The sequence below is a fragment of the Massilia sp. 05N420 genome, assembly GCF_056397205.1.
The window spans coordinates 1-55842 of record NZ_JBFTMX010000023.1 but is presented as its reverse complement, the minus strand read 5'-3'; the positions used below and the strand labels follow the sequence as shown (position 1 = coordinate 55842).

At 66.8% G+C, this 55842-nt stretch carries 58 protein-coding genes (1 of these 58 only partly in view); 25 read left to right on the top strand and 33 right to left on the bottom strand.

Translation table 11 applies throughout. The features are described from left to right. Positions 1–120, bottom strand: partial view of an acyltransferase family protein gene (locus tag AC1DIX_RS16385; RefSeq protein ID WP_477325751.1) — the beginning only. It extends 852 nt beyond the left edge of the window; only the first 120 of its 972 coding nucleotides appear in the window; it begins with the start codon at positions 118–120; the stop codon falls past the left edge of the window. 366 nt (positions 121–486) lie between these two features. Here AC1DIX_RS16385 and AC1DIX_RS16380 point away from each other — a divergent pair, with 366 nt between their 5' ends. Further along, positions 487–744: a hypothetical protein gene (locus AC1DIX_RS16380; protein ID WP_442124529.1), complete on the top strand. Its 258-nt coding sequence runs from the start codon at positions 487–489 to the stop codon at positions 742–744. A 26-nt stretch (positions 745–770) separates the two neighbouring features. Here the strand turns inward: AC1DIX_RS16380 and AC1DIX_RS16375 are convergent, their stop codons facing one another. From AC1DIX_RS16375 to AC1DIX_RS16350, 6 genes are all read right to left on the bottom strand, one after another. Beyond that, entirely contained in the window at positions 771–3899 is a 3129-nt protein-coding gene (locus AC1DIX_RS16375) for an efflux RND transporter permease subunit (protein ID WP_477325749.1), read from the bottom strand. Between the two features lie 10 nt (positions 3900–3909). Beyond that, positions 3910–5130, bottom strand: coding sequence for an efflux RND transporter periplasmic adaptor subunit (locus tag AC1DIX_RS16370; protein ID WP_477325747.1), 1221 nt, complete (start codon positions 5128–5130; stop codon positions 3910–3912). Positions 5131–5142: 12 nt separating this feature from the next. Further along, positions 5143–6393, bottom strand: coding sequence for a TolC family protein (locus AC1DIX_RS16365; protein ID WP_477325745.1), 1251 nt, complete (start codon positions 6391–6393; stop codon positions 5143–5145). Between the two features lie 83 nt (positions 6394–6476). Continuing rightward, entirely contained in the window at positions 6477–6842 is a 366-nt protein-coding gene (locus tag AC1DIX_RS16360; RefSeq protein WP_477325743.1) for a hypothetical protein, read from the bottom strand. 46 nt (positions 6843–6888) lie between these two features. After that, positions 6889–7179, bottom strand: a complete 291-nt coding sequence (locus tag AC1DIX_RS16355) for a hypothetical protein (RefSeq protein ID WP_442124534.1) — start codon at positions 7177–7179, stop codon at positions 6889–6891. Positions 7180–7182: 3 nt separating this feature from the next. Further along, positions 7183–7893, bottom strand: coding sequence for a S24 family peptidase (locus tag AC1DIX_RS16350; RefSeq protein WP_477325741.1), 711 nt, complete (start codon positions 7891–7893; stop codon positions 7183–7185). Between the two features lie 117 nt (positions 7894–8010). On the opposite strand from AC1DIX_RS16350, the gene AC1DIX_RS16345 reads away from it, so the two are divergent. Together AC1DIX_RS16345 and ftsH are read left to right on the top strand one after the other, a co-directional pair. After that, positions 8011–8421 carry a hypothetical protein gene (locus AC1DIX_RS16345; RefSeq protein WP_477325739.1) on the top strand — a complete coding sequence of 137 codons (411 nt, stop codon included), beginning with the start codon at positions 8011–8013 and terminating at the stop codon, positions 8419–8421. A 149-nt stretch (positions 8422–8570) separates the two neighbouring features. After that, positions 8571–10445 carry an ATP-dependent zinc metalloprotease FtsH gene (gene ftsH / locus AC1DIX_RS16340; RefSeq protein ID WP_477325772.1) on the top strand — a complete coding sequence of 625 codons (1875 nt, stop codon included), beginning with the start codon at positions 8571–8573 and terminating at the stop codon, positions 10443–10445. Positions 10446–10459: 14 nt separating this feature from the next. Here the strand turns inward: ftsH and waaF are convergent, their stop codons facing one another. The 4 genes from waaF to AC1DIX_RS16320 all read right to left on the bottom strand — a co-directional run bounded on the left by waaF (position 10460) and on the right by AC1DIX_RS16320 (position 14473). Beyond that, positions 10460–11593, bottom strand: a complete 1134-nt coding sequence (gene waaF, locus AC1DIX_RS16335; RefSeq protein WP_477325737.1) for a lipopolysaccharide heptosyltransferase II — start codon at positions 11591–11593, stop codon at positions 10460–10462. After that, entirely contained in the window at positions 11590–12153 is a 564-nt protein-coding gene (locus tag AC1DIX_RS16330; RefSeq protein WP_477325735.1) for a D-glycero-alpha-D-manno-heptose-1,7-bisphosphate 7-phosphatase, read from the bottom strand. Before AC1DIX_RS16330 ends, waaF begins: the two co-directional genes overlap by 4 nt. Before the next feature lie 172 nt (positions 12154–12325). Continuing rightward, positions 12326–13279 (bottom strand): IS1595 family transposase, encoded by a 954-nt coding sequence (locus AC1DIX_RS16325; protein WP_477325733.1) that lies wholly within the window; start codon positions 13277–13279, stop codon positions 12326–12328. A 129-nt stretch (positions 13280–13408) separates the two neighbouring features. Further along, a complete protein-coding gene (locus AC1DIX_RS16320; RefSeq protein WP_477325731.1) occupies positions 13409–14473 on the bottom strand; it encodes a hypothetical protein in 1065 nt (354 codons plus the stop codon). Between the two features lie 325 nt (positions 14474–14798). On the opposite strand from AC1DIX_RS16320, the gene AC1DIX_RS16315 reads away from it, so the two are divergent. The 6 genes from AC1DIX_RS16315 to AC1DIX_RS16290 all read left to right on the top strand — a co-directional run bounded on the left by AC1DIX_RS16315 (position 14799) and on the right by AC1DIX_RS16290 (position 20166). Beyond that, entirely contained in the window at positions 14799–15038 is a 240-nt protein-coding gene (locus tag AC1DIX_RS16315; RefSeq protein WP_047823953.1) for a KGG domain-containing protein, read from the top strand. Positions 15039–15193: 155 nt separating this feature from the next. Next, complete coding sequence (locus AC1DIX_RS16310) at positions 15194–15598, top strand: hypothetical protein (protein WP_477325729.1); 405 nt, start codon at positions 15194–15196, stop codon at positions 15596–15598. An 11-nt stretch (positions 15599–15609) separates the two neighbouring features. Continuing rightward, positions 15610–16734: a M14 family metallopeptidase gene (locus tag AC1DIX_RS16305; RefSeq protein ID WP_477325727.1), complete on the top strand. Its 1125-nt coding sequence runs from the start codon at positions 15610–15612 to the stop codon at positions 16732–16734. Positions 16735–16751: 17 nt separating this feature from the next. After that, positions 16752–17228 (top strand): CYTH domain-containing protein, encoded by a 477-nt coding sequence (locus AC1DIX_RS16300; RefSeq protein ID WP_477325726.1) that lies wholly within the window; start codon positions 16752–16754, stop codon positions 17226–17228. After that, positions 17210–18379, top strand: a complete 1170-nt coding sequence (locus AC1DIX_RS16295) for a serine hydrolase domain-containing protein (protein ID WP_477325724.1) — start codon at positions 17210–17212, stop codon at positions 18377–18379. The genes AC1DIX_RS16300 and AC1DIX_RS16295 overlap by 19 nt, the downstream gene beginning before the upstream one ends. A 41-nt stretch (positions 18380–18420) precedes the next feature. Next, on the top strand, positions 18421–20166 hold the full coding sequence (locus tag AC1DIX_RS16290) for an FAD-dependent oxidoreductase (RefSeq protein WP_477325722.1): 1746 nt from the start codon (positions 18421–18423) through the stop codon (positions 20164–20166). A gap of 90 nt (positions 20167–20256) precedes the next feature. Here AC1DIX_RS16290 and AC1DIX_RS16285 read toward each other — a convergent pair whose 3' ends face one another. The 3 genes from AC1DIX_RS16285 to AC1DIX_RS16275 form a co-directional block, all read right to left on the bottom strand. Further along, positions 20257–20685 carry a MarR family winged helix-turn-helix transcriptional regulator gene (locus AC1DIX_RS16285; protein ID WP_442121961.1) on the bottom strand — a complete coding sequence of 143 codons (429 nt, stop codon included), beginning with the start codon at positions 20683–20685 and terminating at the stop codon, positions 20257–20259. After that, a complete protein-coding gene (locus tag AC1DIX_RS16280) occupies positions 20682–21578 on the bottom strand; it encodes an alpha/beta hydrolase family protein (protein WP_477325720.1) in 897 nt (298 codons plus the stop codon). The genes AC1DIX_RS16285 and AC1DIX_RS16280 overlap by 4 nt, the downstream gene beginning before the upstream one ends. Positions 21579–21684: 106 nt before the next feature. Further along, positions 21685–22932 carry a DUF2863 family protein gene (locus tag AC1DIX_RS16275; protein WP_442121959.1) on the bottom strand — a complete coding sequence of 416 codons (1248 nt, stop codon included), beginning with the start codon at positions 22930–22932 and terminating at the stop codon, positions 21685–21687. 225 nt (positions 22933–23157) lie between these two features. Here AC1DIX_RS16275 and AC1DIX_RS16270 point away from each other — a divergent pair, with 225 nt between their 5' ends. After that, positions 23158–25476 (top strand): TonB-dependent receptor, encoded by a 2319-nt coding sequence (locus tag AC1DIX_RS16270; RefSeq protein ID WP_477325717.1) that lies wholly within the window; start codon positions 23158–23160, stop codon positions 25474–25476. A 13-nt stretch (positions 25477–25489) separates the two neighbouring features. Beyond that, positions 25490–26167: a Fe2+-dependent dioxygenase gene (locus AC1DIX_RS16265; RefSeq protein WP_477251125.1), complete on the top strand. Its 678-nt coding sequence runs from the start codon at positions 25490–25492 to the stop codon at positions 26165–26167. A gap of 6 nt (positions 26168–26173) precedes the next feature. Here the strand turns inward: AC1DIX_RS16265 and AC1DIX_RS16260 are convergent, their stop codons facing one another. The 6 genes from AC1DIX_RS16260 to AC1DIX_RS16235 all read right to left on the bottom strand — a co-directional run bounded on the left by AC1DIX_RS16260 (position 26174) and on the right by AC1DIX_RS16235 (position 32584). Next, positions 26174–26716 (bottom strand): DUF2059 domain-containing protein, encoded by a 543-nt coding sequence (locus AC1DIX_RS16260; RefSeq protein WP_477325715.1) that lies wholly within the window; start codon positions 26714–26716, stop codon positions 26174–26176. Positions 26717–26787: 71 nt separating this feature from the next. Next, positions 26788–27015: a hypothetical protein gene (locus AC1DIX_RS16255; protein WP_442121955.1), complete on the bottom strand. Its 228-nt coding sequence runs from the start codon at positions 27013–27015 to the stop codon at positions 26788–26790. A gap of 133 nt (positions 27016–27148) precedes the next feature. Continuing rightward, a complete protein-coding gene (gene acnA / locus AC1DIX_RS16250; RefSeq protein ID WP_477325713.1) occupies positions 27149–29857 on the bottom strand; it encodes an aconitate hydratase AcnA in 2709 nt (902 codons plus the stop codon). A 73-nt stretch (positions 29858–29930) separates the two neighbouring features. After that, entirely contained in the window at positions 29931–30443 is a 513-nt protein-coding gene (locus AC1DIX_RS16245) for a hypothetical protein (protein WP_477325711.1), read from the bottom strand. Next, positions 30443–31444, bottom strand: coding sequence for an HpcH/HpaI aldolase/citrate lyase family protein (locus AC1DIX_RS16240; protein ID WP_477325709.1), 1002 nt, complete (start codon positions 31442–31444; stop codon positions 30443–30445). Before AC1DIX_RS16240 ends, AC1DIX_RS16245 begins: the two co-directional genes overlap by 1 nt. 147 nt (positions 31445–31591) lie before the next feature. Next, a complete protein-coding gene (locus AC1DIX_RS16235; protein ID WP_442121951.1) occupies positions 31592–32584 on the bottom strand; it encodes a malate dehydrogenase in 993 nt (330 codons plus the stop codon). A gap of 273 nt (positions 32585–32857) precedes the next feature. On the opposite strand from AC1DIX_RS16235, the gene AC1DIX_RS16230 reads away from it, so the two are divergent. The 10 genes from AC1DIX_RS16230 (at position 32858) to rnk (ending at position 40867) form a co-directional block, all read left to right on the top strand. After that, a complete protein-coding gene (locus AC1DIX_RS16230; RefSeq protein ID WP_477325707.1) occupies positions 32858–33679 on the top strand; it encodes a GntR family transcriptional regulator in 822 nt (273 codons plus the stop codon). Between the two features lie 183 nt (positions 33680–33862). Continuing rightward, a complete protein-coding gene (gene sdhC, locus AC1DIX_RS16225; RefSeq protein WP_442121949.1) occupies positions 33863–34294 on the top strand; it encodes a succinate dehydrogenase, cytochrome b556 subunit in 432 nt (143 codons plus the stop codon). Between the two features lie 2 nt (positions 34295–34296). Next, a complete protein-coding gene (sdhD, locus tag AC1DIX_RS16220; protein WP_442121948.1) occupies positions 34297–34671 on the top strand; it encodes a succinate dehydrogenase, hydrophobic membrane anchor protein in 375 nt (124 codons plus the stop codon). Positions 34672–34673: 2 nt separating this feature from the next. Continuing rightward, positions 34674–36452, top strand: a complete 1779-nt coding sequence (gene sdhA / locus AC1DIX_RS16215; protein ID WP_477251120.1) for a succinate dehydrogenase flavoprotein subunit — start codon at positions 34674–34676, stop codon at positions 36450–36452. 15 nt (positions 36453–36467) lie between these two features. Then, positions 36468–37178: a succinate dehydrogenase iron-sulfur subunit gene (locus AC1DIX_RS16210; RefSeq protein ID WP_442121946.1), complete on the top strand. Its 711-nt coding sequence runs from the start codon at positions 36468–36470 to the stop codon at positions 37176–37178. Between the two features lie 130 nt (positions 37179–37308). Further along, on the top strand, positions 37309–37575 hold the full coding sequence (locus AC1DIX_RS16205) for an FAD assembly factor SdhE (RefSeq protein WP_442121945.1): 267 nt from the start codon (positions 37309–37311) through the stop codon (positions 37573–37575). Between the two features lie 85 nt (positions 37576–37660). Further along, the gene (gene gltA, locus AC1DIX_RS16200; protein WP_477325705.1) at positions 37661–38962 is read left to right on the top strand and encodes a citrate synthase; all 1302 of its coding nucleotides are present in this window, start codon (positions 37661–37663) and stop codon (positions 38960–38962) included. Between the two features lie 94 nt (positions 38963–39056). Further along, positions 39057–39593, top strand: a complete 537-nt coding sequence (locus tag AC1DIX_RS16195; RefSeq protein ID WP_477325703.1) for a dihydrofolate reductase family protein — start codon at positions 39057–39059, stop codon at positions 39591–39593. Continuing rightward, positions 39590–40168, top strand: coding sequence for a TetR/AcrR family transcriptional regulator (locus AC1DIX_RS16190; protein ID WP_477325701.1), 579 nt, complete (start codon positions 39590–39592; stop codon positions 40166–40168). The genes AC1DIX_RS16195 and AC1DIX_RS16190 overlap by 4 nt, the downstream gene beginning before the upstream one ends. 291 nt (positions 40169–40459) lie before the next feature. Beyond that, positions 40460–40867: a nucleoside diphosphate kinase regulator gene (gene rnk / locus AC1DIX_RS16185; RefSeq protein WP_477325699.1), complete on the top strand. Its 408-nt coding sequence runs from the start codon at positions 40460–40462 to the stop codon at positions 40865–40867. A gap of 74 nt (positions 40868–40941) precedes the next feature. On the opposite strand, the gene AC1DIX_RS16180 is transcribed toward rnk, so the two are convergent. Both AC1DIX_RS16180 and AC1DIX_RS16175 read right to left on the bottom strand, forming a co-directional pair. Further along, complete coding sequence (locus AC1DIX_RS16180) at positions 40942–41193, bottom strand: DUF3297 family protein (protein ID WP_477325697.1); 252 nt, start codon at positions 41191–41193, stop codon at positions 40942–40944. 33 nt (positions 41194–41226) lie between these two features. After that, positions 41227–41625, bottom strand: coding sequence for a hypothetical protein (locus tag AC1DIX_RS16175; RefSeq protein WP_477325695.1), 399 nt, complete (start codon positions 41623–41625; stop codon positions 41227–41229). A gap of 123 nt (positions 41626–41748) precedes the next feature. Between AC1DIX_RS16175 and AC1DIX_RS16170 the strand changes: the two genes are divergently transcribed. The 3 genes from AC1DIX_RS16170 (at position 41749) to AC1DIX_RS16160 (ending at position 45712) form a co-directional block, all read left to right on the top strand. Next, entirely contained in the window at positions 41749–42777 is a 1029-nt protein-coding gene (locus AC1DIX_RS16170; protein ID WP_477325693.1) for a proline iminopeptidase-family hydrolase, read from the top strand. Positions 42778–42788: 11 nt separating this feature from the next. Next, positions 42789–43280, top strand: coding sequence for a nuclear transport factor 2 family protein (locus tag AC1DIX_RS16165; RefSeq protein ID WP_477325691.1), 492 nt, complete (start codon positions 42789–42791; stop codon positions 43278–43280). A 131-nt stretch (positions 43281–43411) separates the two neighbouring features. Continuing rightward, positions 43412–45712, top strand: a complete 2301-nt coding sequence (locus AC1DIX_RS16160; RefSeq protein ID WP_477325689.1) for a putative bifunctional diguanylate cyclase/phosphodiesterase — start codon at positions 43412–43414, stop codon at positions 45710–45712. Here AC1DIX_RS16160 and AC1DIX_RS16155 read toward each other — a convergent pair whose 3' ends face one another. From AC1DIX_RS16155 to pyp, 3 genes are read right to left on the bottom strand one after another with little or no spacing between them, the layout of a single operon-like run. After that, positions 45713–46633 carry a MerR family transcriptional regulator gene (locus AC1DIX_RS16155; RefSeq protein ID WP_477325687.1) on the bottom strand — a complete coding sequence of 307 codons (921 nt, stop codon included), beginning with the start codon at positions 46631–46633 and terminating at the stop codon, positions 45713–45715. Positions 46634–46646: 13 nt separating this feature from the next. Beyond that, the gene (locus AC1DIX_RS16150; RefSeq protein ID WP_477325685.1) at positions 46647–47894 is read right to left on the bottom strand and encodes an AMP-binding protein; all 1248 of its coding nucleotides are present in this window, start codon (positions 47892–47894) and stop codon (positions 46647–46649) included. Positions 47895–47897: 3 nt separating this feature from the next. After that, positions 47898–48287, bottom strand: coding sequence for a photoactive yellow protein (gene pyp, locus AC1DIX_RS16145; RefSeq protein WP_477325683.1), 390 nt, complete (start codon positions 48285–48287; stop codon positions 47898–47900). 177 nt (positions 48288–48464) lie between these two features. Between pyp and gluQRS the strand changes: the two genes are divergently transcribed. Next, positions 48465–49388, top strand: a complete 924-nt coding sequence (gene gluQRS, locus AC1DIX_RS16140) for a tRNA glutamyl-Q(34) synthetase GluQRS (RefSeq protein WP_477325681.1) — start codon at positions 48465–48467, stop codon at positions 49386–49388. 12 nt (positions 49389–49400) lie between these two features. On the opposite strand, the gene AC1DIX_RS16135 is transcribed toward gluQRS, so the two are convergent. From AC1DIX_RS16135 to AC1DIX_RS16100, 8 genes are all read right to left on the bottom strand, one after another. Continuing rightward, positions 49401–49994: a CHRD domain-containing protein gene (locus AC1DIX_RS16135; RefSeq protein ID WP_477325679.1), complete on the bottom strand. Its 594-nt coding sequence runs from the start codon at positions 49992–49994 to the stop codon at positions 49401–49403. A 401-nt stretch (positions 49995–50395) separates the two neighbouring features. Next, a complete protein-coding gene (locus AC1DIX_RS16130; protein WP_442121929.1) occupies positions 50396–51076 on the bottom strand; it encodes a GNAT family N-acetyltransferase in 681 nt (226 codons plus the stop codon). Positions 51077–51086: 10 nt separating this feature from the next. Continuing rightward, entirely contained in the window at positions 51087–52841 is a 1755-nt protein-coding gene (locus AC1DIX_RS16125) for a ClcB-like voltage-gated chloride channel protein (RefSeq protein ID WP_477325677.1), read from the bottom strand. After that, positions 52828–53019, bottom strand: coding sequence for an oxidoreductase-like domain-containing protein (locus AC1DIX_RS16120; protein ID WP_442121927.1), 192 nt, complete (start codon positions 53017–53019; stop codon positions 52828–52830). The genes AC1DIX_RS16125 and AC1DIX_RS16120 overlap by 14 nt, the downstream gene beginning before the upstream one ends. Beyond that, positions 53016–53411: a BlaI/MecI/CopY family transcriptional regulator gene (locus AC1DIX_RS16115; RefSeq protein ID WP_442121926.1), complete on the bottom strand. Its 396-nt coding sequence runs from the start codon at positions 53409–53411 to the stop codon at positions 53016–53018. The genes AC1DIX_RS16120 and AC1DIX_RS16115 overlap by 4 nt, the downstream gene beginning before the upstream one ends. A 20-nt stretch (positions 53412–53431) precedes the next feature. Beyond that, positions 53432–53875, bottom strand: coding sequence for a hypothetical protein (locus AC1DIX_RS16110; RefSeq protein WP_477325675.1), 444 nt, complete (start codon positions 53873–53875; stop codon positions 53432–53434). Between the two features lie 86 nt (positions 53876–53961). After that, positions 53962–54636 (bottom strand): response regulator, encoded by a 675-nt coding sequence (locus tag AC1DIX_RS16105; RefSeq protein ID WP_442121924.1) that lies wholly within the window; start codon positions 54634–54636, stop codon positions 53962–53964. Beyond that, the coding region (locus AC1DIX_RS16100; RefSeq protein WP_477325673.1) for an ATP-binding protein at positions 54633–55842 on the bottom strand (1210 nt) is incomplete at its 5' end. The genes AC1DIX_RS16100 and AC1DIX_RS16105, both read right to left, overlap by 4 nt.

Sequence of the window (55842 nt, the reverse complement as noted above, 5' to 3'; positions counted from 1 at the left end):
TAGATAAGCGGCAATGGGACTTATGTCGGTAAGGAAGCCTGCGTGCATGCCGACCACCATAAATGCCATAGCAATCTTTAAAACGTCCAACGCGCCATTTCTAACCAAAATTATCTCCATAAGTTGATTTCTGCTACGCCGCCACGTTGTTATGGCGACTTGAGAGTATGTTGCTTCGCGGCCATTTTATCAACCGAATAGGGTGGAGATGCGACGGTCGTATCGCCCCCGCGACGATTTCGTCTCGGTGATCACTTTGCGTACTACGACGCCGGCCAAATCGACATCGTTTCGCCGCTACTCGGCGGGGTCGGGGCACTGGCCTGCGGGACCGATTGCTACTGGACGAGCAAAGATGTGTGGTTCTGGCCGCTGAAGTAGGGACGGAGAATCGATGAGACAGGCCAGCCTTCGGCCTGGCCTTTTTCGTTTCCGGAATACCGGCGTAGAGCGTGCTAGGATTGCCTTTCACGCAAAGGAACCGCCATGGAAACCCAAGACGCCAACACCGCCGTGTACCGCGACCACACCATCCTCATCCATTCCTCCGGCAAACCTGGCGACGCCCTGACGGACGCCTTCATGATCCTGGAGCCGACCACGAACCCGATGTTCACGCGAACCCTGCACGAACATCCGCGTGACCAGATCAAGACCTACGCCACGGAAGCCGAAGCAAGGGAAGCGGCAATGAAGCTGGCGCGCGCCTGGATCGATGCCCGGCTGGACAAGCATCCCCAATAGGATGGCAAAGCGCGCGCCGCCGCCTGCTACGATTTTCCGTTGGTACTCCGATACGCCCAGGTATAGAGCGCCGGCAGGATCAGCAGAGTCAGCGCCGTCGACGACAGAATCCCGCCAATCACCACCGTCGCCAGCGGCCGCTGCACCTCGGCCCCGGTGCTGGTCGCCAGCGCCATCGGCACGAAGCCAAGCGAGGCCACCAGCGCCGTCATCAGTACCGCCCTCAGCCTCACCTCCGCGCCTTCGCGCATCGCCTGCTCGGGCCCGTACCCCTGCTCGCGCAGAGAGCGCACGAAGGAGATCATCACCAGCCCGTTCAGCACCGCGACCCCGGACAGCGCGATGAACCCGACCGCCGCCGAAATCGACAGCGGCAGCCCGCGCAGCCACAGCGCCAGCACGCCGCCGCTCATCGCGAAGGGGATCCCGCTGAACACCAGCAGTCCATCCTTGACGCTGTTGAACATCAGGTAGAGCAGGGCGAACACCAGCGCCAGCGCGGCCGGGATCACGATGGCCAGGCGTGTTGATGCCGCCTGCAGATTCTCGAACTGCCCGCCTAAACCGAGCCACACGCCCGGCGGCAGCTTCACGGTGCCCAGACGAGACTGAAGCTCGCCGACGAACGATCCCAGGTCGCGCCCGCGCACGTTGGCGGTGACGACGATGCGGCGCTTGCCGTTTTCGCGGCTGATCTGGTTCGCTTCCGGCACGAAGCGCAAGGTGGCGATTTCGGACAGCGGAATGCTGCCCGCGCGGCCATCCCGGGCCGGCAGCGCGATCGGCAGCTGGCGCAGGCTGTCGATGTCGTTGCGTGTACCTTCCGGCAGGCGCACGGTGATGGCGAAGCGGCGGTCGCCTTCGAACACCATGCCAATCTCGCGTCCGCCCACCAGGGTGCCGAAGGCTTCCTGGACGTCGGCCACGTTCAGGCCGTAGCGCGCGGCCTTGATGCGGTCCACCGTCAGGGTCAGCGCCGGCAGCCCCTCGAGCTGTTCCATCCTGACCTCGGCCGCGCCGCCCACCTTGCCGAGCACCTGGGCGACCTGCTGGGCGGTGGCCGTCATCGCCGCGGTGTCGTCGCCGAAGACCTTCACCGCGACGTCGCTGCGCACGCCGGAGATGAGTTCGTTGAAGCGCAGCTGGATCGGCTGCGAGAACTCGTAGTTACTCCCCGGGATCGCGTTAGCGGCTTCCGTGACCGCCGCCACCAGTTCCGCATGCGACTTGCGCGGCTTCGGCCAGTCCTTTTCCGGCCGCAGGATGATGTAGCTATCGGCGGCGTTCGGTGGCATCGGGTCGGTCGCCACTTCCGAGGTGCCGATGCGCGCGAACATGCGCTCGATTTCCGGGAACTGCTTCAGCAGGCTGGCTTCGAGATGCTGCTGCATCCGCACCGACTGCTGCAGGCTGGTGCCCGGAATGCGCATGGTCAGCACCGCCAGGTCGCCTTCGTCCAGGTTGGGCGCGAACTCGGTGCCCAGCCGGGTCGCAAGCAATCCCGACAGCAGGACGCTCAAGGCAGCGAAGGTCAGCGCCACCGGCCGGTTGCGCAGGGTCCAGTCGAGCAGCGGCCGATACCAGTCCCGGGCCTGGTCCATCAGCCTGTTCTCGTGCCTGCCTGAGTGCTTGCCGACGAAGAGGGCGACCGCGGCCGGCACGAAGCTCACCGACAGCAGCATCGCCGCCGCCAGCGCCATCACCACCGTGATCGCCATCGGATGGAACATCTTCCCTTCGACGCCGGACAGGGCGAAGATCGGCAGGTAGACCGTCATGATGATCAGCTGGCCGAACAGCAGCGGACGGCGCGCTTCGGCCGCGGCTTCCGCAACGACGGCAAAGCGCTCCTCGCGTGTCAGGTCGCGGCCGGCGGCATCCCGCGCCAGGCCCAGGCGGCGGATGCAGTTCTCGACGATGACCACGGCGCCGTCGACGATGATGCCGAAGTCGAGGGCGCCCAGGCTCATCAGGTTGGCGCTGACGCCGGCCTTGACCATGCCAGTGAAGACCATCAGCATCGACAGCGGAATCACCAGCGCCGTCACCAGGGCGGCGCGCAGGTTGCCGAGGAAGAGGAAGAGGATGGCGACCACCAGCAGGGCGCCCTCGACCAGGTTCTTGCGCACCGTGGCGATGGCCTTGTTGACCAGCACCGAGCGGTCGTAGACGGGCAGGGCTTGCACGCCAGGCGGCAGCGAGCGGCTGACGTCGGCCAGCTTGCGGCGCGCGTTTTCGGCCACCGCCCGGCTGTTCTCGCCGATCAGCATGAAGACGGCGCCGAGCACGACTTCGCGGCCGTTCTCGGTCGCGGCGCCGGTGCGCAGTTCGCGTCCGGGGATGACGTCGGCGACGTCGCGCACGCGGATCGGCGCGCCCTGCACGACGTCGAGCACGATGTTGCGGATCTCTTCGAGGGACTTCACCTGACCCGGCGTGCGTACCACGAACTGTTCGCCACCGCGTTCGATGTAGCCGGCGCCCGCATTCACGTTGTTGCGATCGATGGCGTTGACCAGCGTGGCCAGCGACAGGCCGTGGGCCGACAGCCTGGCCATGTCGGGCGCCACCTGGTATTCCTTCAGATAGCCGCCGATGGTGTTGACCTCGGTGACGCCGGCCACGCCGCGCAGCTGCGGCGCCACGATCCAGTCCTGGATTTCGCGCAGGTCGGCTGGTGTATAGGGGCTGCCGTCCGGCTTGCGGGCCTCGTCCGTGGCTTCGACGGTCCAGTAGAAGATCTCGCCCAGGCCGGTGGCGGTCGGCCCCATCGCCGGTTCCACGCCGGCCGGCAGCGCGGCTTTCGCCTGCTGCAGTCTTTCGCCCACGAGCTGGCGCGCGAAATAGATGTCGGTGCCTTCCTTGAACACCACGGTCACCTGCGACAGTCCGTACTTCGACAGCGACCGGGTCTGCTCGAGCCTGGGCAGGCCGTTCATCGCGGTCTCGATGGGGAAGGTGATGCGCTGCTCGACTTCGAGCGGCGAGTAGCCGGCGGCGCCGGTGTTGATCTGGACCTGGACGTTGGTGATGTCCGGGACCGCGTCGATTGGCAGGCGCTGGTAGTTGTAGACGCCCAGGCCGGCCAGGCCGAGCACGGCGAACAGGATCAGCCAGCGCCGTGCGATGGCGAATTCGATGAGTTTCTGGAACATGTGGCCTCGCTCAGTCGTCGTGTTCGGCCTCGGCCTTGCCGAGGTCCGCCTTGAGCAGGAAGCTGCCGCCCGCCGCGTAGGCGGCGCCGGACAGCAATCCCTTCACGATCTCGGTGCGCTTGCCATCCGAGCGTCCGAGCGTGACGTCCTGGGCGCGAAAACCCCCGGCGGTGCGCACGAAGACGACGTCGTGTTCGTGGATGGTCTGGATGGCGTCGCTGGCGACCGTCACCGCGGCATGCGCCGGGGTGCCGAGCAGGTCGACCGTGGCCAGCATGCCCGGCCGCAGCTTCAGTCCGCGGTTGGGCAGCGTGATCCTGGCGGTGGCCATGCGTGTGGCTTCGCCCAGCACCGGGCCGACGAAGGAGACGGCGCCGTCGAGCGCCTCGCCCAGGCCGTTGACGCTGACCTTGGCCGGCATGCCAGTCCCGATCTGCGCCAGGCTGTCGGCGGGGACGGCTGCTTCGATCCATACCTGCGAGAGGTCGGCGATGGTCATGAGCGGCTTGCCGCCATCGACAGCTTGTCCGGCGACGGCCGGCTTCTCGATCACCACGCCGTCCAGCGGCGCACGCACGGTGACGATGCTCGACACGCCGGCATCAAGCGCGATGCCGAGCGCCTGCAGCCGCTGGCGCGCGGCCTGGGCGGCAATTCCGGCTTCGTTCAGCGCCGACTGCGCGGCGTCGAGGTCCTGGCGGGCGGAGACGCCTTCTTCCCACAGGGTTTTCTCGCGCTGCCAGGTGGTCCTCGCCAGTTTCTCGCGCTCCAGCGCGCTGCCCAATTCGGCGCGCCACTGGGCCACCGCCGGGCTCCGGATGGTGGCGAGTGCCTGACCGCGCTTGACCGCGGCGCCGGGCGATACCAGCACCGACTGCACGATGCCTTCGGCCGGCGCGGCCAGGGCCACGCTACGTTCGGCGTCGACGCGGATCTGGGCCGGCAGGTGCAGCCGCTCCCGGATCGTGGATGGCCCTGCGGGCTCGATGGCGATGCCGTTGGCCCTGATCTGCGCCTCCGTCATCGCCATGCTGCGCTCGTCGGCCGCATCTTCCGCTTGCGTGTTCTCGTCCGGGTGGCGGTCGTCATGGCCGTGTGAGTCCTGGTGGCCGGCATGTTCTCCGACGGCCTGCGCGGCGGGCGAGGAAGGCTGCCGCCACAGCAGCAGGGCGGCAAGGATGGCGGCGATCGCGCACATTGTCCCGATCGTCAGTTTCTGTTTCTTTGTCATGGCTAGGACTCTCTATTCGTTGGATTCGGCGGGGCCGGCGATGCGCTCGATCTCGGCCAGGGCGCGCCAGGCTTCGAGGGTGCTGTTCCAGCGGCGGGACTGCGCCTGGAACCAGGTGCGCTGCGCATCCAGCACGTCGAGGAAGGAAGACTTGCCGTGCTCGAAGCCCTTCAGGGTCAGCTCGTAGGCGGACAGCGCCTGCGGGACCACGTCCTGCCGCAGCAGCACGGCCTCGTTCCGGGCGGTCTCGTAGCGCGCGTGCGCGGCCGCCAGCGCCGCCGCGGTGGCGGTTTCGGCGGCGGCCAGTTCGTCCCTGGCCCGGTCGCTGCGCCGCAGGGCCGCGCGCAGCGCATCCTCGTTGCGGTTGAACAGCGGCAGCGGCAGTGACAGGCCGAGCACCGCCTGGCGCCGGCCGGCCTGCTCGTCGCGCTGGGTGCCGACCGACACCGTGAGGTCGGGGATGCGGGCCGCGCGTTCCACCTGCGCCTGGGCTTCCTGCACCGCCAGCTGGCCGCGCGCGCGGCGGATGCTGCCGGCCTCGCCGGCGCGCGCCCGCAGCGCCGCCAGCGCTTCGGGCGCGGGAAGTTCATCGGGCGCTTGCGCGAGCACGAGGGCATCTGCCGGCTGGCCGGTGAGTGCGGACAGTCTGGCTCTGGCGACGGCCAGCGCGGCCGTCGCCTGTTGCAGGTCGGCGGTGGCGTCGAGCGCGGCCAGGCGCGCCTTGGTCTCGTCGATCGGCGAGACCTTGCCGGCGGCGACCCGCTTGCCGGCGACCTCGGCGCTGCGCCGCGCCAGCGCGGCCAGGGCCTCCGCCAGTTCCTTCTTGCGTTCCGCCACCATGGCTTCGTGGAAGCCGGCGATGACGTCGGCGCGGACGTCCAGGCGCCGGGCTCTCAGCTCGCTGTCGGCCAGCTGGAGGGCGCCCCGAGCCAAGGCGACGCGGGCCTGGCGCTTGCCGCCCAGTTCCAGTGGCTGGTTGAGCTGGACGGTGGTGGTGCGGTTGCCGGCCTCCTGGCCTTCGCGCAGGATCTGCAGCTCGGGATTCGGCAGGCGGCCGGCCTGGGCGCTGGCGGCTTCGGCCGCCGCCAGTTCATGGCCGGCCGCGCGCACGCCGGGCAGGGCGAGCGCCAGCCGGATGGCGGCCGGTAGGTCGATGGGGGCGATGCCGGACGACGCCGCCCGCACCGGTTCGGCAGCGCCGCAGCGCCACGCCAGTGCGGATGCGACGACCAGCACCGCCAATCGTTTCGATGGGGTGTTCATTCGTGCTCCTGAAGGTGGATGGTTTCAGGCGCGCGTGAGCGTGCGAGCCCTGTGGCTCGACGTATGGGGAATCCGCGCGCTGTTCAAGCGGCGGACAGCCACTTCGGCCGTTCGAAACGGTCCGCCGGTGGCGAAGTCGGGAAGAGGGGGATGAAGGCGACGGCCTGGCTTGCATGTGGCCCGGCGGGCGTCACGAGCAGGTCGGTCGGAATGCAGGAACTGTGGCCGAAGCTGCAGGCCGGGCAGTGAGGGTCGGATACGCCGGAGGCGTCGTCGCCGGCCACGAAGGCCGATGCGGCCCGGGCTTCGCCGGCGCCTCGATCCTCGCTGTGGTGGGTCACGCCGGTGGAAGTCGTCACGCAGCACTTGTCCGCCACTGCCAGCGCAAGCTGGAATGGATAGACGAGCAACAGGATGATGAGGACCCAGCGGCGCATGGACGTCATCATACCGGCTGCCGTGCGATCCGGCCAGACGCGCCCTCATGCATCGGCGCTAGAAAGGCGGCGCTTCGTCGGGCGCCGCCGGCGGCTGGTCGAGGTCGATCTCGAAGCGCACCAGCCCATCGAGCTCGGCCCCTTCGACCAGGGCCTGGGCCTGGAAGGCCGCATGCGCGCGGAGCCCATGCGGCTGGCGCGATACGAGCATCACCGGCAGCGCCGGAAAGTGCGGCTGCAGCCGCGCCAGCAACGCATCGCCGATGCCAGGCACGACCCATGCGGGAGGCGGGAAGGCCAGCGCCACCCGCACTCCTTTCAGCACCGCCAGCGCGACCTCGATCTTCATGACTCAGATCCGGTCGCTTTCCTTGCGCACCACGCGCCCGATCACCAGGCATTCCGCACCCTTGCACAGCTTGCGGTGGTAGCGCCGCTGGTCCGGATTGTCCGAGGTCAGCCACCACTGGCCGGCGTCGCGCGCCAGGCGCTTGACCACCGCTTCGCCCTCGTAGTTGAAGGCATACACGGCGCCGTCGACCGGCTTGGTGTCCAGGGTGTTGACGATCACGATGTCGTCCTCGTACAGCGAGGGCTCCATGCTCTCTCCCTTGACCAGGATGGCGATCAGGTGCTCGGGACGCAGCTGGTGGCGCTCGATCCAGGAACGGCGCAGGCCGAGGGTGCCGCCGTCGCGGCGCTCCGGCTCGGTCTGGAAACCGGTGATGCCGGCCGACAGGCGCAGCTTGACCATCTCGATCTGGACGAAGTCGGCGTCGTCGTTGGAAGCGGCGTGGACCGGCAGCACGTTCCCGATGCCATGCAGCGGCGCGTGGCGGGGATCGCCTTCGCCGGTCATCAGCCAGATGTGGGAAAACCCGAGTTCGCGTTCGAGGTTCAGCGCATAGCGGATATCCATCGACTTGATCCTTCCGGTCAGCCACTGGTTGACGACACTCTTGGACGCGCCGGAAGCCTTGACCAGGCCGGTCTGGCCGCGCTCGCCCTCCAGCTGAGGCAGGTGGCGATGGATGGTAAGAAGGCGATCTGCGAGAGAGTTCATGTTTAGCATCCTAAACTCGATAGGTTTAGTATTCTTGACTTGGATCAGTTTAGAGTTCTATACTTGTATCAAATACTAAACCTTTGCAAGGCAAACATCAACCACTGGAGACCCGCCATGCACGCGATCACCTTTCTCGAGCTCGCCGCTGTTCCGTTTGCCGCCGGCCTGGCGGCTACCGGCCTCGGCTTCCTGTTGCTGTCGCCAAAGTCGGGCCGTGAGGCGGTCGCGCGCTTTGCCTGCACGCTGCTGGCCTGTACGGTCGCCGGGCCCTTCCTGGCGATCGCCGCCTATTGCTGGTGGCCGGCCCTGTTCGCCTCGGCGGGGCAGGCCGCGGTGCTGGCCGGCGCACCGGCCGAGCTCGGCGTGCTGCTGGCGGCGGCGCCCTTCCTGGTGCTGGCCGGCCTGCCGGCCTGGTGGCTCCTCGGCGCACTGCTGCTGTGGTTCGAGCGGCGCCGCAGCAAGGACATCGCCGAGATCGCGCACGATGCCGCCGAGGCCGTACGCCAGGTGCGCGACACGCTGTGAAGCAAGTAGGCTCGGATTTGAGTAATATCAAAGTCGTGAACGCCCCACAGGACACGGTGTCATTGCGCGGTACAGCCGCCGGGGGAAGACGCGTGGACAGCAAAGCCGGGARGGACAGCGACAGCAAGCCTGACGACAAGAGCGGAGCGATCCGCCCCTTGCTCTGGTATTGGCTGTTCGGGCTGCTGCTGTTCACGCTGTCGCAGTCGCTGTTCGAGATGATGACGACATCGCCGCTGGCCTATAGCGAATTCAAGCAGCTCCTGCACAGCGGCAAGGTCAAGGAAGCCACGCTGTCCGACACCACGGTTGCCGGCACACTCGAGCAGAGCGGGCTGGACGCCGTGCTGCCGAAGCAGCGCCTCGACGCCATCAAGTGCGGCGCGGATGGCGGCTGCCCCTTCACGACCGTCCGCGTGAGCGACCCCGATCTGGTCAAGGACCTGGATGCGGCCAAGGTGCGCTATACCGGCAAGCAGAACAGCGAGTGGCTGTCGACCCTGCTGTCCTGGATGCTGCCCATCCTGCTGCTGTTCTGGCTGTGGAGCGCCATGCTGAAGCGCGGCGGCATGACGGCCGGGCTGTTCGACATCGCCAAGAGCCGCGCCCGGGTCCATATGCAGAGCAAGACCGGGATCAGCTTCAGCGACGTCGCCGGCGCCGACGAGGCCAGGGAAGAGCTGATGGAGATCGTCGAATTCCTGAAGAACCCGCAGCGCTACCGCCGCCTCGGCGGACGCATCCCGAAAGGCGTGCTGATCGTCGGCGCGCCCGGCACCGGCAAGACCCTGCTGGCCAAGGCCGTGGCCGGCGAGGCCGGGGTGCCCTTCTTTTCGATCAGCGGCTCGGAATTCGTCGAGATGTTCGTCGGCGTCGGCGCGGCGCGCGTGCGCGACCTGTTCGTGCAGGCGCAGAAGGTGGCGCCCTGCATCATCTTCATCGACGAGCTCGATGCGCTGGGCCGGGCGCGCGGCATCGCCGGCACCGTCGGCGGCTACAACGAGCAGGAGCAGACCCTGAACCAGCTATTGGTCGAGATGGACGGTTTCGACACAGCGAAGGGCGTGATCATCCTGGCCGCCACCAACCGTCCGGAGATCCTGGACCCGGCCCTGCTGCGCCCGGGGCGCTTCGACCGCCACGTCGCCCTCGATCGTCCCGACCTGCGCGGACGCCAGCAGATCCTGCAAGTCCATGCGAGGACGGTAGCGCTGGCCGACGACGTCGACCTCGGCCGCATCGCCGCGCGCACGCCCGGCCTGTCCGGCGCCGACCTCGCCAACCTGGTCAACGAGGCGGCCCTGCTGGCGGCGCGGCGCGACAAGGAGCGGGTCGACCGCAGCGACTTCGACGAGGCCATCGACCGCGTCATCGCCGGCCTCGAAAAGCGCTCGCGCCTGATCAATCCGCTCGAGAAGGAAACGGTGGCCTTCCACGAGGCCGGGCATGCGCTGGTGGCCGAGTTCCGCCGCCACGCCGACCGCGTGGCCAAGGTCTCGATCATTCCGCGTGGCATCGCCGCGCTCGGCTACACCCAGCAGCTGCCGACGGAGGACCGCTACCTGCTGCGCAAGAGCGAACTGCTGGACCGGATCGACGTCTACCTGGGCGGCCGGGTGGCGGAGGAACTGGTGTTCGGCGACGTCTCCACCGGCGCCCAGAACGACTTGCAGATGGCGACCGACCTGGCGCGCCACATGGTCACGCAGTACGGCATGAGCGAACAGCTGGGGCTGGCCACCTTCGAGCAGGCGGCGGGCAGCACCCTCTACGCCATGGCGCCGGGCCAGCGCAGGGAATATAGCGAGCGCACCGCGCGCCTGATCGACGCCGACATCGGCCGCCTGCTGTCCGAGGCGCACGAGCGCGTGCGCGCGACCCTGGGCGAGCGGCGCAAGTTGCTCGATGCGCTCGCCCATGCGTTGCTGGAAAAGGAAACCGTCGACCGCGAAGCCCTCGATGCGCTGCTGCGCCAGGAACAGCAGGCGGCGACGCCCAGGGAGCTGGTGCAGCGCCAGGGCTGAGCTCGCGCCGAATCCTAGCCACTATCGAGCCGGACCTCGGCTGCCTGCATGACGGGAGCGGGCCGGCGCGGCGCCAGCAATTCCAGCGCGGCCTCCACCACGCGCTCCGGTTCCACGCCCGCCAGGCAGGCATGATGGCCGGCCGGGCAGGTGCTCCTGAAGCAGAAGCGGCAGGACACGTCCTGGAACAGCACCCGGCTGCGCACCTTCCAGGGCGTGTGCTGGGGATTGGTCAGCGCATACAGGGCGACCACCGGGGTGCCGATCGCGGCCGCCACATGGGCCGGTCCGCTGTTGTTGGTCAGCGCCACGGCGGCCAGGCTCAGCGCCGCACCCAGCTCGCCCAGGCTCAGCTGGCCGGCCAGCGAATGCGTCGGCACGCCGCAGCCGGCACGGATATCCTCCACCAGTGCGGCATCGAGGGCGCCGCCGGTCAGCACCACCGGTAGTCCGGTGCGGCGCACCAGCAGGCCGAGGGCACGCGCCCAGTGGCCGGCCGGATAGCGGCGCGAAGCCGCGCTGGCGCCGGGGTGCAGCAACAGCCAGGGCCGGTCGGCATCGATACCCAGGCGCAACAGGCGTACGCGCACGGCGGCCAGGTCGGCGGCGCGCAGCGCGAAGGAGAGCGGCGGCGCTGCCGCTTGGCGCGGCACGCCGGCGCGGACCACCAGCTCGAGCTGGCGCTGCACCTCGTGGCGCACCATGCGCCGCGGTTCCGGATCCTCGACCCAGTCGCTCAGCAGGTGGTAGGGATTCTCGCGGCAGTGCGCCAGCCGCAGCGGGATGCCGGCCAGCCAGCACAGCATTGCCGCCGGCAGGGCGCTTTGCGTATAGGTCGTAAACACCACCGCGGCGTCGAAGCGGCGGRCGGCCAGTTTCGATGCCAGCGCCGTCAGGCCGGCGGGCCCGGCAGGAAGCTCGCTCTGCATCCAGGGCGCCGCGTGCACGATCGCCTCGTCGACCTCTGGAATGAAGGGCAGGGCCGCCGCGCCCGACGGCGAGGTCAGCAGGGTCAGGCTGCGTCCGGGGGCGGCGTCGCGCAGGGCCCGCATCGCCGGCGTGCACATCAGCACGTCGCCGAGGGCGTCCAGGCGCACGCAGAGGATGCGGCGAGCCTGCTGCCAGCACTGCAGCGGGTCCGGCTTCATGCGAGGTCTCCATGGCTGGCGATCAGCACCGCCGCCGCATACAGGTCGGGTGCCATGCGGGTCGGGATGCGGCGCGGGCCCAGCCGCCATTCGGTCTCGTTGCCGTTATCGAGGAGCAGCGTGCGGCAGCCGGCGCGGTTGCCGGCTTCGACGTCGTGCAGGATGTCGCCGATCATCCAGGAGGCGCGCAGGTCGACGCCGTGCTCGTGCGCCGCCTGCAGCAGCAGGCCGGGCAGGGGCTTGCGGCAGTGGCAGTCGCGGGCGTAGGCGGCGACGCTGCCTTCCGGATGGTGGGGGCAGTAATAAAAGCCGTCCAGGATGAGCCGTTCGCGGAACAGCAGGTCCTGCAGGCGGTCGTGGACGGTGCTCATTGCCGCTTCGCCGAAGCGTCCGAAGGCGATGCCGGTCTGGTTGGTGAGGACGAACAGCCGGTAGTCGAGCCGCGACAGCAGGCGCAGGGCCGTGCCGGCGCCACTGCACAGCGTGATGCGCCCGGGCTCGACCTTGTCGGGCAGGTCGTCGACCAGGGCGCCGTCCTTGTCCAGGAAGACTGCCTTCATGGCCAGGAGGCCTCACGCAGCAGGATGTTCAGGCGGCGCATGGCCTCCCCCCGTATGGATGATTTGAGCCGTTCGACTGTGCGCGGAACGGCAGGGTTCCCTTGGGGGCGGAGGGGCTGAATCTGAATCAAAAGAAAAGGCTGTGTTCCCGTTAATTCGGTGAGTGCGCCATTTAGCTGAGCTGGACGGCAGCTTGCAGCAAATGCCGGGGCGTCGTCAGCCGCCGCGCATCCAGCATGCGTTGCCAGCCCGAATAATTGATCAGGTAACGGCTTGCCACGCCGCGAAACCGCACCAGCCAGCTCTTGAACCGGCTATGCCAGCCGTTCACGTTTTGCACGTGGATCGCGCCGCGTGTGCGCTCTCCCGCCTGCACGTTCACCCACGCATGCGCGATACCTGAGCGCGCGGCAAAGCGGCGATAAGCGAGCGCGCCATCGCTGACCAGCAACACGTCGGCAGCGAGCACTGGCCGAAGACATCGATCCAGTTGAGCGGCGGTAACCTGGCCACGACCGGTGTGAAAATCGAGGGTCTGGCCGCCGCGGTCGCGGGCGACGAGCAGGCAGTCGTGCTGCTGGTTGATACCACGTCGCGCCGCCACGCCGCCGCGCTTTCTCGGCCGGCGCGTCAGCGTGCGCGACCCCTTCTGCGACTCGAGGCGATAGGTTTCATCGGCTTCGACGATGGCGGTAAGCGAGCTCGGCCGATCCCGCATGGCGCCAGGCACGAATCGGTGGCGCCAGCGGAAGCTGGTCGTGCGATCCACGCCGACGACACGCGCGGCGTCGCGGACCGTGCGCGACTCGAGCACGCATTGCAGGTAAGACAGCCAGCATGCCTTCTTGCGCAGGCGCGCGAGCGGTGTGCCCGTCAACGCGTTATGGCTGCGCCGGCAGCCGAGACATCGAAAACGCTGCAGGCCGCTCGCCTGGCCGCAGCGGTGTTTGCGGAGACAGCCACAATGCGGACATGGCCGTCCGGCGGCGGCTTGTTCGATCAGAGCGATGCACGCACCAGGGTGCGCGATGCTCGCGATCCATTCCCGCAGCCGAGCCACGTCCGGGGTAGCCAGGCTTGCCGCCGTTAACAAGCCGAACAGTTGATCGAAGGTCGGGCCCGGCATCGTCACTCCACATGAGTTAACTCGACAATGCGTATGACCCGCGCAACCCGTTTCAGTTCACATAATTAACGCGCACACAGCCAAAGAAAACGCGCCCCGGAGGGCGCGCTCTGGACCGGCTCTTTTACTTCAGGGCTTGCGTTTGAAGCCGGTGTCGTCGTCCATGTCCTGGTCGCCGGACAGGCGGTTGGCGTAGCCCGGGCTGCGCGGATAGCCGCCTGCGGCATCGTTGGACTGGTGCGCCGGTGGTCCGCCGTCGGCCGCGCCGGCGCCGGTCTGCGAGCCGCTGCGGTCGGTGCTGGTCACAGCGTTTTGGGCGCCGGTATTGCCCGGCGAGCGCGGCAGGCCGCCGGCCACGTCGTTCGATTCGTGCACGCCGCCGATGCTGGGGGCCTGGTTGGACATCGAGTGCGAGCCGGCCACGCCCAGCTGGGTATTGCCGCGCTGGGCTTCCTGGCCCGGCTCGTTCTCGTCCAGCCTGCCCTGGGCATTGCCCTGCGATCCGCTCAGCGGGCCGCGCATGCCGCCGCCGCTGCGGGTCGAGTTGTCGGACACGTACAGGCTGCTACCCTGCTGGCGGTTGCCGGTCGCGGAACCGGCGTTCAGGCTGGCCGGCGGGCTTTGCGGACCACGCATGCCGCCGCCGCTGGTACTGGTGTCCGAGGTTCCCTCGATCACCGAGCCCGACTGCATGCTGCCGTGGTAAGGTCCAAGCGAGCCGCCCTGCAGGTCCGGCTGGTTCGGGTTCTGCGAGGCCATCGTGCCACGGACCACGTCGCGGTGCATATCGCGCTGCTGCTTCAGATCGACACCCGTATCGTGTGGGCGATGTCCGACAGGCTCTTCCAGGATGCCGTAGGCGCCGGACTTCTGTTCCATCTGGCGCTGGTGGCTGTCGGTGATGCCTTGCACCGTGCCCGAGCCGCCGCTCATCTGGCTCTGCATCGAGCCCTCCGATGCCATCGACTGCCTGCAGCTGTCCGCCCGTTCAGCCTTGCCGCCGGCTTGTGGCGCCGGGCCGGCGCCCATGGTGTCGATGCCCTGGTTGCCCTGGTGCTGCACGCCCAGACCCTGCGGGTAGGTGTGGTCGAGCGGTCCGTCATCCGCGGTCTTGCCCTTCGAACCGGGCGTCCATTTTTCGTTGGCGAGGTTGTTTGTCTGGTTGTTGACTTCGCTGCGTTGGTTCGCGTCCATAGCCGACTCCTTTCAACTGGAACATGCATTCTCAGGACGATGATGCGCCCTTGATAAGACATTCAGTATAGGAAGAGACTGCGGGTGATTGTAGGACTAATACTGACGACCCCACCTCTTGAACATTTACTACTGGAAGTAGATTGCGGATGTGCATTTTCTGTCTCACATTGTCCTACAAAGTCATCTGAAAATGTCCTATACCCTCATCCATCATGCATGCCTAAGATGATTCCGACCGAGCACTCATCGGTGTCTGCCGAGAGCATCGGATTCGGCCTGCCGCAGGACGCGGCGGTTTCTAGAGCATTGAGGAGAAAGCATCATGGCTTCGAACAACCAGGGCAACAAACAGAGTGGCGGTACCAAAAACCGCGGTTTCGCATCGATGGATCCTGAACGTCAGCGCGAGATCGCCAGCCAGGGCGGCAAGGCCGCTCACCAGAAGGGCACGGCGCACGAGTTCACCTCGGAAGAGGCTCGTCGCGCAGGCAGCATGAGCCATGGCAATCGCCAATCGGCCTCGGGCTCGTCGCGCAGCTCGTCGCGCGGCAACAAACAGTAAGCAGCCGGTTCGGAGGACGGTGGCGGCGCCATCCCTTCCTGCCAGCAATCGACCGGGGAGCGCGAGCTCCCCGTTTTGTTTTTCTTTCACACAATTCGCGTATGGGATGCGGTAGAATCGCTGCGCCTTTTTGTCCAATCTCATAGGAGTTGTTCGTGAAATCTGCGGTCATCCGTCAAGTCAAGAGCATGAGCATGTCGTGCGACCGGGTCGGTAATCTCTTGCTGGCCAAGTTTTCGGCACAGGGTGCGAATGACACCTGCTTCGTCCTTCCCGCCTCGATCGTGTTCTTCCTGATCAAGAACCTGCCGGCGAACCAGGATCCCACCCTGCAGCCGCCGCCGGCCGGGCCGCAGATCACGCAGGCGGACTGGGATAGTCCGAATATTCCGCGTGCCTTCACGGTCAACTGCAAGGTCCTGCCGGGCAAGATCAGCATGACCTTCAACCTCGACGTCAAGCCGGACCAGACCCTGGTCCTGGATCGCAGCAACGTCGAACTGATGCGCCAGATCCTGCTTGCCTACAGCCAGGACCTGATCGACCTCGACGCCATCTGAAAGGAGTGACCATGCCCATCAAGATCAGCCAGCACTTCGACTCCGGCGCCATCGACGTCGTCAGCGCGGAAAGCCCGCAAAAGATCGACCTGAACCTGCGCCAGGATTCGCACGCCGACATCCACCAGTGGTTCCACTTCCGCCTGCAGGGCGCGCGCGGCCAGGCCTGCACCATCCGCTTCCTGAACGCCGGCCAGGCAACCTATCCGAAGGGCTTCGAAGGCTACCAGGCGGTCGCCAGTTACGACACCGAGAACTGGTTCCGCGTGCCGACCAGCTTCGACGGCCAGGTGATGACCATCAATCACACGCCGGAACTGGACAGCATCTATTACGCCTATTTCGAGCCCTACACCTGGGAGCGCCACCTGCGCCTGCTGGGTGAGGTGGCCGAGAACCCGATCGCCCGCGTGCACGACATCGGCACCACGGTCGACGGTCGCGACATGAACCTGGTGGTGATCGGCAACCCGAACGCCGAGAAGAAGATCTGGGTGATCGCCCGCCAGCACCCGGGCGAAACCATGGCCGAATGGTTCGTCGAGGGCATGATGGATGCGCTGCTCGACGATTCGAACCCGGTCTCGCGCAAGCTGCTGCAGCGCGCCGTGTTCTACATCGTGCCGAACATGAACCCCGACGGTTCGGTGCGCGGCAACCTGCGCACCAACGCGGCCGGCGCCAACCTGAACCGAGAGTGGATGACCCCGTCCCTCGAACGCAGCCCGGAAGTCCTGTGCGTGAAGCGCAAGATCGAGGAAACCGGCGTCGACATGTTCTTCGACATCCACGGCGACGAAGCCCTGCCGTACAACTTCGTGGCCGGCAGCGAGATGCTGACCGACTTCACGCCGGAACGCCTGGCCGCCCAGAACGCCTTCATCCAGCGCTACATGGCGTCGAGCCCGGACTTCCAGAACGTCTACGGCTACGCGGCCTCGAAGTACAACGAGGACCTGCTGACCCTGGCGTCCAAGTACATCGGCCACACCTACAAGTGCCTGTCGTTGACCCTCGAAATGCCGTTCAAGGACAACGCCAACCTGCCCGACCCGCACGTGGGCTGGAACGGCGCCAGGAGCAGCGCGCTGGGCGCGGACATGCTGCAGCCGATCCTGCTGTCGCTGGACGACTGAAGGGGAAGGGAGGAATCATGGGCATCGAAATCGAGCGCAAGTTCCTCCTCAACGGTGAAGGCTGGCGCGGGCTCGGCCAGCCGACCCTGCTGCGCCAGGGCTACCTGAGCTCCGACCCGGTGCGCACCGTGCGCGTGCGCATCGAGGGCGAGCGGGCCGTCATCACAATCAAGAGCAAGAACACCGGCGCCACGCGCGGCGAATGGGAATACGAGATCCCGGTGCCGGACGCCGCCGAGCTGCTGGACCGCCTGTGCGAGCAGCCCCTGGTCGAGAAGACCAGGCACCGCATCGAGCATGCCGGCCACACCTGGGAAATCGATGAGTTCCGGGGCGAGAACGCCGGCCTGGTGGTGGCCGAGATCGAGCTCGGCAGCGAAGACGAAGCCTTCGAGAAGCCCGACTGGATCGGCCAGGAAGTGACGGGCGATCCGCGCTACTACAACTCCAGCCTGATCCGGCTGCCATATTCCAAGTGGAAAGACCAGGCCTGATTCGCACAGGCCGCCGTACGATCCTGTCCCTGGCAGTCGTACTGGCGGCCGCGCCTGCCGCCTTCGCCGCCGCCGCCGGCACACCGTATTTCCCGCCCGCCGGATCTTGGGAGCACAAGTCTCCCGCGGCGCTGGGCCTGGATCCCGTGAAATTGGCTGAAGCCATCGCCTACGCCGGCGCCCACGAAACCGAAAGGGCCGCGGATTTCTCGGACCAGCAAAAGACCTTCGGCCAGCCGCTCGGCTCGCTGCCGACGAAGCGCGCCGCCACCAATGGCGTGGTGATCTACAAGGGTTATGTGGTGGCCGAGTTCGGCGATACCCGTTTCGTCGACCCGACCTATTCGGTGGCGAAAAGCATGCTCTCGACCGTGGCCGGCATCGCCCTGCGCGACGGCAGGATCGCCGACCTGAACCAGCCTGTGGGGCAAAGCGTGCAGGACGGCGGCTATGCCTCGCCGCACAATGCCGCCATCACCTGGAAGCAGCACCTGCAGCAGGAATCCGAGTGGGAAGGCAGCATGTGGGGCAAGAACGCCGACTTCATCGGCGTTGACGCCTTCGGCGCAGGCGAACGCAAGCCGCGCCGGTTCGGCGCGCCGGGCAGCTATTACGAGTACAACGACGTGCGCATCAACCGCCTGGCGCTGTCGCTGCTGCGCGTGTTCGACCGCCCGCTGCCGGACGTGTTCCAGCAGGAAGTGATGGATCCGATCGGCGCCTCGAATTCCTGGAAGTGGGTGCCTTACCACAACAGTTACGTCGAGCTGCACGGCAAGCCGGCGCCTTCCGTCAGCGGCGGCACGCGCTGGGGCGGCGGCATGTGGATCGATTCCTGGGACATGGCGCGCTTCGGTTACCTGTGGCTGCGCGGCGGTGCCTGGGCTGGCCGCCAGATCGTGCCGCAGGACTATGTGAAAGCCGCAACGACGCCGAGCGAGCACGGTCCCGACTACGGCTACCTGTGGTGGCTCAACACCAAGGGCAAGAACCTGCCGGGCTTGCCGGCCACCGCCTATGCGGCGCTGGGCGCGGGTAGCAACGACATCGTGATTTCGCCCGAGCACGACCTGGTCATCGTGTGGCGCTGGCATGCCGGCAATCCGGCCGAGTTCGCGAAGCGGGTGATTGCCGCGATCCGGCAAAACTAGCGTACATTGGCGGCCATGATCCTCAGCGAGGAATACCCGCCATGCCAGACCAGTTTCCCGCATTCGGTTCCTATGCCCTCGGGGCCGACGCCGAGCCGCGAGCCGCCGTCGACCTCGCCACCCGCGGCCACCAGATCTTTCCCACCCTGAACGCCGACGACCTGCGGCGGGTGCGGCGCTTCGGCGTCCCGCGCCGCTGGCAGGACGGCGACAGCGTGTTCCGTGCCTGCGTCGACTCGCCCGGCATGATCGTCGTCCTGAACGGACACCTGGTGTGCAGCCGCACCGATGCGCTCGGCAAGCGGGTCGAGGTGGTCGATTACGGACCCGGCCAGTTCAGCGGCGAGGTCGCGCAATTGTCCGGCCGGCCGCCGCTGGTGGACGGCATGGCCGTGGGCCAACTGGACGCCCTGGTGCTGGACGCCGCCTCGATCCGCGCCCTTCTCATGGCCGAGGCCGACCTCGGCGAGCGCCTGATGCGCGCCTTCATCCTGCGCCGCGTGCTGCTGATCGGCGACCATCCCGGCGGACCCATCCTGATCGGCCCGCCCGCCCACGCCGGCCTGTTCGAGCTCGAGAATTTCCTGTCCCGTAACGCCTATCCCTACACGCGGCGCGATCCGGCCAAGGATCCGGAGGCGGCCCAGCTGGTGCGCGAGCATTGGCATCAGGACGCCGACTGGCCGCTGGTGGCGCTGCCCGACGGCTTCGTGATGCGCAATCCCAGCCTGGTGGAACTCGGACGCTGCATCGGCACCTTGCCGCGCATCGACCGCGGCAAGGTCTACGACGTGCTGGTGGTGGGCGCCGGCCCGTCCGGCCTGGCCACCGCGGTGTATGCGGCCTCGGAGGGCCTGTCGGTGATGGTGCTGGACCAGCGCGCCTACGGCGGCCAGGCCGGCGCCAGCGCGCGCATCGAGAACTTCCTTGGCTTCCCGACCGGCATTACCGGCCGCGCCCTGGCCGGCCGTTCCTACGTGCAGGCGATCAAGTTCGGCGCCGAGATCGCGATCCCGGCCCGCGCCACGCGCCTGCTGTGCCACGAGCGGCCGCTGAGGGTGGAGCTGGAAGACGGGACCTGCCTGCGCGCGAAGTCGGTGGTGCTGGCCTCAGGCGCGCGCTACCGCCGGCCGGAATTGCCGGACCTCGAGCGCTACGAGGGGCGCGGCGTCTACTACTGGGCTTCGCCGGTGGAGGCTGGGCTGTGCCGCGGCCAGCCGGTGGTGCTGGTCGGCGGCGGCAACTCGGCGGGCCAGGCGGCCGTGTTCCTGTCGGCGCATGCCTCGACCGTGCACCTGATGGTGCGCCGCGCCGGACTCGAGGACACCATGTCGAGCTACCTGATCGAGCGCATCGCGGCCACGCCCAACATCACGCTGCACACGCGCATCGGCCTGGACGCGCTGGAGGGCGACGAGAACGGCCTGAGCCGGGTGCGCTGCCACGGCATCGCGGACGGCAGGGAGCAGGCCTTCGAGACCCGTCACATGTTCCTCTTCGTCGGCGCCGACCCGAACAGCGACTGGCTGCGCGAGTGTGCGGTGGCGCTGGATGACAAGGGGTTCGTGCTGACCGGCCCGGATGCCGGCCGCGATCATCAAGCGTGTGCGCTGGAGACCAGCGTGGACGGGGTGTTTGCGGTGGGGGATGTGCGGGCCGGGTCGACCAAGCGGGTGGCGGCCGCGGCGGGGGAGGGGGCTGCGGTGGTGGCGCAGATTCATGGGTATCTGGCAAACCACACCGTCATCCCCGCGAAAGCGGGGATCCATATTGAGGCACCGAAGTAGCGTATTGCGCGTCAAGGCGGCGTTGCCGATCTCGGAAGTTCAGCATGGGTCCCGCTTTCGCGGGGACGACGGTGGAATGCGTTGGGGCGATTACTCCTCCAGCTCCGCCACCCGCTCCAGCCAGCGGGCCACGGTCGCCAGCTCCTCCTTCGAGAACCCTGCGGTCAACCGCGCATTCAGCCCGGCCAGCACGGCGCGCGCCGTGTCGCCGGCCTGTGCGCCCGCCGGCGTCAGGCGCAGGCGCGTGATGCGCGCATCAATCTCGTCGGCGACGCGTTCGATCAGCCCGGCCGCCTGCATCCGCTTCGACAGGTTGGTGACGGCAGCCGGCGCCACCTTCAGTTCGGCGGCGATCTCGCCGACCGCCGCGCTGCCGCGCGCGCCGAGGATGAAGAGCACCGCGGCCTGGGCCGAGCTGATGCCTTCCCAGCCTTCCGGGCGCGTCTCGACCCAGCGCTGCAGGACGCGCTGGGCGCGGTTCAGCAGGAAGACGAAGCGCGGCTGGCGCGGGCCGCTCATCGCTGAGGCTCCGACCTGGCAGGCGCCGAACGACGGACGGCCTGCTCCAGCAGCCAGTCGCCGACCTGCGGCCACAGCAGGGTCGCGCAGCGCTTGCGGAAGAAGCCCATGTGGCCGATCGCCGGTACGCCCGCGTCGCGTGGCGCGATCTGCCTGCGCTCGACGCCGGCCTTGGCCAGCGGCGCGACCAGCATCGAGATCGCTTCCGGATTGGCCCAGGGATCGTCGTCGAAGCCCAGCACCAGCAGCGGCAGGCGCTGGGCGCGCATGCGGCGCCCGGCGTACATCGCAGGGTCGTCGAAGAAGTAGCGCGGCAGGCTGGTCCAGCGGCTCCACTGGCGCATCACGGAGGCGGGCAGGTCTTCGCCCAGGCCGATGCGGCGGCCCGGCATGTAGCCGTACAGGGCGCACAGCAGCGGGCCCAGTACGCGCATCACGAGGCGTATGCGCAGCCGTTCGCCAAGGCCGCGGACCAGCCGGGTCGCGCCGGCGTGCGAGGCCACCAGCACCGCCGCGCGCAGGCGCACGGTCTCGTCGGACAGCGCGATCGCATGGCCGCCCACGCTGTGGCCGACGGCCAGCAGCGGCAGCGCCGGATAGCGCTCCGCGGCCCAGCGCGTGACGGCGCCGACATCCTCTTCCATCCAGTCCGCCATCGTCACCGTGCAGGTGCGCAGGTCGTGCGGACGCGAGGCGCCGGTGCCGCGGTAATCGTAGGTCAGCACGCTCAGGCCCAGGCCGGCCAGCCAGCGCGCGAAGGCTTCGTAATAGCCCTGGGTGACGGCGGTGGCCGGGTGCAGGAGCACCAGCGCGCGCGGGGCCGGGGCCGGATACAGGCGGGCGGCGATGCGCTCGCCGCCGGCCGTGCTGATGTCGATCGACTGGCTGTCCACGATGCTTGAATTAGTTAACGTGTTAACCAATTTAGCAGCAGGGACGCCGGGCCGCAAGCGAAAAAAAAGCCCGGTTCGAACCGGGCTTCCTGGGGGCGGTGGGCGCTCAGTGGAAGTGCTCGTTGCCGGCCGGGGTATCTTCCGGCATCTCGGCATGCACCAGCTCTCCGCTCGGGTCGGCGAACAGCGGGGCGCCGCAGTCGTCGCAGTATTCCGCGACATAGCGCTCGGCGATGCGCTTGACGTGGGCGATGCCCATCTCGTTCAGGTGCTTGACGATCTCGTCCATCGGCGCCGCCGGAGGGCCGCCGTGCACCGGGCCTTCCATCGGCGTGCCTTCTTCGTCTTCCTGGCCGTATAGCGGCCAGACGATGCCGTACACCACGTCCGACGATTGGCGCAGGGTGAAGCCGATGCGGTATTCGTCAACCTGGCTGTCGTTGATTTCGTCGCCGAAGCCTGCGATCACGGCGCGCAGGTCGCCCGGCTCGACGCCCAACGTGTAGGTGAGGTAGTGGACGGCGGCGCGCACCGACACCGGACGGATCATCTTGTCCGCCTCGCGGCAGGCCACGTAATAGGCTTCCGGCAGCAGCAGTTCGGTGCCGCAGCCCGGCAGCAGGCGCGCGATGTTGGGGCCGGCCTGGGCGCGCCATTGCTCCAGCGCGGAGTCGCGCACCACTTCGAAGTTGACGTGGTGCTGCGGCTCCTGCCAGCGGAACAGCGGGCCGCCGACCGGGGCGATGACGGCCACCAGCAGGTAGCGGGTGTCGGCCAGGAACTGGGATGCGTCCGGGCCCGGCGCGGCCGGCTTGACGCTCGTGCCCTTGTGGGCGGCCTGGGCCAGCTTGTGGGTCAGGCCATAGGTTTCGGCGTGGGTGCGCGGCAGCTGGTCGAGCGAGTACAGGGTCGGCGCCATCGCCATGCGGGCGCCGTCGGCCAGCAGATGGGCCGAGAAGTGGGCCGACAGGGTGGTGACGATGTCGTTCGGGATGGTCCCGGAAGCGATCGAGAAGCGGGTCCAGGCGAGCACCGGCGCGGCCACCAGCAGGGCCTGCCAGGTGACGTCTTCGCCGTCGACCTGTTCGGTCATGGTCGCGGATTCGCTGACCGCTTCGACGCCGTCCATCAGCACGTCGTAGACCGCGAGGTCGCCCTTGAACAGGACGTTCAGCGCGGCGTCGATGCTGTCCTGGTGGTTGGTCTTGAGCAGCTTCTGCAGCTGCGAATCCAGGTTGCGCTCCCAGGTCCGTTCTTCAACGCGGCTGGCGGCCTGCACGATGGCTTGGCTGATGCTGACTAGACGCTGGCTGTCTGCCGATAGTTTGGGTGAGTCTTTGGAGGAGCGACGCATAGTAAATGATTGAATGTGGATCGATGGTCCAGAGGGCCATGATAAACCCTAATCCCCGGTATTGTAGTTGATTCGGCCACATGCCTGTAACACACTGACAAGTTCGGCCGCAGGAGGGAAAAGCAGGGGTGTTGTCCAGCCGCGCTTGTCAAAACGCGCAACAAGAATCATAATGCGAATCGTTCTCATTCATTTTTCGCGGTTTGCCCTGCCGTCACCGACCCCATGACCAATAACAAGAAGCAAGCATCCTTCATCAAGAGCCGCAAGCACGCCCGCGTTCTCCCATTGCCGGCGCCGGCCCTGGCGCTCACCATGCTGGCCACGCTCGGCATGTCCGCCGCCCAGGCCGCACCGGACGGCGTGATCGACCAGAGCATCCCGGCGGTGCAGGTGAAGGGTGCGGCCCAGTCGCAGACGGCCAGCAGCGACAAGTTCACGGCGCCGCTGCTGGACACGCCGAAGTCGGTGACGGTCGTCTCCGCCGACGTGATCGCGCAGACCGGCGCGGTATCGCTGACGGATGCGCTGCGCACCGTGCCGGGCATTACCATCGGCGCGGGCGAGGGCGGCAACCCGGTCGGCGACAACCTCTTCATCCGCGGCTACAACGCCCAGACCGATACCTATATCGACGGCATCCGCGACGCCGGTTCGCAGTCGCGCGAAGTCTTCAACCTCGAGCAGGTGGAGGTCGTGAAGGGCCCGAACTCGGCCTACGGCGGCCGGTCCTCGGCCGGCGGCGGCGTCAACCTGGTCAGCAAGACCGCCCAGGCCTACGACTTCAACAGCGCCTCGGTCGGCCTCGGCAGCGACAAGTACAGGCGCATCACCGGCGACGTGAATCGCGTAATGGGAGGTAACGTCAGCGGCAGCAACAGCGCCTTCCGCTTGAATTTCATGGCGCACGAGAACGACGTCCCCGGCCGCGACGTGGTCGGCGGCAAGCGCTGGGGCGTGGCGCCCACCGTCACCTTCGGCCTGACCGGTCCGGACCGCGCCATCATCAGCCTCTACCACCTGACCTCGCACGAGATCCCGGATACCGGCATCCCCTTCAACAACCCGTTCAGCAGCGGCGCCAACGTCAGCAAGAACGGCAACGGCACCCCGTTCGACGTCGACCGCAAGACCTTCTACGGCCTGGCCAACCGCGACTTCCGCGACACGAAAAGCGACGTCGGCACGATCGACCTGCGCCACGAGTTCGGCGCAGGGCTGGCGCTGCGCAACGTGACCCGCTACGGCAAATCGAACAACGACTACGTCTGGACCCAGCCCGACGATTCGAAGGGCAACACCGTCCTCTACGGCACTGTGTGGCGCCGTGCGAACACCCGCGCCACCGAGACCCGCACCTTCGCCAACGTCACCAGCCTGACCGGCGAAGCCGTCGCGGCCGGCCTGAAGCACAGCTTCAATGCCGGCGTCGAATTCGACCGCGAGACGACCGACCGCGCCGCCTACGTCTTCACCCCGGGCACCAACAACCCGCTGACCGGCAGCTTCACCTGCCCGACCTCGGGCGCGTCCACGCTGTACAACTGCACCACACTGGTCAACCCGAATCCGTATGACCCGTGGCTCTACACCCGCAGCCTGTCGGGCGCGCTGACCCACGTCAGCACCAAGACCAAGGCCGTCTACGCCTTCGACACCATCGAGATCAATCCGCAGTGGCTGCTGAACCTGGGCCTGCGCTGGGACGATTTCCAGAGCACCCTGGACACCCTGCCGACCGCCACCACGGCTGCCGCCCATGCCGTGGTCGACACCAACTTCGTCAGCACCCAGGCCGGCATCGTCTATAAGCCGGCCAAGAACGGCAGCGTCTACCTGTCCTTCGCCAGCTCGGCGACCCCGCCGGGCAACGACGGCGGCGACGGCCTGGACGGCCTGACGGCGGCGATCCAGAACCTGCAGCCCCAGCGCAGCCGCAACCTCGAGCTGGGCACCAAGTGGGACCTGCTGCCGGGCGGCCGCCTGTCCGTGACCGGCGCGCTGTTCAAGAGCACCATGAACAATGCCCGCGTGACGGCGCCGGACGGCACCACCCAGAACGTCGGCCGCAAGCAAGTGCGGGGCGTGGAACTCGGCTTCTCGGGCAAGCTCAGCCCGGCCTGGACCGTGTTCGGCGGCTACACCTGGCTGGACGCAGAGATCGCCGACAACGGCTACACCAACACCGGCACCACCGCCGCGCCGATCTGGACCGCGTCGCCCTTCAACGGCAACCGCTTCCCGACCACGCCGAAACACAGCGCCTCGCTGTGGACCAGCCATGCCTTCACCAGGGACTTCACGGCCGGCTTCGGTGTGAGCGCGATGTCGAAGGTCTACGCCAACGTCAACAACAACAAGTGGGTGCCGGGCTATGCACGCTTCGACGCGATGGCCAGCTATGCCCTGAACAAGGACATCTCGCTGCAGCTGAACCTGCAGAACCTGACCGACAAGCTGTACTTCGACAAGGTCTCGTCGCCGCACTACGCCGGCGTGGCGCCGGGTCGTTCCGCCACCCTGACCGCCAACTTCAAGTTCTGAGTCCGAGGCCATCATGATGCTGCATATCCCTGGCGTGCTGTCGCCGGAGCAGGTAAGGTCGATGCGTGAACGTCTGGCGTCGACCGACTGGGTCGACGGCCGCGCCAGCGTCGGCAGCCAGGGAGCGCAGGTCAAGCGCAACCGCCAGCTGGCGGAAGGATCGCCGCCGGCGCTGGAACTCGGCCAGATCGTCAGCGCGGCGCTGATGGCCAACCCGCTGTTCTTTTCCTGCGCGCTGCCGCTGCGCATCCTGCCGCCCTTCTTCAACAGCTACGCCGGCGGCGAGCATTACGGCCCGCACGTGGACGGCGCCATCCGTGCCCAGCGCGGCGGCGCTCCCGTGCGTACCGACGTCTCCTGCACCGTGTTCCTGAGCGATCCGGAAGACTACGAGGGCGGCGAGCTCACCGTGATCGATTCCTACGGCACCCACGAAGTCAAGCTGCCGGCCGGCGATGCGATCGTGTATCCCTCGACCAGCATCCACGAAGTGCAGCCGGTCACGCGCGGCGAGCGGGTGGCGTCCTTTCTCTGGGTGCAGAGCATGGTGAGGGACGACTGGAAGAGGGCGATGCTGTACGAGCTGGATACGAATATCCAGGCCTTGCGGGCAAGGCATGGCGACGGGCCCGAACTGGTCGGGCTGACCGGGCATTATCACAACCTGCTGCGGCAGTGGGCCGAAACCTGAGAAGCCTCAGCGCTTTTCCTTGTTGATCGCCTGCAGGAGCACGAAGGCTTCGTGATCGATCGCCGGTTCCGCGGCCGCCAGTTCCTTGCTGGCCTGGACATAGGCGGCGCGCTTGCGCTCCTTCTTTTCTTCCGGCGGTACACCCGCCGCCGCGCCCGGGAAGATGATCCCGCCGCTGTTGTTGTACTTCCGGTGGATGAGCTGCTTGCCGTAGGGGGTGTTGTAGAAGCGGGTCATCTCGGCTGCGGTGTCGGCGGAGATGCGGTCCGCCAGCGGCGGCGCCATTCGTTGATACACCTCCGCGGGCGGCATCTTGTCGAGCCTGGCGAACATTGCCTGCCGCTGCGCTTCGCTCGGGAAGCGGGTGCGGGCGGCGACGCCACGCAGTAGCTTTTCGATTTGCATGGCGCCAAGCAGATCCTGCACCGCCTTGACGTGGGCGGGATTGCGCGCTGGCGCAAGCTGTCCCGCGGGCGCCGTGCTGGCGCCGGATGCGGACCCTGCGAACACGAAAGACAGCGCCAGTGCGGAGTTGACGACGGACTTCATGGGTTTCCTTTCTGACAGGTCATGATGACGCCGACCTTATCAGAGTCCGATGCGCGGAAATGCGCGGATTGTCACCGCCTGTCCGGCGGCGCCGCTCCGATGGCGCGCTCCACGAGTTCCTCATCCGAGAGCGGATCGAGGCATTCGAACAGCAGCCACTGCGCGTGCGACGGATCCGGGCAGCCGGCGCAAAAGGCGGCGACCACCCCATCGAATTCCGCGTCCGACAGCAGGTCCGCCTTCGGCGGCGTGATGCTGTCCAGTAGCTCGAGCAGCTGCTGCCTGTTGAGTTTTCCCATTCCTACCGGTAAGCATTGAGCATATAAAGCTATTGTACAAATATTCTTTGCTTGATTGGTGGAAAAAAAGGCCGGAGCCCTTGCGGGGTCCGGCCTTTTTGCGCTGCCCGCGCGAAGCGGGCAGGGATGCCAATTACGCAGCCAGCAGCTGGCGCAGCACGAACGGCAGGATGCCGCCATGCTTGTAGTAGTCGACTTCGATCGGGGTGTCGATACGCAGCAGGACCTGGGTTTCCTTGGTCGAGCCGTCGGCGCGGTGGATCACCAGGGTTGCCTGCATCTGCGGACGGATCTCGCCTTCCAGGCCCTTCAGGTCATAGGTCTCGGTGCCGGTGATGCCCAGCGACTCGACGCTGTCGTCGCCGATGAACTGCAGCGGCAGCACGCCCATGCCCACCAGGTTGGAACGGTGGATACGCTCGAAGGAACGGGCGATCACGGCCTTGACGCCCAGCAGCTGGGTGCCCTTGGCTGCCCAGTCGCGCGAGGAGCCGGTGCCGTACTCTTCGCCGGCGAAGATCATGGTCGGGGTGCCTTCGGCGATGTACTTCATGCCGGCATCATAGATCGACAGCTGTTCGCCGCTCGGCTGGTGGATGGTGATGCCGCCTTCGACTGCGGAACCGTCGGCCTTCGGCGGAATCATCTTGTTCTTGATGCGGACGTTCGCGAAGGTACCGCGCATCATGATCTCGTGGTTGCCGCGGCGCGAGCCGTAGGAGTTGAAGTCCGCCTTGAGCACGCCGTGCTCTTTCAGGTACTTGCCTGCCGGGCCGTCTTCCTTGATCGAACCGGCCGGGGAGATGTGGTCGGTGGTGATCGAGTCGCCGAACACGCCCAGTGCGCGTGCACCGGCGATGCCTGCGGAAGCGGCTTTCGGGGTCATCTCGAAGTCGCTGAAGAACGGCGGTTCGGCGATGTAGGTCGATTCCGGCCAGTTGTAGACCTGACCTGCGACCGACGACACGGCTTCCCACAGCTGGCCCGGGTTGCCCTTGACGTCGGCGTAGTTGGCCTTGAAGACTTCCGAGTTCATCGCGAACTTCATCAGGTCCTGGACTTCCTGCGAAGTCGGCCAGATGTCGCCCAGGTAGACGTCGACGCCGTCCTTGCCCTTGCCGACCGGCTCGCTCATCAGGTCCTTGTTGACGTTGCCGGCGATCGCGTAGGCGACGACCAGCGGCGGCGAGGCCAGGAAGTTCGAACGGATGTTCGGGTGGATACGCGCTTCGAAGTTACGGTTGCCCGACAGGACGGCGGCGGCGATGATGTCGTTCGACGTGATCGTGGCGTTCAGTTCCGGGGTCAGGTCGCCGGCGTTACCGATGCAGGTGGTGCAGCCGTAGGCGGTCACGCCGAAGCCCAGTTGCGTCAGGTAAGGCAGCAGGCCGGCGGCTTCGAGGTAGTTGGTGACCACGCGCGATCCCGGCGCCAGCGAGCTCTTGATGTGCGGAGCGACGGTCAGGCCCTTCTCGACGGCCTTCTTGGCCAGCAGGCCGGCGGCCAGCAGCACGCTCGGGTTCGAGGTGTTGGTGCAGGAGGTGATGGCGGCGATCAGGATGTCGCCGTTCTTCACGCGCACGCCGTTGGTGGTCTCGTAGACCTTGTTCAGGTCGTCCGGCGACTTGTTGAAGCCGTTGGCGGTGGTCGGCTTCGAGAACAGGTCGGTGAAGGTCGACTTCATCGCGCCCAGTTCGATACGGTCCTGCGGACGCTTCGGGCCGGCCAGCGACGGGGTCACGGTCGACAGGTCGAGCGACACCACGCGGGTGTAGTCGATCTCGCCTTCGCGCGGGATGCCGAACAGCTGCTGGGCCTTGAAGTAGTTTTCGAAGGCGACCAGTTCTTCTTCGGTGCGGCCGGTGCCGCGGAAGTAGTCGACGGTCTTTTCGTCGACCGGGAAGAAGCCCATGGTCGCGCCGTATTCCGGTGCCATGTTGCCGATGGTGGCGCGGTCGGTGGTCGACAGCGAGGCGGTGCCTTCGCCGAAGAATTCGACGAACTTGCCGACGACCTTCTCTTTACGCAGCATTTCGGTGATGGTCAGCACCAGGTCGGTCGCGGTGCAGCCTTCGCGCAGCGAACCGGTCAGGTTCACGCCGATGACGTCCGGGGTCAGGAAGTAGACCGGCTGGCCCAGCATGCCGGCTTCCGCTTCGATACCGCCCACGCCCCAGCCGACGACGCCAACGCCGTTGATCATGGTGGTGTGCGAGTCGGTGCCGACCAGGGTGTCCGGGTAGTACATGGAGCCGCTCTTCATCACGCCGCGCGCCAGGTACTCGAGGTTGACCTGGTGGACGATGCCGAAGCCCGGCGGCACGACGCCGAAGGTGTCGAAGGCCTGCATGCCCCACTTCATGAACTGGTAGCGCTCGTTATTGCGCTGGAACTCGAGCTTCATGTTCAGGTCGAGCGAGTCCGGGGTGCGGAAGTGGTCGATGGTGACCGAGTGGTCGACCACCAGGTCGACCGGCACCAGCGGCTCGATCTTCTTGGCGTTGGCGCCCATCTTGTAGGCGACGTTGCGCATGGCGGCCAGGTCGGCCAGCAGCGGCACGCCGGTGAAGTCCTGCAGCACGACGCGCGCGACGACGAAGGGGATCTCTTCGGTGCGGGCGGCGGTCGGGCCCCAGTTCGCCAGCTGGCGGACGTGCTCTTCGGTGACCTTCTTGCCGTCGCAGTTGCGCAGCACGGACTCGAGGACGATACGGATCGACACCGGCAGGCGCGACAGGTTCACGCCCAGGGATTCGCCCAGTGCCGGCAGCGAGTAAAACTGGCCGGCCTGGCCCGCTTGCAGCGGGAATTCCTTCAGCGTGTTCAAGGTATTGTGAGACATGAACTCTCCTTCGTTAGGGACTACTTGTTATCCAGCCGTCTTGGATCCCCGCCTGCGCGGGGACGACGGGAAATCAGCTCTTCACCGTGACAGGTGTGGCCGCCACCAGCGGCTTGGCCTGTTCGGCGTTCTTGCATTCGTTGGCCAGCTGGCGGTTCTGCTTCGAGTCGAGCAGGATGCCCTTGCTCGGGATGCCGATCCAGACCAGGCCGAACTTCGTGTTCTCGAAACGCAGTGCGCCGGTGGTGGTGCCCACGCGCTCGAGGCGGTGCAGGCGGTTCTTCCAGCGCAGTGCGATGTGGCCACTATCCTTGTCGTTGGTATAGATGGTGATCTTGTTGTTCAGCTCGCAGGCATAGTCGGTGACGACGGTATCGGTGATGTCCGGCTCCGGGTCGTCGGCGACCTCCTGCTTTTCTTCCTTCTTGGCTTTCCTGGCCTTGGCCTTGGCCTTTTCCTTCAGGACCTGGGTCGCCTTCGGGTGGGTTTCGTGGACGTTGGATGCGGCAAATGCCGGCGCGCAAAGGCCGGCGGCCGCCAGCGAGAGAGCGCAGGCGGCGAGCGTTTGATTCAGAGTGATGGCCATCAGATGGATTCCGGTTGATTGACGATTGCCGCCGCGGCATCTGGCAGCGCAAGGCCGGCCAGCTTCGCGCGCTGCAACACCGTCCAATAATATCGGTAGCTGGCGCGGTCGTGCAAGCGGCCATGCTGGGCGATCGGCCCCCAATCTGCTGCCATTGCTTCGAGCAGGATGTTTGTTGCCTCGTTTACTTCCGACAAGCGCGGGGTGAAGGCCTTGACGATCGGCTTGATCTGGTCAGGGTGGATGCTCCACATGCGCGTGAACCCGAACTCGCCGGCGGCACGGGTGGCGTCGTTGGCGACAACCGCACTGTCCTTGATATCGGTCGTCACATTATGGGAGGGGACCTTGTCATACGCATGACATGCCGCAACCATCTCCAGCTTCGCCCGTACTACGAGTGGGTGGGTAAATTGCCCCGGAGTGCGCATGGCGGCGGCCGGAATCGCGCCGTAATGCGAGGAAACGAAATCCATGATGCCGAACGAGAGGCATTCGACCTGGGGCAGGGCGGCGATCTGCCAGGCCTCGTGCAGGGCGCCGTGGGTCTCGATCAGCACGTGCAGCGGCACGGGTTTGGCGGATGCGGGACGTCCGGCCTTCTCCGCCGCCGCGTTGACGATCTGTTGCGCGCGCAGAACGTCGGCCACGCCGTTCGGCTTGGGCAGGACCACATAGGCCAGTTTCTGCGCCGCCGCGCCGACGATGGTCTCGACGTCCTGGGCGAAGTGCGGCGAGGCGGCGTCGTGCAGGCGCGCACCGATCCGCCCGAAGCGGTTGCCCTCGTCGTTCAGCAGGCTCGCCACCAGTTCCGCGTGTTCGCGTTCGCGGCCGGCGCTGGCGCCGTCCTCGCAATCGAAGGTGATGTCGAATACCGGGCCAAGCTCTTGTTGCAGGGCCATCGATTTGCGCATCAGCTTTTCGCTGCCGGCGTAGTGGTCGCAGGCAGGTAGCAGCAGCGGCTGGCGTTGGCCCTGGAATAAAACCTTGGAAGGATGCATTTTTAGGTAAGGTACGTTTAACCGCCGTCATCCCCGGCATTGCCGGGAATGACTTCCCGCGAAGGCGGGAACCCAGGTTTGCGTGAGCTGACGAAACGCCACCAAACCTGGGTCCCCGCCTGCGCGGGGACGACGTGGTGGTGGTGCTTACTGGCCCAGCAGGTGCGCCACGCCGGCTTTCTCTTCGTTCAGTTCGTTCAGCGTGTTGTTGATGCGCTCTTGCGAGAACTGGTCGATTGCCAGGCCTTGCACGATCTTGTACTCGCCGTTTTCGGTGGTCACCGGGAAGCCGAACATGGTGCCTTCCGGGATGCCGTAGGAACCGTCCGACGGGATGCCCATGGTGGTCCACTTGCCGTTGGTGCCCAGGACCCAGTCACGCACGTGGTCGATCGCTGCGTTGGCGGCCGAAGCAGCCGACGAGGCGCCGCGGGCGTCGATGATCGCTGCGCCGCGCTTGCCGACGGTCGGCAGGAAGGTGTCGCGGTTCCAGACGTCGTCGTTGATCAGGTCCTTGACCGACTGGCCGTCGGCGGTGGCGAAGCGGTAGTCGGCGTACATGGTCGGCGAGTGGTTGCCCCACACGACCATCTTCTCGATCGAACCGACCGGCTTGCCGATCTTGGCGGCGACCTGCGACAGGGCGCGGTTGTGGTCCAGGCGCAGCATGGCGGTGAAGTTCTTGGCCGGCAGGTTCGGGGCCGACTTCATGGCGATGTAGGCGTTGGTGTTGGCCGGGTTGCCGACCACCAGCACTTTCACGTTGCGCGAAGCGACGGCGTCCAGCGCCTTGCCCTGCACGGTGAAGATCTGGGCGTTGGCTTCCAGCAGGTCCTTGCGCTCCATGCCCGGGCCGCGCGGACGGGCGCCGACCAGCAGGGCCACGTCGGCGTCCTTGAATGCGGTCATCGGGTCGCTATGGGCGGTCATGCCGGCCAGCAGCGGGAATGCGCAGTCGTCGATTTCCATCATGACGCCCTTCAGCGCCTTCTGTGCCTTCTCGTTGTCGATTTCGAGCAGCTGCAGGATGACCGGCTGGTCCTTGCCCAGCATGTCGCCGTTGGCGATGCGGAACAGCAGGGAATAGCCGATCTGGCCGGCCGCGCCGGTAACGGCGACGCGCATTGGGGTTTTAGCCATGATGAATCTCCAAAAGTGGGATAAAGAACTGACAAATGAGCGGGCGACGCCGAGGATACGCCAGTTTGGGAAAACTGCAATCATACCAAAGCTCACCCGCGATTCGGGCATGAGGCGCGTTGCCGGGAGAGGGTGCGCCCACGTCCAGTCGACCGCGAGTGTAGTCCTCCGATATTCCATCTGTCAATTCATATCATATGTCTTATATAAGACACATAATCTGCGTCTTTCCACACTGGACGCAGAGGGGGTTTTGTGAAAAAATCGCAGACTATGAACCAAGCACCGTCCAATCCGAACAGCAATGGAGCCGCCAGCAGCAGCGCTGCGGGTAGCACCGGAGGCACCTCCGGATCGGGCATGTCCCAGACCGGCACGTCCCCTACCTTTTCCCCGCTGTATCAACAGATCAAGGCCCTGATCACCCAGAGCCTGCAGTCCGGCGAATGGAAACCGGGCGAACTGATTCCCAGCGAAGTCGAGCTGGCCGGCCGCTACAAGGTCAGCCAGGGCACGGTCCGCAAGGCGATCGACGAGCTCGCGGCCGAGAACCTGGTCGTGCGGCGCCAGGGCAAGGGAACCTTCGTCGCCACGCACAACGAGGCGCGCGCGCACTTCCGTTTCCTCAAGCTCGTGCCCGACGAGGGCGTGACCCAGCATCCCGACCACCAGTACCTCGAAGTCAAGCGCATCCGCGCCGCGGCCGAGGTGGCGCGCCTGCTCGACCTGAAATCCGGCGACGCGGTCGTCTATATCAAGCGCATCATGTCGTTCGAGGGCGTGCCGACGATCCTGGAAGAGCTGTGGCTGCCGGGGCAATTGTTCAAGGGGCTGACGGCGGAGCGCCTGGCGGAATACAAGGGGCCGATGTATGGCCTGTTCGAATCGGAGTTCGGCACCCGCATGATCCGCGCGACGGAAAAGATCCGCGCGGTGGCGGCCGACGCCGGTGCGGCCGAGTACCTGAAAGTGCCGGAGGGAACGCCTCTGCTGTGCGCCGACAGGCTCTCGTTCACCTATGGAGACAAGGCGGTGGAGTTGCGTCGCGGACTGTATTTGACCGCGCAGCATCATTACCAAAACGAATTGTCCTGATAAGTTTTTGTGCCCGCTCTATGCTGGTGCAGGAATCGCTTTGAGCGAGTAAAATGAGTTGGTTTTGGGAAAGCGAAGACGAGGCCCGGTCGACGTTCCCCCGGAGTCGGAAACGGTTCCGAGCAGGTCGCAAAATCGATGCAATGGGTTCGATAAATTTCAGTATTTGAGGGAGGTGTTGCAATGTCCGAAGCCGTGAGAGAGGCTCAAAAGAAGGGCCGACCGGTAATTCGTAATGTCGACTTTGGCGATATTACTTACCGGGGGTATTACAAACAGCCGCCGTCGGCGATCGTGTCGATTCTGCACCGCGTGAGCGGCGCCGGCCTGTTCCTTTTCCTGCCGTTCCTGCTCTGGCTGTTCCAGGAAAGCCTGCGTTCGGAAATCTCGTTCGCGCACTTTGCCGGCGTTGTCAGCCATCCGTTCACCAAGATCATCATCCTCGGCCTGTCGTGGGCTTACCTGCACCACTTCTGCGCGGGCGTGCGCCACCTGTTCATGGACAACCACATGGCCCTGGACAAGGACGCTTCCCAGAAGACCGCACGCTGGGTGCTGGTCGTCAGCCTGGTCTTGACCCTGCTGGTCGCCCTCAAACTGTTCGGAGTGTTTTAATCATGCAATCCCATACTAACAAGAATATCGGACAGCGCCGCCTGGTCGTCGGCGCCCACTACGGCATGCGCGACTGGCTTGCCCAGCGCCTGACCGCGATCCTGATGGCGGTGTTTACCGTCGTCCTGCTGGTCTCCTTCCTGACCGGCCAGAATTTCACCTATGAAGGCTGGGCCGGGCTGTTCTCGCGCCAGTGGTTCAAGCTCTTCACCATGGTTACCCTCTTCGGCCTGTTCTACCACGCATGGGTCGGCATCCGTGACATCTGGATGGACTACGTCAAACCGGTCGGTATCCGCCTGACCCTGCAGACCCTCACGGTGTTCTGGCTGCTTGCCTGCGCCGCCTGGACTGTGCAAATTCTCTGGAGCGTTTAATCGTGGCAGCATTTAATTCTTCAATTCCCACCCGCCACTTCGACGTCGTGATCGTCGGCGCCGGCGGTTCCGGCCTGCGCGCCGCCCTGCAAATGTCGGAAGCCGGCCTGAACGTCGCCGTGCTGTCGAAAGTCTTCCCGACCCGTTCGCACACCGTGGCGGCCCAGGGCGGCATCGGTGCTTCGCTCGGCAACATGAGCGAGGACGACTGGTTCTGGCACATGTTCGACACCGTCAAGGGCGGCGACTACCTGGGCGACCAGGATGCGATCGAATTCATGTGCCGCGAAGCACCGAAGGTCGTGTACGAGCTCGAACACTTCGGCATGCCGTTCGACCGCAACCCGGACGGCACCATCTACCAGCGTCCGTTCGGCGGCCACACCGCCAACTTCGGCGAGAAGCCGGTGCAGCGCGCCTGCGCGGCCGCCGACCGTACCGGCCACGCGCTGCTGCACACCCTGTACCAGCGTAACGTCCGTTCGCGCACCCACTTCTTCGTCGAGTGGCAGGCGATGGACCTGGTCCGCAACGCCGACGGCGACGTGCTGGGCGTGGTGGCGCTGGAAATGGAGACCGGCGAGGTCATGATGCTGCAGGCGAAGACCACCGTGTTCGCCACCGGCGGCGCCGGCCGTATCTTCGCGGCGTCGACCAACGCCTTCATCAACACCGGCGACGGCCTGGGCATGGCGGCACGCGCCGGCCTGCCGCTGCAGGACATGGAGTTCTGGCAGTTCCACCCGACCGGCGTGGCCGGCGCGGGCGTGCTGATCACCGAGGGCGTGCGCGGCGAGGGCGGTATCCTGATCAACTCGAACGGCGAACGCTTCATGGAGCGCTATGCGCCGACCTTGAAGGACCTGGCGCCGCGCGACTTCGTCTCGCGCTCGATGGACCAGGAGATCAAGGAAGGCCGCGGCGTCGGCCCGAACAAGGACCACGTGCTGCTGGACCTGCGCCACATCGGCGCGGACACCATCCGCAAGCGCCTGCCGTCGATCCTGGAAATCGGCCACAAGTTCGCCAACGTCGATGCGACCAAGGAACCGATCCCGGTCGTGCCGACCATTCACTACCAGATGGGCGGCATCCCGACCAACATCCACGGCCAGGTGGTTGCCCCTGACGGCACCGGCGGCCAGAAGATCGTGGGCGGCCTGTACGCCATCGGCGAATGCGCCTGCGTCTCGGTGCACGGCGCGAATCGCCTTGGTACGAACTCGCTGCTCGACCTGGTGGTGTTCGGCCGCGCGGCCGGCAACCACATCGTCGCCCAGAACCTGAAGGCGCAGGGCAACCGCGCGCTGCCGAAGGATGCCGCCGACTACGCGCTGGACCGCCTGAACCGCCTCGAGAACTCGACCGGCGGCGAGAAGGTGCAGGACGTCGCCAACGCCATCCGTGCCACCATGCAGAAGTTCTGCGGCGTGTTCCGTACCCAGGCGCTGATGGACGAAGGCGTGAAGGAAATCATGAAGCTGGACGAGCGCCGCAAGCACATCTCGTTCAAGGACAAGTCGAAGGTGTTCAACACCGCCCGTATCGAAGCGATGGAGCTGGACAACCTGATCGAAGTGGCGAAGGCGACCATGGTCTCGGCAGCGGCCCGCAAGGAATCGCGCGGCGCCCACGCCCACAGCGACTACGAGCACCGCGACGACGAGAACTGGATGAAGCACACCCTGTTCTTCTCGGAAGGAAACCGCCTGGAATACAAGCCGGTGATCCAGAAGCCGCTGACGGTCGATACCTTCAAACCGAAACCACGTACTTTCTAAGAATTTAGGTAAAACATGGCACGCACAGTCCAACTGAAGATCTACCGCTACGATCCGGACAAGGATACGAAGCCCTATATGCAAGACATCACCGTCGAGCTGAAAGACACCGACAAGATGCTGCTCGACGCACTGCAGCGCATCAAGTCCGACGTCGACGACTCGCTGGCCCTGCGCCGCTCCTGCCGCGAAGGCGTGTGCGGTTCGGACGCGATGAACATCAACGGCAAGAACGGTCTGGCCTGCACCACCAACCTGAACGAACTGACCCAGCCGATCGTGCTGCGTCCGCTGCCGGGTCTGCCGGTCGTGCGCGACCTGATCGTCGACATGACCAACTTCTTCAAGCAGTACCACTCGATCAAGCCGTTCCTGATCAACGACTCGATCCCGCCGGAGAAAGAGCGTCTGCAGTCGCCGGAAGAGCGTGAAGAGCTGGACGGCGTGTACGAGTGCATCCTGTGCGCCTGCTGCTCGACCTCCTGCCCGTCGTTCTGGTGGAACCCGGACAAGTTCGTCGGCCCGGCCGGCCTGCTGCAGGCCTACCGCTTCATCGCCGACTCGCGCGACGAAGCGACCAACGAGCGCCTGGACAATCTGGAAGACCCGTACCGCCTGTTCCGCTGCCACTCGATCATGAACTGCACGGACGTCTGCCCGAAGGGTCTGAACCCGAACAAGGCGATCGGCAAGATCAAGGAATTGCTGGTCCGCCGCGCGATCTAAGCTGCGATTTGCCGCGTGGGGCGTGGGCACCCGTGCCCACGCGCGATCACCGTCATAAATATAGTAAAACTACCGTACTGCCGCGAAACGGCAGCCGGAGTATAGTGTTGACCGAACAACGGACTCTAGTGTGAAAACGCATCAATCCGACCCCGCCAACCGAGCGCGCCTGCGCTGGCGCGCCCGCCGGGGCCTGCTCGAAAACGACCTGATCCTCACGCGCTTCCTGGATGCGCACGAAGAGGAATTGACGGACGAAGAGGTCGATGCGCTGACCCGCTTGCTGGACCTGGCGGACAATCCGCTGATGGACCTGCTGCTGGGACGCGCCGAGCCCGCGGGCGAGGTCGACCTGCCGCATGTACGTGCCCTGGTGGCGCGGTTGCGGCAAGCGTAACGAACTAGGGAGTTCGTAGCAGCTTGTTCGAACTTCCGATGGTTTCGTTTTTTTGTAAATATCACCTCCCACAGAAGGAAGTGCCATGAACATCTCTGATACCAAAGCCACCCTGTCGTTCTCGGATGGCAGCCCGTCGGTAGACATGCCGATCTACAAAGGCAGCATCGGCCCGGACGTCATCGACATCCGCAAGCTGTACGGCCAGACCGGCAAGTTCACCTACGACCCGGGCTTCATGTCGACCGCCGCCTGCCAGTCGGCCATCACCTACATCGACGGTGACAAGGGCGAGCTGCTGTACCGCGGCTACCCGATCGAGCAGCTGGCCGTCAATTGCGACTTCCTGGAAACCTGCTTCCTGCTGCTGAACGGCGAACTGCCGAACGCCGAGCAGAAAGAGAAGTTCACCGACACCGTGACCAAGCACACCATGGTCCACGAGCAGATGAACTTCTTCTTCCGTGGCTTCCGCCGCGACGCGCACCCGATGTCGGTGCTGGTCGGTACCGTCGGTGCACTGGCTTCGTTCTACCACGACTCGCTGGACATCAACGATCCGGAGCAGCGCGAGATCTCGGCAATCCGCCTGATCGCCAAGCTGCCGACCCTGGTCGCCATGGCATACAAGTACTCGATCGGCCAGCCGTTCATGTACCCGCGCAACGACCTGTCGTACAGCGCGAACTTCATGCACATGATGTTCGCCAACCCGTGCGAAGAGTACAAGGTCAACGACGTGCTGGTGCGCGCCCTGGACCGCATCCTGATCCTGCACGCCGACCACGAGCAGAACGCTTCGACCTCGACCGTCCGCCTGGCCGGTTCGTCGGGCGCCAACCCGTTCGCCTGTATCGCAGCCGGCATCGCCTGCCTGTGGGGCCCGGCACACGGCGGCGCCAACGAAGCCGCCCTGAACATGCTGAAGGAAATCGGCAGCGTCGAGAACATCCCGGCCTTCATCGAGAAGGTCAAGGACAAGAACTCGGGCGTGAAGCTGATGGGCTTCGGTCACCGCGTGTACAAGAACTTCGACCCGCGCGCCAAGCTGATGCGTGAAACCTGCCACGAAGTGCTGAACGAACTGGGCCTGCAGGACGACCCGCTGTTCAAGCTGGCCATGGAACTGGAAAAGATCGCCCTGAACGACGAATACTTCGTGTCGCGCAAGCTGTACCCGAACGTCGACTTCTACTCGGGCATCGTGCAGTCGGCCCTGGGCATCCCGGTCTCGCTGTTCACCGGTATCTTCGCGATGGCCCGTACCATCGGCTGGATCGCCCAGTGGAACGAGATGATCGCCGACCCGGAACAGAAGATCGGCCGTCCGCGCCAGCTGTTCGTCGGTTCGACCGTCCGCGACGTGCCGAGCATCGACAAGCGTTAATCCCGCTTCGTCGTGATCAAGAAGCGAGCCTGCGGGCTCGCTTTTTTTCGTCCTGCGGTTAAAATATACGGTGTATAAATAAAGCGGAGCAGACATGATCACGGGACACGTATTCATCGCCACCAGCCTCGACGGCTACATCGCCCGCCCGGACGGCGACATCGGCTGGCTGCTGCAGCGCGACGATCCAGACGAGGACCACGGCTATAAGGCCTTCATCGCCGACAAGGACGCCATCGTGATGGGCCGCGGCACCTATGAAAAAGTGGTGGAATTCGGCGAATGGCACTACGACCGCCCGGTGGTGGTGCTGTCGAAGCAATTAAAAGACACCCCGGTGCCCGAGCGCCTGCAGGGCAAGCTGCGTTTTACCGACCTGGCGCCGCGCGAGGCGATGCGGGAGCTGGAGCGCCAGGGCGCGCGCAAGGTCTACGTGGATGGCGGCCAGGTGGTGCAGTCCTTCCTGCGCGAAGGGCTGGTCGCGGACATGGTCGTCACCACCGTGCCGGTACTGATCGGCGCCGGCCGTCCGCTGTTCGGCGCGCTTCCAGAGGACAAGGACCTGGCTCTGGTTGCCAGCCGCAGCTTCCCGTCCGGCCTGGTACAGTCGACCTGGCGCGTGCGCGCATGAACCGTCCACGCGGCCGCCCCACGCGCGGGCAGGGCGTCACCCTCGACGCCATCCTGGCCGCCGCCCTGGTCCTGCTGGCACAGGACGGCGGCCGAGGGCTGAGCATGCGCGCCCTCGCTGCGCGGATGAACCTGACGCCGATGAGCCTCTACCACCACGTCGAGGACCGCGCCGGCCTGCTGCGGCTGCTTGCCGACAAGGTGTACGGCGGGGTGCCGATCGATGCCGACAGCCCGGGCGAGGGCATCGGGGCCGTCCGCGAGCTGCTGGTCCGCTACCACGACGCCGTCGGCAGGCATCCCCAGCTGACCCTGGCGATCTTTGCCGAGCCGGCGGCAATGGTGGGGGCGGCGCAGCGGATCACCGAGCGCCTGCAGGCGCTGCTCGAGCCCTTGAGCCCGGAACATATGCTGTGGCGCGACATCCTGGTCGACCACGCCCACGGCAGCGGCCTGGCGCTCGGCGCTTTCCATGGTCAGCCGGAGCAGGCCGCGGCCCTGCGCGAGCAGTATCGCCGCGCCCTGGATGCCTTGCTGACGGGCTTCACCGCCTGCGGCCCCGCACACGCCGCCTGAAGGTCGCAACAAAGCGCCAACACGGCTATACTGGTATCACTAACATCGTTCGTCACCGCCCATGTCTCACCCCGCCGTTCATGCCTGCTGTCAACGTGCGACCCTGCACGAGGGAGTACGGCTGCTGCACGCGCGGTTTTTCCCGCGAGATCTCGCCCGGCCCTCCTGGGCTCGGTAGGACCCGACCGCCCGCGCGGCCGTCCTTCCGAGCCTGTTCCAACGACACACCCGGCCGCCRCCGACAGGCGCTGGCCACCCCGTCTTGCTGGTCTATTTTTACAGGAGTTGAACATGAGACCGAACATCACCGTATCCACCCTCGACATGGCGCGCCTTGAAGCGCTGTTCGACGACATGCCCTTCATTCCCGGCGATCGCGAGTTCAACCTGCTCGACGAGCTGGGCCGGGCGGACGTCGTCGATCCGGACGAGGTGCCGTCCAATGTGGTGACGATGAATTCGACGGTGCGCTTCGCGGTCGACCATCCGCCCCAGGAATTCTGCATGACCCTGGTCTACCCGAAAGACGTGGCCTTCGGTAGCGACCGCCTGTCGGTGATGTCGCCGATCGGCAGCGCACTGCTCGGCCTGGCGGTGGGCGATACGATCGAGTGGGCGCGCCCGGGCGGCGAACTGTTCAAGCTGACCGCGCTGGAGCTGCTGTACCAGCCGGAACGCTCGGGCGAGCTGCACCGCTGAGCCGGCCCGTGCCGCGAACGAAAACGGCCGCCGGATGGCTCCGGCGGCCGTTGCATTTGTGAAATGTAAGGGGGTCAGTCCGCGTAGTAGGGCTCGACCATGCCCTTCAGCTTGATCAGCATCGGACGGCCCTTGCGGTCCAGGACCTTGCCTGCAGCGACCTTGATCCAGCCTTCGCTGATGCAGTATTCCTCGACGTCGGTGCGGTCCTTGCCGTTGAAACGGATGCCGACCGGGTGCTTGAAGACTTCCGCATCGTGGTGCGGGCTCTTCGGGTCGATGGACAGGCGGTCGGGCAGGGGAGGGAGTTGGGTAGTATCGTTCATGGTGCGACATTATCCACGATTCCCGATCCGGCCTCAATTACACTTGCCGCGCACCACGGCGGCGGCCCAGAAGGGCAGGGCGAAGATGCCTGCCACGCCCACGATATAATCCTGGCCGCCGGCTTTGACCACTGTGGTGGAGGGTTGGAACTTGAGGGCATTCGGGCCCAGGCAGCCCGGCTTTTCGGCTTCCGAGAATCCCTTTTCGAACTTCCGGTAGGCATCGCCGCTGAGCGCTTTTCCCGACTGCAGCCTGGGATTGCCCTTGCTCTCGGCCAGGGTCTCGCGCACCGCCTTGCTGATCACCTCGTCGCTTAGTCGCAGGCTCAGCGGCGGCGGCTTCGTGCTTTCCCTGCGCTCTTCCAATTCCTGCGCCACCACCTGCGCCGCCAGGCATAGCCCGCACACCGTCATCCAGGTCCTCGCTCTCATCGCTTGCTCATCGAGTTGTCGGGTAATCAAACTTACACGAGTTCTTGAACGCACGTTTCATCTTGCACATTTGCTTACATTTCCAACGTACAATATATCGATATTGCCAACAACGAGGTCTCGATGAAACGCTTTCTTGCGCTGATGGCCGCTGTGCTGATCGCCCTGCCGGCAGGTGCCGCATCCACCACAGCCAGCAATTATTTCGACAACGCCGGCCGCGGCGACGTGCTGTCCGGGGGCGTCCGCATGATCCCGATCACCACGCCGAAGGGCACGTTCAAGGTCTGGACCAAGCGGGTCGGCAACAACCCGACCATCAAGGTGCTGCTGCTGCACGGCGGCCCGGGCATGACCCACGAATACCTCGAAGCCTTCGACAGCTATTTCCCCGGCGCGAGCATCGAGTACTACTACTACGACCAGCTCGGCTCGAGCTACAGCGACCAGCCCGACGATCCCTCGCTGGTCGAGCTGCCGCGCTATGTGGAAGAGGTCGAGCAGGTGCGCAAGGCGCTGGGCCTGGACAACAAGAATTTCTACCTGCTGGGCCACTCCTGGGGCGGCCTGCTGGCGGCCGAGTACGCCCTGAAATATGGCCGGAACCTGAAAGGCCTGGTCATCTCGAACATGATGATGAGCATCCCGGCGTACAACAAATACGCCGACACCGTGCTGATGCCGGCGATGGACCAGAAGGCCCTGGCCGAGATCAAGCGCCTGGAAGCCGAGGGCAAGTACGAGGATCCGCGCTACATGGAACTGCTGCTGCCGAACCACTATGTGCAGCACGTGCTGCGCATGCCCTTCGAGCAGTGGCCGGAGCCGGTGACGCGCTCGATCAAGCACATGAATCCGAAGGTCTACGTGCCGATGCAGGGCCCGAGCGAACTGGGCGCCCACAACGCCAAGCTCGAACACTGGGACCGCGTCGCCGACCTGCCGAAGATCGCGGTGCCGACCCTGGTGATCGCTGGCCGCCACGACACCATGGACCCGGCCCACATGAAGATGGTCTCGCAGAAGGTGCGGCATGGCCGCCTGCTGATGTGCGAGAACGGCAGCCATATGTCGATGTACGACGACCAGAAGACCTATTTCAACGGGCTCATCAAGTTCCTGCGCGACGTCGACGGCGGCCGCTTCCAATGAAGGGATTCACCATGAAATCGCTGCTCCTCGCGTGCTGCCTGTTCTTCGCCGGAATCGCCCAGGCCGCGAATGCCGACCCCGCGCTGGCAAAGCAGGTGAACGCCTTCGTCGACGCCTGGCACGACGACGCGGCCCATGCCCGCATGGCCTATTTCGACAAGATGGCGCCGGACGGCGTCTACATCGGCACCGACCGCAGCGAGCTGTGGCAGCGCGACGCCTTCAAGGCCTGGGCCCGCAAATATTTCGAGGGCAAGAAGTCGGCCTGGACCTTCAAGGCCAGCCGCCGCAACGTCTATGCCTCCGATGACGGCAAGCTGATCTGGTTCGACGAACTGCTCGACACCGCCAATATGGGCCACTGCATGGCCAGCGGCGTGATCCGCAAGACCGGCAAGGGCTTCGAGATCCTGCACTACCAGCTGTCGATCGCGGTGCCGAACGAGATCGCCGCGCAGGTGACGGCGCTGGCCAGGAAAGCCGAGGCCGCGCCCGCCAAGTAAATGTTCATTAACTGTTCAGTTTCTTGAAGCTATTGTTTCGTCCCGCGCGCACAACAGGCTTTCCTGCAAATGCTGACAGGCGACCCGCGCTCACATAGAATGTTGCTTTGCAACAATTGGCCCTCGGCTTAATGGGAACCTACTACGACATCGCACACTGGCGCTCCAGGGTTTTCGAATCCCTGCTGTCGTATGTCGTCCTGCTCGGTACGCTGGCTGCGGTGCCCAGCATCGGCCTGTCCATCAGCGAAGGCTTGTGGCCGGTCGCACTGATGGACAGCGTGGCGCTGGCCTGGGTGGCCGCGCTGTGGCGCCTGCCGCGCCTGAACTACACCTTCAGGGTCCTGAACTTCCTCGCGATCCTGTACATGATCGGCATCGGCCTGATGCTCACCATCGGCCCGGTCAGCCAGATCTTCCTGATGGCGCTGCCCGTGCTGGGCGTGGTCCTGCTGGGCATGCGGCCGGCGCTCGGCGCGCTCTGCTTCTGCGGCGCCTCCATCTTCTTCCTCGGCCTCGGCGGTTACGCCCGGCTCTACGTGACCGGCATGGAAGAGCATGCGCTGCTGCCCTGCCTGATCGTCACCCTGAACTACCTGTTCGTCGGCGCCTTGATCACCCTGACCTGCGGCGGCCTGCTGCAACGCCTCGACAGCTCGATGGAAGAGCTGAGCCGGACCGCCGACTCGCTCGAGGAGGGCCACGCCCGGCTGCACGAGCTGAACGCCGAGCTGCGCCTGACCTCGGCCGCGGTGGCGCGCCTGAACGACATGGTGCTGATCGCGAAAGTGGATCACCGCGAAGGGGCTGAACAGCCGATCATCTTTGCCAACGACGCCTTCGTGCGCCGCACCGGCTACTCGCGCGAGGAGATCGTCGGGCGCAGCATGCGCGTGCTGCACGGCCCCGAGACCGACGACCACGAAGTCCGGCGCATCGTCGACGCCATGGCGCGCGGCGAAGCGGTGACCTCCGAACTGGTAAACTACGCCAGGAACGGCGAACAATACTGGGTCGAGATGGAGCTGGTGCCCTTCGCCGGCGAAGGCGGCCGCAATACCCACTGGGTGGTGGTCGGGCGCGACATCACCGACCGCAAGAACGCCGCCGACGCCATCCACCGCCTGGCCTTCTACGACGTGCTCACCGGCCTGCCCAACCGGCGCCTGCTGATCGAGCGCCTCGACGCCATGGTCGTGCGGGCCCACACCGGCGGCGGACTGGGCGCGGTGCTGTTCATCGACCTCGACAACTTCAAGACCATCAACGATGCGCGCGGCCATGCGATCGGCGACGTCATGCTCAAGCATGCGGCCCAGCGCGTGGCGGCGGTGCTGCGCCAGGGCGATACCGTGGCGCGCCTGGGCGGCGACGAATTCGTGGTGCTGCTCGAGAACCTGGGCCGCGACGTGCAGCGCGCCACCGGCGCCGCGCAGGTGGTGGCCGAGAAGATCCGCGCCGCCCTGGCCGAGGACGTCGAGATCGGCGGCCAGCTCTATCACGCCTCGGCCAGCATCGGCGTCGCGCTGCCGCTGCGCGGCGGCAGGACCGGACAGGACCTGCTGCGCGAAGCCGATACCGCGATGTACCGCGCCAAGGTGGCCGGCCGCAACGGCGTGACCCTGTTCGAATCCAGCATGCTGACCGAGGCCGAGCGCAAGCTGACCCTCGAGCGCGACCTCGCCGCCGCGATGGAGAACGGCGAGCTGGCGATGCACCTGCAGCTGCAGATCGATCACGAGCGCAGGCCGGTCGGCGCCGAGCTGCTGATGCGCTGGCGCCGCGCCGACGGCACGATGGTCGCCCCGGACGTCTTCATCCCGGCCGCCGAATCGAGCGGCCTGATCCTGCCTCTCGGCCAGTGGGCCTTGCGCCAGGCCTGCCTGTCCTGGCTGCGCCTGGACCGCGCCGGCCTCGCGGTGCCGCTGTCGGTGAACGTCAGCCCGCTGCAGTTCCGCCAGCCCGATTTCGTCGACCAGGTGTGCGCGGTGCTGGTCGAGACCGGGGCCCCGGCTTCCCAGCTGATCTTCGAGGTCACCGAAGGCCTGCTGGTCAATGACCTGAACGAAACCGTCGGCCGCATGCACGAGCTGGCGCGCATGGGCATCCGCTTCTCGATCGACGATTTCGGCACCGGCTATTCGAGCCTGGCCTACCTGAAGAAGATGCCGCTGTTCGAACTGAAGATCGACAAGAGCTTCATCCGCGATACCCCGGGCGATGCCAACGGCACCGCGATCGTGCAGTCGATCCTGGCGATGGCCGACCACCTCGGCCTGCGCGTGGTGGCGGAGGGCGTCGAGACCCAGCAGCAGGCGGACTTCCTGGCGGCCAACCGCCAGCCGGCCATGCAAGGCTTCCTCTTTTCGCGTCCGGTACCGCTGGACGAATTCATCGCCCAGCTGCAGGGCTGGGAAGCGCAGGCCGCCTGATCAGGCCTTGAGGCCGGCCAGGGCCTGGCGGCCGCTGTCCAGGGTCGGCAGCAGGCGCACGCCGGCGACTTCCTCCAGCCTTTCCACGCCGGCGCCGCCGGCCCACAATTCCACCCCATCGGGCAGGGCCTGGCGCAGCTGCAGCAGCACCGGTGCCACCTGGCGGCGCGGATAGGCGGCCGAGAACGACAGCGCGACCACGCCCACGCCATAGGCCGCGGCGGCGCGCGCGATGTCCTGCAGCGGGGTCTCGGTGCCCAGCGAGATGCAGCTTGCGCCCTCCAGCGCGAACATGGTTTCCGCCATCATGAGACCGAGGCCGTGGGCCTCGCCGGGAACGGTGGTGAGGAGGATGCGCGCACCGTGGCGCGCGCCGGGCAGGTCGGCCAGCGCCTGGCGCAGCAGCCGTTCCGCCGACTCGGTATAGAAATGTTCGTCGAAGACGTCGAAGCTGCCGTCTTCCCAGCAGGCGCCGACGGCTACCGTGAGCGGCGCCATGGTCTGCTCGACGAAGCGTTCGAGTCCCTGGCGCGCCAGCGACTGCCGCAGCGCGTGACGGAAGGCGGCCGGGTCGCGCGCGGCGATCATCTTCAGCAGGCGCAGGTTGGCGCCGTCCAGCGCATCGTCGGCCAGCGCGGCGCGCTCCGGCGCGGCCAGGGCGGCGAGTTCCGGGTGCGCCATCGCGGCCAGTGCGCCGGGGCGGTGGCCCTGGTCCATCAGGCGCTTCATGAGGCGCAGGCGCTCGACCTGGTCGGCCGGGTAGCAGCGTTCGCCGTTCGCATCCCGTACCGGCTGCGGAAAGYCGTAGCGGCGCTCCCAGACCCGCAGCACATCCTTGGACAGCCGGGTCTCGCGCTCGACGGCGGCGATGCTCAAACCGGCCGATGCGGGAGCGGCGGGGGAGGTGGTCGATATCGTCATGTAGGCGTTTATTCTAGCCGTTCGTGGGGCCGATGCTCCAGTCGGCCGGCTTGTCGAGTGCGCCGCGCGGGATGCGCTCGCCCAGCGTGATCGCCTTCGGGCGCTCCGGCGCCGCCAGCCTGGTGTCGATCCAGGCCCTTAGCTCCCTCGTGAAACGCTCGCGCGTGAAACCCTCGCCGGCGCCGGCGCGCGGCACGATGAAGGCCTTCAGGCGCATGCCCTCGTCGGGGCGCATCAGGCGCACCGCAGCGTCTTCCACCATCGGATGCTCGAGCAGCACCTGGCGCACCCGCTCCGGGAACACATTGGTGCCGCCCACCTGGACCGCGGCGTCGCGCCGCGCGCCCACCATGAACAGGTCGGGCGCCTGCCATTCCAGGGTGTCCTGCGGGCGCAGCAGCGCGGTGCGGCCGTCGGGGCAGCTGCGCAGCAGGGCGTCGACGCCGTCCGGCGCGCGGTCCAGGTAGGGCATCAGGCGGTAGGGTTCGCGGTGCGAGGCGCGCCATCCCAGGCCGCCGGTCTCGGAGGCGCCATACACCTGCACCAGCCTCAGTCCCGCCGCCTCGGCGCGCTCGGCCACCGCGTCGGGGCAGGGCGCGGTCGAGCTGGCGCCGTCCACGTCGTCCGGAAAAGCCGCGCCGGCGCCGAGCGCATCCTGCCAGACATGCGGATGGCCGATCACCAGGTCGCCGGGCAGGACGTGGCGCGCGAGCTGGGAAGGCAGGCGCGCACGCACGCTCAGCACCTGGTCCGGTGCGAGGCCGAGGTGGCGCGGCAGCAGGACGCCGAACAGGAAGCCGTAGATGTGATGGCAGGGCACGGCCAGCAGCAGGCGCCGGCGGCGCGGGAACAGCGCGGCCAGCGCCGCCGCTTCCTGTTCCAGCAGGACCAGTTCGTGGCTGCAGCGCTTCGGCTCGCCGGTGCTGCCCGAGGTGCGGAAGGTGACTTCCTCGCTCCAGTGCTGCAGGGCGGCGGTGGCGATGTCGAGCCAGCCGTCCAGGGTGCGGCGCGCCAGCAGGTAATCCTCGATCCCGCTGCGCTGCATCTGCAGGGCTTCGGCCAGCGCGCCGGCCAGCTGCAGCAGCTCCAGCGAATCGACGCCGAGGTCCTGGTCCAGCGACAGCGCGCCGCTCCAGCCGTCGGGCAGGATCCGTTCGTGGCGCAGCGCCGTCAGTTCGGCCGCCACCAGATCGGCGACGAAGCGCCGCAGCGCGCCGCGATCGGCCCACCATGGGGCGAGGTCAAGGCCGGGTTCCCGCATCGCTTACAGGCGCTTGACGAAGATCCAGAAGGTGCCGTCGCTGATGGCCTTCTTCATGTGGATCTTCACCTTGGTCGGCGTCATCTTGTAGTCGAACACGTACTCGAACATCGTGTTCAGGTTGTTGGCGCGCACGCCGGCATCGAACACGCCCTTGAAGCGGGCGGTGTTGGTGCAGGGCGCGACGTCGCGGAAGAAATTGGTGCCGATCACGGCGCTCGCATGGCGGCCGGTGATCATCGCTTCCGCCTGGTTGTAGCGCAGCACCTTGCCCTGCGCATCGAGCTGGATGGCGCCGAAGGCCAGTTCGTCGATCTGCTGGCCGGACAGGCGGGACAGGGTGTTGTCGATGTCGTCCTTGCCGAAGGCGACGACGTTCAGGGTAGACAGCATGGGTTCCTCATTGTTCTTGGTTGATGTTTTGTCCAGGACAAAGTGAGATTGTATATTGCTTTTTAGAAATTACAAGCATTGTTGCGTAATTCTGTCCTGGACAAGAATATCACGCTGCCGGCACGGTCCGGCGCCGCGTCCCGGCCTGTGCTAAGGTTGCGCTTTTCTCCATCGAGCATGAGCCTTCCCAGCCCCTACATCGGCCGTTTCGCCCCCTCGCCCACCGGCCCCCTGCACGCCGGTTCGCTGGTGGCGGCCCTGGCCAGCTACCTGGACGCGCGTGCCAACGGCGGCGCCTGGCTGATCCGCATCGAGGACATCGACGAGGGCCGCGCCGTGCCCGGCGCCGCCGAGACCATCCTCGCTCAGCTCGACTGGCTGGGCATGCATTCGGACGGCGGGATCGTCTGGCAGAGCCGGCGCAAGGACCTGTACCAGGCTGCGCGCGAACGCATCGCGGATTACGTCTACGGCTGCGGCTGCAACCGCAGGGAGATCGCCGATTCGCGCCTGGGCGTGGGACCGGACGGCGCCGCCATCTATCCGGGCACCTGCCGCCATGGCCTGGCGCCGGGCCGCGAAGCGCGCAGCCTGCGCCTGCGGGTGCCGGAACCGGGCGAAGACCTGATCGGCTTCCAGGACCGCTTCGCCGGCTGGCAGGAGCAGCGGCTGGCGCTGGAATCGGGGGATTTCGTGCTTAAGCGTGCCGACGGCTACTGGGCCTATCAGCTGGCCGTGGTGGTGGACGATGCGGAGCAGGGCGTGACCGACGTCGTGCGCGGCGCCGACCTGCTCGATTCGACCCCACGCCAGATCTACCTGCAGCGCCTGCTGGGCGTGCCGACGCCGCGCTACCTGCACGTGCCGGTGGTGCGCAATGCCAGCGGCGAGAAGCTGTCCAAGCAGACCGGTGCGCTGGCCGTCCTGCCGGGTAACGAAGAGGCCGCCGTCGCGGCCCTGCAACAAGCCGCCGGCTTCCTCGGCCTGCGCCTGGCTGGGCCGGGCGCTTCCCGGCCCGCTTCCCTGGCCGCGTTCTGGCAAGAGGCGGTCCCGGCCTGGGCCAAGCTGCTTGCCGAACGCGGCGCCCTGCTTACCGGCTAGCCGGACTGCCGGCTAACGCTGCCAGCAGCTTTCCCAACGCCGCCTGCGGCCTATCCACATGAGGCCGGCCAGGCCGCCCGCCAGCATCGCCCACTCGGCCGGTTCCGGCACCGGTGCGGCCACCACGAAGCCACGGATCTCGCCAGCCGGATGCGAGGTCGTATGGATGTTGACGTAGGCTTCGTTGGCATTGATGCCGTTCACGAAGGCCGTCGCCGCGCCGGACACCGTGCCGCCATTCGCCGCCAGGAAGGCCGGGTCATAGGTCGCGGTGTCGTACAGCGAGAAGATCTTCGTGTAGGTGCCGTCCTTGACGCCGGTCGGGAAATCGGTGAACGGCAAGGCCACCGGCGAAGTGCCGGTGAAGGCGGTGGTGGTGCAGCAGTGGATGTGGGCCTCGGTCGAGTCGCCGACCAGGCCGCTGAACGGCACGTCGACCGTCAAGTTGGTGCCGGCGAACTCGAGCGTCACCATGCTGCTGCCCGGCGAAGCGTTGGGCGGACTTTCGGCCGGGCCGCTGGCGGTCGCCTTGTAGGTCTGGGCGAAAGCCGGGGTGGCCAGCCCCGCCGTCGCTGCCAGTGCTAGAACAGACAGAACTTGTTTCATGGATACCTCCTGTTGAACAGAGTCTCTGCAACGCACCCCGTCCTGGGATGCGCTCAAAAACTTAGCACCGGAGCTTGGCCGGGACTCGCACCGTACGGCTGAGATAGTGCCCATGATCGACTGAATCCCGGAAATTCAGTAATTATGTGATACAGAAATTTTGATCTTCCTCTCATTTTTGTATCATGTCTGGCGTGCGCTTACTTGCGCCTACGTGCGCCTACTTGCGCTTCATGCTGATGCTGCCGTCCGGTTCCAGGAAGGCGCACTGCATCTCATGGCGGGCGCAGTCGGCCGAGCGCAGCGCCCTCGACCAGCGCCTCCTCCCAGCGAATGCCCACGGATGAGAGGATGGTAATGACGAGTGCGCGGTTTGATTGTTCGCCAGGGAACGAAGCGGATCAGCAGGCCGGCGTCACCACCCGCACCACCGTCTCGCAATAATCGCGAAAGCCCATGCGCAGATAGAGCCCGTGCGCCGCCTCGTTGGCCCGCATCACGTGCAGGAAGGGCGTCTCGCCGCGCAGCAGCTGGCGCCGGATCAGCTTCAGCATCAGGCGCCGCGCGTAGCCGCGGCCCTGGGCATCGGGATGCGTGCAGACGCCGCTGATCTCGCGCAGCCCGGGCGCGGCCATGCGCTCGCCGGCCATTGCGATCAGCTTGCCGCCGTCGACATGGCCGAAGTACTCGCCCAGCTCGATGGTGCGCGGGCCGAAGGGACCGGGACGGGTGAGCCGGGCCAGCGCGAGCGCCTGCTCCGCATGCGCTTTCCCGAGCGGGATGGCATCCGGCGCTTCGTCGCGCTCCGGCATGACGCCGTCCCAGACCATGCGGTACATGGTCGACTCGGCCTCGATGCGCCAGCCCGCGGGCGCCGGGCCGGACCAGGCGTCGCAGTAGAAGTGTTCGCCGGCTTCGCAGAAGGGCGCCAGCGCCGCGAAGTCCGGCTGCCGCGGGTCGGGAAAGCCGACGATCGGCGAGAACCCGGGGGCATAGCGCCTGGCCGTCCCGGTGCCGGCCGACAGGTGGGCGTGCATGCCGCTCAGGGTGTTCCAGAAGATGTTGTCGAGCAGGTGGTCCATGCCGGGCATTCTACGCCTCGATGCGGGCGTGCAGCAGGCTGCGGTTCAGGCGCACATAGGCATCCAGCAGATCGGTCTTGTGGACGGTGCCGAGCAGTTCCGGATCGCCTGGTGCGCGCACGATCGGCAGGCGTTCGCCGTGGTGGCGCATGAACTGGCGCAGGGCTTCGTCCAGGCCCATGCCGGCGTCCAGCAGCGGCAGCGCATCCCGGCGGGCCATCGTGCTGCAGGGCTGGCTCGCCAGCAGCGGATCCTGGAAGCGCGGCGCGATCTCGTGCAGGGCCACCGTACCGCGGTAGCGCCCGGCGCCGTCGACCAGGTAGACGTACTTGACGTTGTGCTGGCCGAACAGTTCGGCGGCGGCGGACAGCGGCGCGGTGTCGGGCAGCACCGTCTCGGCGGGGCGGATCAGTTCCGCGATGCGCATGGTGCGCAGCCGTTCGCGCTCCTCGGCTTCGGCCAGGCGCTGGGCCGTGATCTCGTACATCGAGGCGCCCCCTAGCGCGCGCGCCACCGCGTAGGCCACCACGCAGGCCAGCATCAGCGGCAGCATGAGCTGGTAGCTGAGGGTCATCTCGAAGATCATCAGGATCGCCATCAGCGGCGCGCTGGCGGCCGCCGCGAGGGTCGCGCCCATGCCGACCGCGACATAGGCGGCGGGCAGCACGGCGGCGCCGGGCCACAGGGCCTGCAGCGCCAGCGCGAACAGGTAGCCGACCGTGGCGCCGACGAACAGGGTCGGCGTGAAGATGCCACCGACGGCGCCGGAGCCGCAGGTCAGGCAGGTGGCCAGCACCTTGCAGACCAGTACCAGCAGCACGCCCTGCCAGAGCCAGGGCTGGTGCAGCAGCGAGTTCACCACGCTGTAGCCGTTGCCCCAGACTTGCGGCACCCACAGCGAGATCGCGCCGACCCCGAGGCCGCCGAGCGCGAGCCGCAGCGGCAGCGGCAGCCTGGATGCCTGGAACAGGCGGCGGGTGCGCTGGAGGGCGCCGAGGAAGCCCGGCGCCACCAGCCCGGCGAGCACGCCCAGCACCACGAAGGCGAGCATCTCGGTACCGGCGATCGGCGCGAAGGCAGGCATCTCGTAGGTCGGGTGGTAGCCGGGCAGGTGGCGCATGGTGATGTTCGAGACCACCGCCGCCACCATGATCGGGCCCAGGCTTTCCATGGCGATCGCGCCGAGCACGATTTCGGTGACGAAGAAGGCGCTGGCGATCGGCGCGTTATAGGCCGCGGCAATGCCGGCCGCGGCGCCGCAGGCCACCAGCAGGCGCAGGCGCATCGTGTTCAGGCGCAGCGCGCGCCCGCTCAGGGACGCCGACAGCGCCGCCAGCTGGATCATCGAGCCTTCGCGGCCGATCGAACCGCCGGAGGCGATCGACAGCAGCGAAGACAGGCCGTTGACGAGGGTGAGGCGGACCGGTACCCGGCCGTCGCCGATGGCCACGATCTCCATGTAGTCCGGGCGGCGCTGCGAGGGCAGGCGGCGGCCGAGGGCGAGCAGGGAGCCGGCCAGCAGTCCGCCCGCACAGGGCAGCAGCAGCCGGGTATGCCAGGGCAGGGAAGCGGCGATCTCGACGAAGGAACCGGAGCGGCCGTAGAGCAGTTCCTGCATCAGGACCAGGCCTTCGCGGAACACCACCGTGGCCAGGGCGCCGACGAAGCCGACCAGAGCCGCCAGCAGGAGCAGGGAGTTCTTGCCGAGCAGCTCGCGCAGCCGGCCGCCGAGGCGTTCGCCCCGGCCGGCGTCAGGCGCCTGCACCGGCCTGCCCGGGATGGCGCTCCTCCCACGCCTTCAAGGCCCGCTCGTAGTTCTCGAGCGCGATCTGGTACATGTCGAACACGCAGTTGACGCAGCCGGTGCCGCAGCAGTCTTCGAGCTCGGGCTCTTTCGGCGGCAGCGGGCGCGGATCCGTTTCGGGCGAGGGGGCGGCGCTCACGATTCCTTCCCGCCGTTGAGGATCCGCTGGATCTCTTCGCGCTCCTTCTTGCTGACGTGGCCGCGCAGGGCGGCCAGCACCAGCGCCTTGCCGGAGCCGGAAAAGGCTTTCACGATCAATTCGCTGACCAGGCTGGTCTGCAGGGCGTCCTGCGGCTGGGCCGGCGAATACACGTGGGCGCGCTGGCTTTCGTCGCGCAGCAGCAGGCCCTTGGCATGCATCAGCTGCAGCAGGCGCAGCACCGTGGCGGCCGTCATGTCGGGACGGTCGGTGGCTAGCGCCTCGTGCACCTGTTTGGCCGTGGACGGGCCGGTTTGCCACAGGATGCGCAGCAGTTCCAGTTCGGACGGTGTCGGTTTGGGTGGGGCGGGATGCGACATGCGTTGCAGCATACCCGCTCCCGCCGTGAAAGTCACTCGGTGAGCTGGTATTCGCGCAGCGAGAACCTCATCCTGCCGTCCTGCTTCACGCAGACGCCCGTCATGGTTTCGCCCGGGCGCAGGGTGAAGCTGAGGCGGGTGCCCGGCTGCTTCGCGGCGCAGTCGGCGTGGGCACTGTCCGGCACCGGCGGCAGCTTCGGCGGCGGCGGCGGGGACGGCGGAGCCGGAACGTCGGGCGGCGCCGGCACGGCCGGGATCGCGGGCATGGCCGGCATGGCGGGCGCGTACGCGCTCGCATCGCCGGGTACGGGCGGGGCCGGTGGTGCCGGCGGGCGCGGCGGTTTCGGCGGCTTGGGCGGCGGCGGGCAGTTGGCGCCCTTGGCATCGCAGTCGACGTAGACATGGACGTCGGCCACGGCGGCACCGGCGACGCCGGAGAGCAGGGCGAACGTCAGGATGGCGGCGGTATGTTTCATCTTCTTCTCCTCAGGCTGGAACCCGTCCGGGGCGGCGGGCCATGTGTGCATGGTGCATTGCGAATGTGGAGAAAAAATGAAGAAGGCTATAAATCGAAGCGGTAGCCGAGCCCGTAGATCGCATGGATGGCTTCCACGCCCGGCAGCGCCGCGTCCAGCTTGCGCCGCAGGTTCTTGACGTGGCTGTCGATGGCGCGGTCGGCCACCTCGAGGCTGGCATTGCCCTCGCGCGCGGCGTCGAGCAGCTGGGCGCGCGAAAACACCTGGCCGGGCCGCCGCGCCAGCGCCGCCAGGATGCCGTATTCGGTGGGCGTCAGCTCCAGCGGCCGGCCATGGATGCGGATCCGGCGCGCGGCGGTGTCGACGGCGATCGCCGGCACCGCCGGCACGGAAGCCGGGCCTGCGCGGCGCAGGATCGCCTTGATGCGGGCCATCAGCTCGCGCGGGCTGAAGGGTTTGCACAGGTAGTCGTCGGCGCCGAGTTCGAGGCCCAGCAGGCGGTCGATCTCCTCGACGCGCGCGGTCACCATCACGACCGGCACGCTGGAGAAGGCGCGCACTTCGCGGCATACCGACAGGCCGTCCAGGCCGGGCAGCATCAGGTCCAGCACCACCAGCGCGGGCGGCTGGCGCCGGATCGCCTCCAGGGCCAGGGCGCCGTCGCCGAACACGGTGGGCCGGTAGCCGGCGGCCAGCGCGTAGTCGGCCACCAGCGCCGCCAGTTCGGGTTCGTCCTCGACGATGAAGATGTCGGCGCTCATGGATGCTCGCAATGGGAGTCGTAACCAAGGGGAATCGTGACGGTGGCGCGCAGGCCGCCCAGCGGAGAATGTGCGAAGGACAGCTGCGCGCCCTGGGCTTCCAGCAGGCGGCGGCACAGGGCCAGGCCGAGGCCGGCGCCGCCGTGCGCGCGGCTGCGCGAGGCGTCGACGCGGTAGAAGCGCTGCGCCAGGCGATCGAGGGCATCGTCCGGCACGCCGGGCGCGCTGTCGTCCAGGTGCAGGCGCAGCAGGGCGCCGGCGCTTTCCGCGCTCAGTGCCACGCGGCCGCCGGCGGCCGTATAGCGCAGGCTGTTCTCGAACAGGTTGTCGAACACCTGGCGCATGCGGTCCGGATCGGCCATGGCCTGCGCGCGCGGCGGCGCCTGGCCCAGTTCGAGCGCCAGGCCGGCGGCCTGCAGCCGCGCATCGAAGCTTTGGGCCTGGGCGCCGGCCAGCTGCCAGACGTCGAGGCGCTCGGGCTTGACGTCGAGGGCCTTGATGTCGGCGCGCGCCAGCGCATACAGCTCGTCGATCAGCTTGTTCAGGGCCAGCACCTGGCGCAGCATGGCGTCGAGGGTGGCCGGCGTGGCGCTGCGAACGCCGTCCTGGATCGCCTCGAGCTGGGCGCGCAGCACGGCCAGCGGGGTGCGCAGCTCGTGCGAGGTATCGGCCACCCACTGGCGGCGCGCGCTTTCGGCACGGTCCAGCTGCTCGGCCAGGGTATTGAAGTGGCGCGCCAGGTCGCCCAGCTCGTCGCTGCGCCCTGCCGGCAGGCGGATGTCGAAGCGGCCCTCGGCCAGCATGCCGGCGCCGCCCGCCAGTTCTCGGATCGGGCCGCGGAAGTGGCGCGCCAGCAGGATCGCCGCCAGCGCCGAGAAGGCGACCGCGAAGCCGACGATCCACCACAGGCTGGCGCTCAGCTGCTGCAGGAAGGCGAGCGCCATGGCGTCGCTCGGACGGGGACTGCGCGCCACGCCCAGGTAGCCGGCCGTGCGGCCGTCCACCTCGACCGGACGGCGCGCCAGCGGAATCGCATCCGGCATGCGCCCGGCCAGGTAGCGGCCGTCGGCGTCGAGCAGGGTGATGCGCTCGGGCAGCGGGGCATCCACCCCGGCATCCGCGGCGAGGGCCGGGCCGACGCGCGGGGCGGCCAGGGGCGGCATCGGCGCCGGTGCCGCCGGTGGCGAGGGCGGTGCGGGCGGTGCC

Excerpts from the sequence above, each read along its gene's own strand:
- AC1DIX_RS16380 (WP_442124529.1), top strand. The coding sequence starts at position 487 with ATGGAAACCCAAGACGCCAACACCGCCGTGTACCGCGACCACACCATC.
- AC1DIX_RS16375 (WP_477325749.1), bottom strand. The coding sequence starts at position 3,899 with ATGTTCCAGAAACTCATCGAATTCGCCATCGCACGGCGCTGGCTGATC.
- AC1DIX_RS16370 (WP_477325747.1), bottom strand. The coding sequence starts at position 5,130 with ATGACAAAGAAACAGAAACTGACGATCGGGACAATGTGCGCGATCGCC.
- AC1DIX_RS16365 (WP_477325745.1), bottom strand. The coding sequence starts at position 6,393 with ATGAACACCCCATCGAAACGATTGGCGGTGCTGGTCGTCGCATCCGCA.
- AC1DIX_RS16360 (WP_477325743.1), bottom strand. The coding sequence starts at position 6,842 with ATGATGACGTCCATGCGCCGCTGGGTCCTCATCATCCTGTTGCTCGTC.
- AC1DIX_RS16355 (WP_442124534.1), bottom strand. The coding sequence starts at position 7,179 with ATGAAGATCGAGGTCGCGCTGGCGGTGCTGAAAGGAGTGCGGGTGGCG.
- AC1DIX_RS16350 (WP_477325741.1), bottom strand. The coding sequence starts at position 7,893 with ATGAACTCTCTCGCAGATCGCCTTCTTACCATCCATCGCCACCTGCCT.
- AC1DIX_RS16345 (WP_477325739.1), top strand. The coding sequence starts at position 8,011 with ATGCACGCGATCACCTTTCTCGAGCTCGCCGCTGTTCCGTTTGCCGCC.
- AC1DIX_RS16330 (WP_477325735.1), bottom strand. The coding sequence starts at position 12,153 with ATGAAGGCAGTCTTCCTGGACAAGGACGGCGCCCTGGTCGACGACCTG.
- AC1DIX_RS16325 (WP_477325733.1), bottom strand. The coding sequence starts at position 13,279 with ATGCCGGGCCCGACCTTCGATCAACTGTTCGGCTTGTTAACGGCGGCA.
- AC1DIX_RS16320 (WP_477325731.1), bottom strand. The coding sequence starts at position 14,473 with ATGGACGCGAACCAACGCAGCGAAGTCAACAACCAGACAAACAACCTC.
- AC1DIX_RS16315 (WP_047823953.1), top strand. The coding sequence starts at position 14,799 with ATGGCTTCGAACAACCAGGGCAACAAACAGAGTGGCGGTACCAAAAAC.
- AC1DIX_RS16305 (WP_477325727.1), top strand. The coding sequence starts at position 15,610 with ATGCCCATCAAGATCAGCCAGCACTTCGACTCCGGCGCCATCGACGTC.
- AC1DIX_RS16300 (WP_477325726.1), top strand. The coding sequence starts at position 16,752 with ATGGGCATCGAAATCGAGCGCAAGTTCCTCCTCAACGGTGAAGGCTGG.
- AC1DIX_RS16290 (WP_477325722.1), top strand. The coding sequence starts at position 18,421 with ATGCCAGACCAGTTTCCCGCATTCGGTTCCTATGCCCTCGGGGCCGAC.
- AC1DIX_RS16285 (WP_442121961.1), bottom strand. The coding sequence starts at position 20,685 with ATGAGCGGCCCGCGCCAGCCGCGCTTCGTCTTCCTGCTGAACCGCGCC.
- AC1DIX_RS16275 (WP_442121959.1), bottom strand. The coding sequence starts at position 22,932 with ATGCGTCGCTCCTCCAAAGACTCACCCAAACTATCGGCAGACAGCCAG.
- AC1DIX_RS16270 (WP_477325717.1), top strand. The coding sequence starts at position 23,158 with ATGACCAATAACAAGAAGCAAGCATCCTTCATCAAGAGCCGCAAGCAC.
- AC1DIX_RS16265 (WP_477251125.1), top strand. The coding sequence starts at position 25,490 with ATGATGCTGCATATCCCTGGCGTGCTGTCGCCGGAGCAGGTAAGGTCG.
- AC1DIX_RS16260 (WP_477325715.1), bottom strand. The coding sequence starts at position 26,716 with ATGAAGTCCGTCGTCAACTCCGCACTGGCGCTGTCTTTCGTGTTCGCA.
- AC1DIX_RS16255 (WP_442121955.1), bottom strand. The coding sequence starts at position 27,015 with ATGGGAAAACTCAACAGGCAGCAGCTGCTCGAGCTACTGGACAGCATC.
- acnA (WP_477325713.1), bottom strand. The coding sequence starts at position 29,857 with ATGTCTCACAATACCTTGAACACGCTGAAGGAATTCCCGCTGCAAGCG.
- AC1DIX_RS16245 (WP_477325711.1), bottom strand. The coding sequence starts at position 30,443 with ATGGCCATCACTCTGAATCAAACGCTCGCCGCCTGCGCTCTCTCGCTG.
- AC1DIX_RS16240 (WP_477325709.1), bottom strand. The coding sequence starts at position 31,444 with ATGCATCCTTCCAAGGTTTTATTCCAGGGCCAACGCCAGCCGCTGCTG.
- AC1DIX_RS16235 (WP_442121951.1), bottom strand. The coding sequence starts at position 32,584 with ATGGCTAAAACCCCAATGCGCGTCGCCGTTACCGGCGCGGCCGGCCAG.
- AC1DIX_RS16230 (WP_477325707.1), top strand. The coding sequence starts at position 32,858 with ATGAACCAAGCACCGTCCAATCCGAACAGCAATGGAGCCGCCAGCAGC.
- sdhC (WP_442121949.1), top strand. The coding sequence starts at position 33,863 with ATGTCCGAAGCCGTGAGAGAGGCTCAAAAGAAGGGCCGACCGGTAATT.
- sdhD (WP_442121948.1), top strand. The coding sequence starts at position 34,297 with ATGCAATCCCATACTAACAAGAATATCGGACAGCGCCGCCTGGTCGTC.
- AC1DIX_RS16210 (WP_442121946.1), top strand. The coding sequence starts at position 36,468 with ATGGCACGCACAGTCCAACTGAAGATCTACCGCTACGATCCGGACAAG.
- gltA (WP_477325705.1), top strand. The coding sequence starts at position 37,661 with ATGAACATCTCTGATACCAAAGCCACCCTGTCGTTCTCGGATGGCAGC.
- AC1DIX_RS16195 (WP_477325703.1), top strand. The coding sequence starts at position 39,057 with ATGATCACGGGACACGTATTCATCGCCACCAGCCTCGACGGCTACATC.
- AC1DIX_RS16190 (WP_477325701.1), top strand. The coding sequence starts at position 39,590 with ATGAACCGTCCACGCGGCCGCCCCACGCGCGGGCAGGGCGTCACCCTC.
- rnk (WP_477325699.1), top strand. The coding sequence starts at position 40,460 with ATGAGACCGAACATCACCGTATCCACCCTCGACATGGCGCGCCTTGAA.
- AC1DIX_RS16180 (WP_477325697.1), bottom strand. The coding sequence starts at position 41,193 with ATGAACGATACTACCCAACTCCCTCCCCTGCCCGACCGCCTGTCCATC.
- AC1DIX_RS16175 (WP_477325695.1), bottom strand. The coding sequence starts at position 41,625 with ATGAGAGCGAGGACCTGGATGACGGTGTGCGGGCTATGCCTGGCGGCG.
- AC1DIX_RS16170 (WP_477325693.1), top strand. The coding sequence starts at position 41,749 with ATGAAACGCTTTCTTGCGCTGATGGCCGCTGTGCTGATCGCCCTGCCG.
- AC1DIX_RS16165 (WP_477325691.1), top strand. The coding sequence starts at position 42,789 with ATGAAATCGCTGCTCCTCGCGTGCTGCCTGTTCTTCGCCGGAATCGCC.
- AC1DIX_RS16160 (WP_477325689.1), top strand. The coding sequence starts at position 43,412 with ATGGGAACCTACTACGACATCGCACACTGGCGCTCCAGGGTTTTCGAA.
- AC1DIX_RS16150 (WP_477325685.1), bottom strand. The coding sequence starts at position 47,894 with ATGCGGGAACCCGGCCTTGACCTCGCCCCATGGTGGGCCGATCGCGGC.
- pyp (WP_477325683.1), bottom strand. The coding sequence starts at position 48,287 with ATGCTGTCTACCCTGAACGTCGTCGCCTTCGGCAAGGACGACATCGAC.
- gluQRS (WP_477325681.1), top strand. The coding sequence starts at position 48,465 with ATGAGCCTTCCCAGCCCCTACATCGGCCGTTTCGCCCCCTCGCCCACC.
- AC1DIX_RS16135 (WP_477325679.1), bottom strand. The coding sequence starts at position 49,994 with ATGAAACAAGTTCTGTCTGTTCTAGCACTGGCAGCGACGGCGGGGCTG.
- AC1DIX_RS16130 (WP_442121929.1), bottom strand. The coding sequence starts at position 51,076 with ATGGACCACCTGCTCGACAACATCTTCTGGAACACCCTGAGCGGCATG.
- AC1DIX_RS16115 (WP_442121926.1), bottom strand. The coding sequence starts at position 53,411 with ATGCTGCAACGCATGTCGCATCCCGCCCCACCCAAACCGACACCGTCC.
- AC1DIX_RS16110 (WP_477325675.1), bottom strand. The coding sequence starts at position 53,875 with ATGAAACATACCGCCGCCATCCTGACGTTCGCCCTGCTCTCCGGCGTC.
- AC1DIX_RS16105 (WP_442121924.1), bottom strand. The coding sequence starts at position 54,636 with ATGAGCGCCGACATCTTCATCGTCGAGGACGAACCCGAACTGGCGGCG.